This window comes from Mammaliicoccus sp. J-M41, from assembly GCF_022385935.1.
Classification (GTDB): domain Bacteria; phylum Bacillota; class Bacilli; order Staphylococcales; family Staphylococcaceae; genus Mammaliicoccus; species Mammaliicoccus sciuri_A.
The window spans coordinates 1-44,274 of record NZ_JAJNIR010000024.1; the positions used below are offsets into that span (position 1 = coordinate 1).

A 44,274-nucleotide genomic window follows, 5' to 3' on the forward strand; every position below is an offset into this window, starting at 1 on the left:
CAAAATTAAAAGGCTTATCTCCCAAAAATTACAGGAGACAAACCTTTGAAATAATATACTAATTAAGGTTTAGATTTTTGGGTTCAGTACATCTTGTGAGTTTATTACCTCTTTAACTCACATCTTCTTCAATCTTGTGAGTTTATTGCCTCTTTAACTCACATCTCCCAATACTCCACTCCGATACTCCCCCAACCGCTCCGACCAATCCAGCCTTCAACAAGCCATTTTCTCCACCAAACACCTCCCTACTTCACCTACCAAAATTTCTATAACAACTATAAAAAGCCCAAAAGATGTGACGACATCTTTTGGGCTTTATGTGAACCATTTTTATTTATATGCTCAATTATTTTGATAAGTTATAGAAAGCTTTGATTCCTTCGAATTTACCTGTTTCGAATAATTCATCTTCGATACGTAATAATTGGTTGTATTTAGCAATACGGTCAGTTCTTGATAATGAACCTGTTTTGATTTGGCCAGCATTAGTTGCTACTGCGATATCAGAGATTGTAGTATCTTCTGTTTCACCTGAACGGTGTGATACAACTGCAGTGTAACCAGCTTTTTGAGCCATTTCGATTGCTTCGAATGTTTCTGTTAATGTACCGATTTGGTTAACTTTGATTAAGATTGAGTTACCGATACCTTTTTCGATACCTTCAGATAATTTTTCAGTGTTTGTTACGAATAAATCGTCACCTACTAATTGTACGCGGTCGCCGATACGGTCAGTAAGAAGTTTCCAGCCGTCCCAGTCGTTTTCATCCATACCATCTTCGATAGTGATGATTGGGTATTTGTTTACTAATTCTTCAAGGAAGTCTACTTGTTCTTCAGAAGAACGTTTAGCACCATTTTCACCTTCGAATTTAGCATAATCATATACGCCGTTTTCGTAGAATTCGGATGCAGCACAGTCGAATCCTAAGAATACATCTTTACCTGGTTCTAAACCAACTGCTTTGATTGCTTCTAAAATTGTTTCAACACCGTCTTCAGTACCTTCAAATTTAGGAGCGAAACCACCTTCGTCACCTACTGCAGTAACTAAACCACGAGATTTTAAGATTTTAGCTAAGTTATGGAAGATTTCTGCTCCCCAACGTAAAGCTTCTTTGAATGATTCAGCACCTACTGGTAAGATCATGAACTCTTGGAATGCGATTGGTGCATCTGAGTGAGAACCACCGTTAACAATGTTCATCATTGGTACTGGTAATTGAACACCGTTGAATCCACCAAGATATTTGTATAATGGTTGACCTAAGAAGTCAGCTGCAGCACGAGCTACTGCGATAGAAACACCTAAGATAGCATTAGCACCTAATTTAGCTTTGTTTGGTGTACCGTCTAAAGCGATCATTAATTTGTCGATAGAAACTTGTTCTAATACTGAGAATTCACCTTCAATGATTTCAGGTGCAATGATTTCGTTAACGTTTTCTACAGCTTTAAGAACACCTTTACCTAAGTAACGGTCTTTGTCTCCGTCACGTAATTCTACTGCTTCATATTCACCTGTTGAAGCACCTGATGGTACTAAAGCTCTACCAAAAGCACCGCTTTCAGTTAATACTTCTACTTCTACTGTTGGATTACCACGAGAGTCTAATACTTCGCGTGCATAAATATCTGTAATAATTGGCATAATTAAAACTCCTTTATAAATTTATAATTTATTATTTAATTAATGATTCACCAGTCATATCTTCTGGTTTTTCTACTCCAAGTAAGTCTATAAGTGTAGGTGCTAAGTCTGCTAAGCGACCTCCACTTCTTACTTCTACCCCTTCTTTTGTCACAATAACAGGAACTGGGTTTGTTGTATGAGTTGTCATAGGTGATTCGTTATCTGTTAACACTTCATCAGAGTTACCATGGTCTGCTGTAATGATAGCTGTACCATTCATTGATAAAATTTTATCAACAACTTCACCTAAACATTCATCTACTGCTTCAATTGCTTTAATTGTTGGTTCAAGCATACCACTATGACCAACCATATCAGGGTTCGCAAAGTTTAAGATAATTAAATCTAAATCACCTTTATCTAACTCACTGATTAAAGCATCTTTTACTTCATATGCACTCATTTCAGGTTTCAAGTCGTATGTTGCAACTTTTGGTGAATCGATTAATACTCTTCTTTCACCTTTAAACTCTGCATGATTACCACCACTCATGAAATAAGTAACATGAGGGAATTTTTCTGTTTCAGCAATTCTTAATTGATTTAAATTATTTTTCTCAGCTACTTCACCGATTGTATTTTTGATATCAACTGGTTTGAAAGCAACTTCGGCAATAACATCATCACTATAGTTTGTAAAAGTAACAAAGAATAAATCTTCTAGTTTACGTTTAATTTCAAAACCTTCAAATTTTTCATTTGTATATACTTGGCTAAGTTGTGCCGCTCTATCTGGACGGAAGTTAAAGAATATCATAGCGTCATGGCTATTTACGCCAGTATTTTCTACACCTTTTTCTTCGTCTTTAACGATAAATGGAACAACAAACTCATCTGTTAGACCTTCTTGATAATTAGCTTCTACACCTTCAACTGCAGTTGCATATACAGGTCCAACGCCATTAGACATTGCATCATAAGCTTTTTCTTCACGATCCCAACGTTTATCTCTATCCATAGCGTAATAACGACCAGAAATAGAAGCGAATTGACCAATACCTAGCTCTTTAAATTTATTTTCAGTTTCTTCAATATATTTAAGTGCTGATTTTTGATCAACGTCACGTCCGTCTAAGAATCCGTGAACATAAACTTTTTTAACACCTTGTTTTTTGGCTAATTCTAATAGTGCAAATAGATGTTTGTAGTGACTGTGAACACCACCATCTGATAAAAGTCCCATTAAATGTAGCGTTGAATCATTTTTTACAACGTGATCCATTGCTTGTTTAAGTGCGTCAATTTTAAAGAAATCGCCATCTTCAATTGATTTATTGATTCTAGTTAAACTTTGATAAACAATTCTTCCTGCACCAATGTTTAAGTGACCTACTTCAGAGTTACCCATTTGACCTTCTGGTAGACCTACATCTAACCCACATGCTGATAATTCGTTATGTGGATATTTGTTGTAATATCTATCAAAATTTGGTTTGTTGGCTTGTTTTACCGCATTACCATGCTCTTCTTCACGATTAGCAAAACCATCAAGAATGATAAGTGCTGTTGGTTGTTTAGCCATTATTTAGCACCTTCTAATAATGCTACGAATGAATCAACTTTTAATGAAGCGCCGCCAACTAATGCGCCGTCGATATCTGATTGAGCCATATATTCTTTAATGTTTTCTGGTTTAACACTACCACCGTATTGTACACGTAAAGCATCAGCAGCTTCTTGAGAGAAAGCACCTGCAACAACGTTACGTACGTGTGCACACATTTGGTTAGCATCTTCAGAAGTTGAAGATTTACCAGTACCAATTGCCCAGATAGGTTCATAAGCGATTACTGTCGCTTTAACTTGATCTTCTGTGAAATCTTTAAGTGCTGCTTCAACTTGACCACCAACTACTGATTCAGCTTTACCTGCTTCTCTTTCTTCTAATGTTTCACCAACACAAATAATTGGTGTCATATTATGAGAAAATACAGCTAATGCTTTTTTATTAACATCTTCGTCAGTTTCGTGGAAGTATTCACGACGTTCAGAATGTCCTAAAACGACATACTTAACACCTAAATCTTCAAGTGCTGCTGGAGATGTTTCACCAGTGAAAGCACCATTATCTTCAAAGTATGCATTTTGCGCACCAATTTGTAAGCCTTGTGCCACGCCTTCTTTAGTTAAGTTAACAAGTGCATCTAATTGTAAAGTTGGTGCACAAATTACTGAATCTACCTCATTAGTATCTGGTAATGCTGGAAGTTCATTAACAAAGTCTTTTGCTTCTTGAACTGTTTTATTCATTTTCCAGTTACCTGCGATAATTGGTTTTCTCATGATATATAAACTCCTTTTATGATTATTTTTCAGAAATTGCTTCGATACCTGGTAATGCTTTACCTTCTAGATATTCTAGAGAAGCTCCGCCACCTGTAGAAATGTGTGTGAAATCATCAGCAAATCCTAAGTCCATCGCTGCTGCAGCTGAATCTCCACCACCGATAATTGTTGTAGCATCTTTTAAATTAGCGATTGCTTTACATACGCCAATTGTACCTTGTGCAAAGTTACTAAATTCGAATACGCCCATTGGACCATTCCAAACAACTGTATTTGAACCTTGTAGAGCTTCACTAAATACTTCAACTGATTTAGGACCGATATCCATTGATTCTTGATCAGTAGGAATTTCATCAGCAGAAACAACTGTAATTTCAGCGTCATTTGAAAATTCTTTAGCTACTTTACAATCAACCGGTAAAATAATTTTATCGCCAGCACGTTCAAGTAAATCTTTAGCAAAATCTACTTTGTCTTCTTCAAGAAGTGATAAGCCGATTTCTTTACCTTGTGCTTTGAAGAATGTATATGCCATTCCTCCACCGATGATAACTTTATCAGCAATTGTTAATAAGTTTTCGATAACACCAATTTTATCAGACACTTTCGCGCCACCTAAAATTGCTACTAAAGGACGTTCTGGTTCACTTACAACGCCACCGATAAATTTAATTTCTTTATCCATTAAGAAACCTGATGCTGTTTCAATACTAGATGCAATACCTACGTTAGACGCATGTTCACGGTGAGCTGTACCGAATGCATCATTGATAAATACATCACCTAATGAAGCCCAGTATTCACCTAATTCAGGATCATTTTTAGATTCTTTTTTACCATCAACATCTTCAAAACGTGTATTTTCAAATACTAATACATCGCCTTCAGATAATCCGTCGATTGCGCTTTCTAACGCTTCACCACGAGTTTCTGGTACGAATGTTACTTCTTTATTTAATAATTCACTTAAGCGTTCTGCTACTGGTTTAAGTGACAATCCTTGTTTATCTTCTTCAGTTTTCACTTTACCTAAATGTGAGAATAAAATAACTTTACCGCCTTGTTCGATAATGTAATTTATTGTAGGAAGCGCTTGAACGATTCTGTTATCGTTTGTAATTGCACCATCTTTCATTGGTACATTAAAATCTGCTCTTACAAGTACTTTTTTACCTTTTAATTCTACGTCTTTAACATTCTTCTTTGCCATGACTTGTCTTCCTCCTCTAGATAATAGAAAATACTTTACGATTAAAAATAAGCGGAGAAGCGTTGTGCTCCCCGCTTACTCATAAGCATAACCTATTTAGTTCAATTATTTAAATTATTTGTTAGCTTGAGCTGCTAAATATTCTAAAGTACGAACTAATTGTGAAGTGTAAGACATTTCATTGTCATACCAAGATACAGTTTTAACTAATTGACGATCTCCAACTGTCATAACACGAGTTTGAGTTGCATCGAATAATGAACCGTAAGTGATACCAATGATATCAGAAGATACGATTTCGTCTTCAGTGTAACCGAATGAATCATTTGTAGCATTTTTCATTGCTGCATTGATTTCTTCAACTGAAACTTCTTTGTCTAATACAGCTGTTAATTCTGTTACTGAACCAGTTGCTACTGGAACACGTTGAGCTGATCCATCTAATTTACCTTTTAATTCTGGGATTACTAAACCGATTGCTTTAGCAGCACCAGTTGAGTTAGGTACGATGTTTTGAGCAGCTGCACGAGCACGACGGAAGTCACCTTTAGCATGTGGAGCATCTAAAGTATTTTGGTCACCAGTGTAAGCGTGAATTGTCATCATTAAACCTTCAACGATACCGAATTCATCATTTAATACTTTAGCCATTGGAGCTAAACAGTTAGTTGTACAAGATGCACCTGAAACGATTTCTTCAGATCCGTCTAATTCGTCATGGTTAACGTTATAAACGATAGTTTTTAAGTCACCTGATGCTGGAGCTGAAATTAATACTTTTTTAGCACCTGCTTCGATGTGAGCTGAAGCTTTGTCTTTGTCAGCGAAGAAACCAGTACATTCTAATACTACATCGATATCTAAATCGCCCCATGGTAATTCTTTAGGGTTAGGATTTTCGAAAGTTTTGATTTCTCTACCGTTTACGCGGAATCCGCCTTCGATAACTTCTACTTCGTCTTTGAAACGACCTTGTGTTGAATCATATTTTAATAAATGAGCTAACATTGCGTCATCTGTTAAATCGTTGATTGCTACTACTTCGATATTTTCAACTTCTTGTAATCTTCTAAATGCTAAACGACCTATTCTACCAAAACCATTAATTGCTACTTTAGTTGCCATTATGATGGCCTCCTTTTTATTTTTTATTTCAAAAAGGTTAAATAACCTTTTATTCCAAATTGATTATTGCTTTTGCAGCACCTTCATCAGTGATAAGAATTGTATTCTTTGGCGCAATCTCAAGATAAGCTTTTATCGCTTCTGCTTTAGATGTCCCACCTGCTACTGCAAAAATGTTTGTCTTTGTTGTTAAGTCTTCTAGTTGCAAACCGATTGTCTTAACACGATGCACGACCTCACCTTTGTCATTGAAATAATAACCAAAAGCTTCTCCGACAGCATGATGATGTTTCAATTGGCTTAAAACTTCTTCAGAAGTCTTCCTTCTTTCCGCCATCTTCAGCGCATCACCAATACCGTGAATAATAAAATCTGAACGACGTATTGCATCTAGCACCTCAATAACTGCAGGTTCTTTCAGCAAAGTTTCGTATGAACTTTCACTCACTTGGTCTGGAACATACAAGACTTTATATGACCCACCTGTACGATTTGCCATACTTGCGCAAATTGTATTCGCCTGAAACACAACGTTTTCACCCAAACCACCACGCGCTGGCGTGAACAAAATGTCTTTATCTAATGGATGTAATGATTCACTTACTCTTGCCATTGTTGAACCACCAGTTACTGATACTGAAGCATGATCGTATAATGACTGTTCTAGTAATTCAGCAGTAACATTACCCATTTCTGCTTTAACCATCTCATCTAAATCCGAATTACCTCTCACTATATGAGCTTTCACACCATATCGATTAAAAATTTCTTCTTCAATATGATTAAAACTAGAATAAAGTGTTAAATAATGTGATAAAGAATCAAGCGTTTGCTCGCCTGTTTCAGTCAATTTCATACCAGTTGACCGAACGCTGATTAAATCTTGTTGTTTTAAAATTTCTATCTCAGTTCTCAATACCCGTTCAGTGACATTCATAACATCACTCAACGTTCTTCTACCTATAGGCTGCTTCTTCTCGATTGTCGATAAAATATTAAAGCGTCGATACATCTTGTCAATCAAATCAGGAACTAGTCTATGTTGTACTTTTAGTAAATCTTCCATAAACAAGTCGCCTCCTCAAAGATTAACAGATGGGCAATATCTAACCTGGGTTAGACGTTTTTCGTCCCATGCGGGTCAAAAAAATAATATCTGTTTACAGTTTTATAATACACCCCTTATATAGAGAATGCAAGTTAAAAGCGTTTCCTATTATTTCATTTGATTATATGCCTCTGTCAATGTGATGAAATCAATATTCCCTTCTTGTAGAACTTGTCCATCATATTCAACAACAGGAATTCTTAACATATATTTTTCAAGTAATGTATCATCTTCTTCAATATTAATAGTATCTATTTTTATTTCATGATCGTACGATTCTTTAAAAAATTCAATTTGAATCTTAGCATCTTCACATAAACCACAATTTGTTCCAACATAAAATTTAATTGCCATCCAAATCATCCTTTACAAAATAAGCCTCCCCGAGACGAATCGAACGCCCATTTCAAGAACCGGAATCTTGCGTGTTATCCGTTACACTACGGAGAGATAAGTCTTAATAAATACTTTATATCTACTTAATATATTGTCGATATAATAGAATTATCAACTATTAAGGAGTGAAGCAAAATGAATACAACTCAAAGGGAGTATTTCATCAGAAAAAGATGTGACTATTTTAATATAGAAGTCACACAAATTCACTGCACACAGCTCGTTGATTACGGAAACTATTATATCATTTATGCTAACATTGACAACTCATATCACAAATTCCCAGTGTATAAATCAGCTATTTAAGTTATAATATTCATCAGTAGGTCATATTTTTTGACCATGTTTGACTTTGTAGTGTATGATATGGTCATTAAGATATTCAAAGGAGGATTAACTGATGAATTTAATACCAACAGTTATTGAAACAACAAATCGCGGAGAACGCGCTTATGATATTTATTCACGTTTATTGAAAGACCGCATTATTATGTTAGGGTCAGCTATCGATGACAATGTAGCTAACTCAATCGTTTCACAATTACTATTCTTACAAGCTCAAGATTCTGAGAAAGATATTTACTTATATATCAACTCTCCAGGCGGTAGTGTAACAGCAGGATTTGCTATTTACGATACAATCCAACACATCAAACCTGATGTTCAAACTATTTGTATTGGTATGGCAGCATCTATGGGTTCATTCCTACTAGCAGCTGGTGCTAAAGGTAAACGTTATGCATTACCAAATAGTGAAGTTATGATTCACCAACCACTTGGCGGTGCACAAGGACAAGCTACTGAAATTGAAATTGCAGCTCGTCATATTTTACGTACACGTGAGAAATTAAATAAAATTTTATCTGAAAGAACTGGACAACCAATTGAAAAAATTGAAAAAGACACTGATCGTGATAACTTCTTAACAGCTGAAGAAGCTAAAGAATATGGTTTAATCGATGACGTTATGCATCCAGAAGATATTAAATAATTCATAAATATAGAAGCACCTGAGACAATAATTGTCCCAGGTGCTTTTTTTATTGTTGAATTGTCTCGCCGTTTCTAATTTTTTCTGCCATTTCATTTAATTTACGCAATCTATGATTAATACCTGATTTAGAAATTTTACCTGTGCTTACCATTTCGCCTAATTCTTTAATTGAAACATCTTGATTATCTATTCTAAGTCTTGCAACTTCTCTTAAACGATCGGGTAAGTTATCAATACCAATTTCTTTATCGATAAGCTGAATGCTCTCAACTTGTTTCATGGCGGCACTCACTGTTTTGTTCAAGTTAGCCGTCTCACAATTGACTAATCGATTTACTGAGTTTCTCATATCTCGAATAATTCTTACATCTTCAAACTTAAGTAATGCTTGATAGCCACCAATCAAACTTAGGAAATCAGAAATCTTTTCAGCTTCTTTCAAATAACTGATAAACCCTTTTTTGCGCTCTAATAATTTAGCATTTAAATCATATTGATTCATGAGTGCAGTTAAATCTGCTGAATGTTCTTCATATAATGAAAAGATTTCAAGATGATATGAAGAAGTTTCTGGGTTATTAACAGAACCCCCTGCTAGAAATGCTCCTCTTAAATAACTTCTTTTACAACAATCTTTTTGTAAAATATCTTTATCTATTTCATGTTTAAACATGCCATCTTGTAAAATACCAAGCTCATCTAATATTTCTTTAGCTTTTACTTTAATTCGACTAATATATATATTATTTTTCTTAAGTTTCATTTTCTTTCTCACTAATAATTCAACTTCAACACCGAAGCATTTTTTTATTAATGAAAATATTCGACGTGCTATCGCTGCATTTTCAGTTTGTACATTTATAACAAATTGCTGATTAGATATGCTTAAATTACCGTTCATTCTAATCAAAGCTGAAAGTTCTGCCTTGGCGCAACAATCATCTACTTCAATTCTAGTTAATTCATTTTTCATTTCTGAAGCAAAGCTCACAGCAGATCATCCTTTCTTAGTTTATACGCACATAAAAATAATGATATGCCAAAAGACATATCATACGTTTTGTATCTATTTCATATTACATGGAATAGCCGGGCGTATCAAGTTTTTAAACTTGAACTTTTTATGTTTTACTTGAAGGTTCTTTAATAACGCCAAATAAAATCATCGCCAAACCAATGATTAAAAATGTAATACCTATCTGCTGATTTGCTATTAAACCTATGAGTAAAAATATACAACCTATTATCACCATTACTATTTGAACACTTTTCATGACCCATCACCCCAAATTGAAAACCCTTACATTTATATTACTTGATTTCCATAAAAAAATGAAGCAAATTGGACATGAATAAGTGTCTCATTTGCTTCATTAAATATCTATTTTCGTTTATCTGTTTTCTCTAGACGAAACGATTACTTATCTTTCTTATATTGAATTGTACTGATTTCTCTCAAGGCGATTTCATAAATGAGTTGTGCCAATACTTTATTATTATGTCTAATGTATTGATGAGGTGTAATACTTACTAATTCATTATCATGAATACATTGTACACCCATATCTTTCAATTTCTCACCATCAAATTCAACTTGTTTAGCTTCTTCTTGTTCATATCTTAATAAGATATCTTTGTTGAAACGCTCATTTTGACATATAACAAAATCAATGAATGATGCACCTACATGGTCATGAATTGCTTTAACATGATCACTTACTGAATAACCTGTTGTTTCACCTTTTTGAGTCATGAGGTTACATACATATAATCTTTCCGCTTCAGTATTAACAATTGCATCTTTAACTTTATTCAAAATTAAATTCGGCATAATACTTGTATATAAAGAACCTGGTCCCATAACGATTAAATCTGCTTCTTCAATCGCATCTATTGCTTCTTTCATCGGTTCAATATCTTGAGGCGTCAAAAATACTTTTTCAATTTTCTTATCTGTCTTAGGAATCTTAGATTCTCCGACAATAATTTCACCATCTGACATAACTGCATTCAGTACAACACTTCTCGTTGTTGATGGAATGACTTGCCCTTTAATATTCAACAACTTACTTAATTCTTTTACAGCATGTCCAAAATCATCCGTAATATTTGTCATGGCTGCTAACAATAAATTTCCGATTGAATGACTGCCAAGTTCTTCTTCTTCAAAACGATATTGGAATAACTTTTCAAGCATTGGTTCTGTGTCACTAAGTGCTGCTAATACGTTTCTGATATCGCCAGGAGCAGGTATATCCATCACATCACGAATTTTACCAGTACTACCACCATCATCTGCTACAGTTACGATGGCTGTAATATCTATTGGATATTCCTTTAACCCTCTTGCTAATACAGAAAGGCCGGTTCCTCCGCCAATTAAGACGACTTTTAATCTTTTCATGATTTTGGCTTACTTTCAATATGTGCATCGCGATGTGATGTATACACAACATAGTCAAAGTTCTCTTTAATATCTTCACCTAAACGTTTTGCAAGTGCAACAGATCTATGTTGACCACCTGTACAACCGATTGCAATCGTCAATTGGGATTTCCCTTCTTTCTTATAACCTGGCAACATAAACATCAACAGATCACTAAACTTTTTATAAAATGTATTCGTCTCTTTCCATTTCATAACATATTGATAAACTTCATCGTCGAGACCAGTCATAGGTCTTAACTCTTCAACATAATATGGATTTGGCAAAAATCGTACATCAAAGACTATATCTGCATCAATGGGCATACCATGTTTGAATCCAAAGCTCATCACTCTTACTTGAAATGTTGTAGATGGATCTTCTTCAAATGCTTCTACAAGTTCTTGTTTCAATTCTTTAGGTTTCTTTTCAGTCGTATCAATCACAAAGTTACTGATACCTTTAATATCACTTAATAAAGATCTTTCTCTTTCAATTGCAGATAATAAACTACCTTCTTCACTTAAAGGGTGCGTTCTTCTTGTTTCTTTATATCTAGAAATTAATTTTTTATCGCTCGCTTCTAAAAATAAAATATCTACTAATACTTTTTTCTCACTTTGTATATAATCTAATTCATCTCTTAAATTACCAAAGAAATCCTTACCTCTTAAATCGATACCAATTGCAACTTTTGATAAAGAAGGATTCCCCTGATCCATTAAATCAACAAATTTTTGCAATAATATAGGCGGTAAATTATCAACACAAAAGTATCCTAAATCTTCTAGAGCTTGTAGCGCGACTGATTTACCCGCACCGGACATTCCTGTAACTACAAGAAGTTCATTTTTTACATTAGTTTTGTCGATAGGTTGCATAACAGTTCTCCTTTAACGATCATATATACTTTTATCTTACATGATTACACCACAAAAAACATTAAATAAATGGCTTATACAAGTGTATCTTTCCCGTAATATTAAGGTAGTAATCACTTATGAAATAGCATAGATTATAATGATGTTTCGTTTTCAGGTCGGTAATTTTATTTATCGGACTGAAAATCCTGTTTTCGGGTCGATAATTTTATTTATCGGTCTGGAAATCCTGTTTTCGGGTCGATATTTTATTTATCGGACTGGAAATCTCGTTTTCGGGTCGATAATTTTATTTATCGGTCCGTATTTCTCACTTCTGGACCTATAATTTTCCGTATCGGTCCATATTTCCTACATCCGGCCCTAGCGATAATCTCAATCCGCACCCTACATCTACATAAAAAAAGAGGCGGGACATGTGTCCTCGCCTCTTGACTACTCAAATTATATTAATTGTTCTTCGTCTTCTAATGATTCGATATATGCTTGTGCATTTTGTGCTGCGATACTGCCGTCACCTGTTGCTGTAACAATTTGACGTAATGTTTTTTCACGAACATCGCCTGCTGCATATACACCTGGTACTTTAGTTTCCATTTCATCATTTGTTTCGATATAGCCATTTTCATTTAAAATGCCTAATGATTCAAATGGTTTAGTTAATGGTTTCATACCGATATAGATGAATACACCATCAGCTTGGTGTTCTGACTCTGATCCGTCTTCAGTTGAAACTAATGTTACTGAGCCTACTTTACCATCTTTTTCATTAATTGTTTTTAATGTTGTGTTCCAAATGAAATCAATTTTTTCATTTTTAAATGCACGGTCTTGAATGATTTTTTGAGCTCTTAATTCGTCTCTTCTGTGAACAATTGTAACTTTGTCTGCAAATTTAGTTAAGAAAATACCTTCTTCGACAGCTGAATCTCCGCCGCCGATTACGTATAAGTTTTTCCCTTTAAAGAATGCACCGTCACATACTGCACAGTAACTTACACCGCGTCCACCTAATTCTTGTTCACCTGGTACACCTATTTTTTTGTATTCTGCACCAGTTGCAATGATAATTGCACGAGCTGTTAATGTTTTGTCACCCATATTTACAACTTTATAAGAACCTTTATCTTCTATTTCTTTAATGTCACCATATTCATATTTAGCACCAAATTTTTGTGCATGTGTAAACATTTTAGTTGATAAGTCTGGACCTGTTATTAAATCAAAACCAGGGAAGTTCTCTACATCTTCAGTGTTTGCCATTTGTCCACCTGGCATACCTCGTTCTATCATTACAGTTGATAAATTTGCTCTTGAAGCATACACTGCAGCAGTCATTCCTGCTGGTCCTGCCCCAACTATAATTACATCATAATCTACTTGTGTAGTCATTTATAAACTGCCTCCTCTTATTAATTCAGTAGAATTGTACATTATAATCATTACTATTCATAACTATATGCTCAAAATAGCATTGATCGCTTTATTCAAGCGATACGTCGTAATATGAAATGTATCTTTAATCTCTTTTTTAGTTATTTTTTTATTTAACATCTTTAAATAAATATAAATTGATGCTGCAACATAATGTTCAACTTGTTCAATCGATTCATTATCTGCAATGAGCATTTCTGCATGTTCAATCCATGATACAAAAATCTCTTTTCCATATTTTTGATATATAGATTGTTCGATAAGCTTCATACCTTTATCAATAAAGCCTAACTTGTTTAAATGTAAATCTTGAAAAGTATACGTTATATATAACCTTTCATAGTCTGGTAAACTTTCTAAAACTTCCCATATTTCATGAGACATAACGAGTTCTCTATGTTTCATATGCCCTAATAAAAAGATGCCATATAATCTATATCGATAGTCTTCGTCTTTTAATAAAGGTAAAACATGACGGTCTAACATATCTTTGAGTTCATCAATTTTCCAAGGTGGCAATTGACTATGATATTGTACACTATCTTCAAATCTTTGCCAATGTCTTTTCGCTTCATCTAAATATCCTAAATGATAGAAGTTGTAACTTAAGGCGTGGTGTAATTGTGGCGTAGCAGCTTGTGCTTTTTTTAGAAGAGGCACTAATAATTGATTAGAAGGTTTATGCTTTCCTAAATAGCTTAGAACAACACCCAATTTAAAAGATTCTTCATCGTTAATAGGATGTAATTTACTTAATTGATTCAGATATTGCTCATAACGTTCCACCTGTTGTGTGTTGTAAAGCAACAATGTCATATGACATAAAGCGTAAATATCAGAAGGATTATCTTCCAATATCGTTTGTAATAATATCTCCGCTTCGTCATATTGACTATTGTATAACATAGACATCGCTTTTAAATTCATAATATGCTTATCTTCTTGTAATTTAGCACGTTGTCTATCAATATATTCATTCGCTTCTTGTAACCTACCATTTGAAAATAAGTATTGAAAAATATGTTGAATCACAAATCTTTCCGCTTCTTCTTCCACAATTGTTTGATCATCATACTTCACTTCAAACATTTGAATCATTTCTTCAAAATAATCTTGGTCGTCCTCTTCTGTTACATATCTTAACCCAAATAAAAATGCTTTATTAGGTTCATTCGTCTTTATATACATTTGACTTAAATAAAAATAATAATCTGTCACAAAATTTTCTTTCACAATTTGATCGAACATCATTTCTTCAGCTTGAGTATTTTTATTTAGCTCTACAAGACATTCAGCATAAGGCGGTATAATCACAAAATCATTAGGTGATAGTTCAAGCGCTTTTTTAAATAAAGACTCGGCATATCCGAAATCTTGTTCTCTCATTTTTTCCATTGCTTTATGATAATAGAAGTCTTTATCAAACTTTACGTGTATGACATTTGAATTTTCTCCCAACGACTGACTCACCGCCTTTTTTTAAGTTCCATAGGATTGCCATATGCCATCATATCATTAGGTACATCTTTCGTCACGATTGTACCACTTGCTATAACAGCATTATCACCAATACTCACGCCTGCAAGTATAGTGGCATTTGCACCAACTAAGACATTATCTCCAATGTTTACACGGCCAATTCTATATTCTTCGACTAAATATTCATGACATAGAATGGTTGCATTATATCCTATTACACAGTTTTTACCGATAGTGATAAGTTCAGGATACATAATATCAGGCGTTGCTTTAAATGCGAAAGCTGTCTTTTGACCAACTTTCATCTTGAGCCCTTTTCTGTATAGAAAATGTTTCCATTTAACACTCGGTAAATATCTACTAATTTCAATGATAATAACATTTTTAAATACTTTTATAAAACGTACTGTTTCATACATTTTCCATAATGGATTCGCACCATCTACTCTTTTAGTCTTTAATGCTCTCACGTAAACACTTCTTTCACATTAGTTATGATAATAACCTTTAACATCTCCGAATTTTTTCGGATTATAACGTACTCTTCTATAAATAATACAAATAATAGAAACAACAATTATCACAATAGAAATAACTTGAGCAATTCTTAAATGTTCAGTAAGCATCAAGCTATCCGTTCTTAAACCTTCTATATAGAATCTACCAATTGAATAATAAATTAAATAAGCAAAGAATGTCTCACCAATTTTCAATTGAGGTCTAATGAGTAATAAAATGATAAACCCAATTATATTCCAAATTGATTCATATAAAAATGTTGGTTGATAATAAATACCGTCTATTTGCATATGGTTAATAATAAATTCAGGTATATGTAAATTCTCAAGAAAACTACGTGAAACAGGTCCACCGTGCGCTTCTTGATTCATAAAGTTACCCCATCTACCAATCGCTTGTGCCAAAATGATACTTGGCGCAACAATATCAACCATTTGGAAGAATGATAAATTCTTTTTACGACAAATGATGAACCCTGTTAAAAAGGCACCAATCAATCCACCATGAATAGCTATACCACCATTCATAATAAGTGGTATTTCTGCTAAATGTTGACTGTAATAATCCCATTCAAACGCTACGTAATAAATACGTGCACAGATAATTGCCATTACGACACACCATATAATCAAATCTATAAGTGATTCTTCTTTTATTCCAACTTTTTTAGCAGTTCTTTGTGCGATAAGATATCCAATTAATATACCGGAAGCAATGATAATACCATACCATCGTATTGCTAACGGCCCTAATTGTATCGCTACGGGATCAATGCCTAACACTTCCATTATTCATTCTCCTTACGTGCATTTTTCAAAATTTCTGCATTAAGACGATTATTAAACTCTTCAGCAGTATTAATTCCCATGTTGTTTAATCGATAGTTCATCGCAGCAACTTCAATGATAACTGCTAAGTTTCTACCCGGTCTAACAGGAATCGTCTTTTTAGTTATTTTTGAATCTAAGATTTTTAAAGTTTCTTCATTCAATCCGACTCTGTCATATATTTTTTCTTTGTTCCATGTTTCTAAATTGATGTTTAATTTGATTCTTTTCTCCATCAAGATAGATCCCGCACCAAATAAAGTCATAACGTTGATAATACCAAGACCTCGTATTTCAAGTAAATGTTCAATGATTTTCGGTGCTTTACCGATTAATTCGTTTTTATTAATTTCTTTAATTTCAACATTATCATCGGCAACAAGTCTGTGACCGCGCTTAACAAGTTCTAATGCCGTTTCACTTTTACCGACACCACTATCACCTGTAATTAATACACCTACGCCATAAACATCGACGAGAACACCATGCAATGATGTTTCAGGTGCTAGTTCACGCTCTAAATATCCGGTTACTTGCCCCATCAATTTAGTCGTTGAAGACTCACTTTTTAAAAGTGGTGTATTATTTTCATTGCAACTTTGAATGAGTTCTTCTGGTGCATCTAGACCTCGTGTGATAATAATAGCTGGTGTTTCAGGTCTACATAATTTAGCCATTCTACCTTTTTTCTCTTCATCAGGCAACAAATTATAAAATGACAACTCAGTTGTGCCTAATACTTGAATTCTATCTGAAGAATAATGTGAAAAATACCCAGCCATTTCTAGACCAGGACGTGATATATCCGTTTCTGTTATTTTACGATGTAAGCCATTTTTCCCGGCAATAACTTCCAAATTAAATTGCTCTATTAATTTACTACTTGATATCATAGGGTTCACCTCTAGGTTAATATATGTTAATTCTAATGAACTTTAACCTTAACTGCAATCATTATCAATATTACAACAGTTTCTGCAAATATAAAAACCCTAGAAACGTTTTATTGTTTCCAGGGCTTAAAATTAAATATCGTTATTTTTGTTGAAATTTCTAATGATATTTCTTAAAGATTCATCTAATTGTTGAATAGGATCTTGACCTGTTCCTTCATTATCTTTAAACTGCTTTTCAAATTCAGTTTTACCTGATTTGGCAGTTGTCTTAAATTTATCTAATAAGTCTTCAAATAAATTTTCAACATTTTCTTTAGATTTCTTATCAAATGGTGATGATGATTTTTGATTATGAGATGTTGCATCAAGTAATTTCACCGCTTCATCAACAGTAATTTTCCCACCTTCAATAAGGTCTAAAATTTTTAATTGTACTTCGTTCATAAATAACCCCTCCTGGTTTATGATCGATCTCGTTCTAAAATTGGTTTTAAGTATTTACCAGTGTAAGATGCTTCTACTTCTACAATGTCTTCTGGTGTTCCAGTAGCAATAATTTCACCGCCACCATCTCCACCTTCTGGACCTAAATCTATAATATAGTCTGCAGTTTTAATGACATCTAAATTATGTTCAATAATGATGACAGAGTCGCCATTTTCTACGAGTCTATTTAACACACTTAATAAACGTTTAATATCATCTACGTGTAAACCTGTTGTTGGTTCATCAAGTATATATAATGACTTACCATTAGATCGTCTATGAAGTTCAGAAGCAAGTTTCACACGTTGTGCTTCACCGCCTGATAAAGTTGTTGCGGGTTGACCTAGCTTAACATATCCTAAACCAACATCTACTATTGTTTTTAATTTTCTATTTATCTTAGGTAAACTTTCGAAAAAGTGATAAGCATCTTCTACTGTCATTTCTAATACATCAGAAATACTTTTTCCTTTATAAGTTACTTCTAATGTTTCTCTATTATAACGTTTTCCATCACAAACTTCACATGGTACGTATACATCTGGTAAGAAATGCATTTCAATTTTAATGATACCGTCACCTTTACAAGCTTCACAACGGCCACCTTTAACATTAAAACTAAATCTTCCTTTTTGATAACCTCTCACTTTTGCCTCATTAGTTTGGCTAAATACATCTCTAATGTCATCAAATACACCTGTATAAGTTGCAGGGTTTGAACGTGGTGTTCTACCAATTGGTGATTGGTCAATATCTATGATTTTTTCAATTTCATTTACACCTTTTATACATTTATGTTCACCTGGTTTTGTTTTCGTATTATACAATTGTTTTTGTAAACCTTTGTACAACACTTCATTAACTAATGAACTTTTACCAGAACCTGAAACACCTGTTACACACGTCATAACTGATAACGGGAAGTCTACATCGACATTTTTCAAGTTATTACTTGTCGCACCTTTAACAGATATTTTACGTTTTGTAACTTTTCTTCGTTTAGATGGTACAAACACTTTTTCTTTACCGCTTAAGTATTTACCTGTTAAAGATTGTTCATTTGCCATCACTTCTTCAGGTGTTCCACTTGCAACTACTTCACCACCATGTACACCTGCTTTTGGACCTATATCAATTAAATAATCGGCAGCTTTCATCGTATCTTCATCATGTTCAACGACAATTAATGTATTACCCATATCTCTCATTGATTTCAATGTATCAATTAAGCGATCATTGTCTCTTTGATGTAAACCGATTGAAGGCTCATCAAGCACATATAACACACCAGATAATCTAGAACCAATTTGAGTTGCCAGTCTAATACGTTGTGCTTCCCCACCAGATAAAGTACCTGATGCTCTATTAAGTGTTAAATATTCTAAACCTACATTATTTAAGAAAGATAATCTTTCATGTATTTCTTTTAAGATGAGCTTCGCAATTTTACGTTCCGTTTCATCTAAATCTAGGTTATCAAAATGTTTAATTGCATTATAAATTGAATATCTAACTACTTCACCGATATGTTGTCCATCTACTTTGACTGAAAGTACTTTTTCATTTAAACGATAGCCATCACATGTTTCACAAGTTTTTTCGACCATGTATTTTTGCATCACTTCTCTGACGTATTCAGATGGTGAATCATGGTAACGACGTTCAATATTATTTAGCACACCTTCAAAAGCCATCGTTCTTTTTCTTTCTGTTTTAACGCCATAATCTTGATTAAATTTAAATTCTATTTCATCATCATGACCTCTTAAGACGATGTTCTTTTCTTTTTTCGTTAATTTGTTAAATGGTTTATCCATATCAATTTTAAAATGTTCACAAGCTTGTTTTAATAAAGTTGGATAATAATTAGAACTGATTGGCTGCCATGGCAAAATGGCACCTTCATTTAAACTTAAAGTCTTATCTGGCACGACTAAATCAACATCTACAGTTAATTTACTTCCTAAGCCATCACAAGATGGACAAGCACCAAACGGATTGTTAAATGAGAACATTCTAGGTTCTAATTGGTCTACTGAGAAACCACAAATAGGACAAGCATGGTGTTCAGAAAATTTAATTTCATCACCATCAATAATATCAGCAACTGCATTACCGTCAGCTAATTCTAGCGCTGTTTGTAAGGAATCAGCTAATCTTGCTTCAATACCTGGTTTAATAACAAGTCTATCAATCACGACATCAATAGAATGGTTTTGATTTTTGTTTAAATCTGGAACATCATCAACATCTAATATATCGCCATCTACTTTTAATCTTGCATAGCCTTTTTTAGCAATGTCTTCGATTAATTTCTTATGTGTACCTTTACGCCCTGAAACGATTGGTGAAAGAATTTGTATTTTTGTTCTTTCTTCTAATTCCATAACTTGATCAACCATTTGTTGAACCGTTTGTGATTTAATTTCAATACCATGGTTTGGACATATTGGTCTTCCAACTCTTGCATATAATAGTCTTAAATAATCATATATTTCAGTTACGGTAGCAACGGTTGATCTTGGGTTTTTACTTGTTGTCTTTTGATCGATTGATATCGCTGGAGAAAGACCATCAATTAAATCTACATCTGGTTTGTCCATCTGCCCTAAAAATTGTCTCGCATAGGCACTTAATGATTCTACATATCTTCTTTGACCTTCTGCATAAATCGTATCAAATGCTAAAGACGACTTTCCTGAACCAGATAATCCAGTCATAACTACAAGTTGGTCTTTAGGTATTTCTATATCTATATCTTTTAAATTATGTGCTCTTGCACCTTTTACGATGATGGATTTGTTTTTCATCTCAGTCACCTTTCTGCTTTTAGTTCAAATAATATATCTCTTAGTTCAGATGCACGCTCGAAGTCTAAATCTTTCGCAGCATCTTTCATTTCTTTTTCTATGCGCTCGATTGTCTTTTCTCTTTCTTTTTTCGTAAGTTTCTTAGGCGCTTTTTTAGTATCTTTTTCGGTTACTTCATCCGTTTCTACAGTTGCTGATATTACATCACGTATTTTCTTGTTAATTGTTTGCGGTGTTATATTGTGTTCTTCGTTGTACGCTTCTTGAGTAGCACGTCTTCTACTTGTTTCATCTAATGCTGTTCTCATAGAATCTGTAATTTTATCAGCATACATAATAACTTTACCTTTATCATTACGTGCAGCTCGACCAATCGTTTGAATCAACGAACGCTCTGATCTCAAGAAACCTTCTTTATCTGCATCTAAAATCGTCACAAGTGAAACTTCTGGGATATCTAAACCTTCTCTTAGTAAGTTAATCCCAACTAATACATCATAAACACCCATTCTTAAGTCTCGAATGATTTCTATTCTTTCTAATGTCTTTATTTCTGAGTGTAAATAATTCACTTTAATGCCGGCTTCTTTTAAATAAGTCGTTAAATCTTCACTCATTTTTTTAGTTAATGTTGTAATTAATACACGTTCATTTCTTTCTATTCTCTCATTAATTTCAGCCATTAAATCATCTATTTGATTTTCACTTGGTCTGACTTCGACAATTGGATCTAATAAACCTGTAGGACGAATAATTTGTTCGACCATTTCATCAGTATGTTCAATTTCATATGGTCCCGGTGTTGCTGAAACATAAACCAATTGTTTCGTTTTTTCTTCAAACTCTTCAAATCTAAGTGGTCTATTGTCTAAAGCACTTGGTAATCTAAAGCCGTGTTCTACTAAGACATTTTTTCTCGCTTGGTCACCATTATACATACCTCTAATTTGAGGAAGCGTTACGTGAGATTCATCAATCATCACTAACCAATCATCACCAAAGTAATCTAATAATGTATATGGTGTAGATCCTTTTGGTCGTAACGTTAAATGTACAGAGTAGTTCTCAATGCCTGAACAAAAGCCCATTTCTCTCATCATTTCTAAATCATAATTCGTTCTTTGTTCAAGTCGTTGAGCTTCTAAAAGTTTATTTTCTTTTCGAAGTTCAGCCAATCGTTCTTCAAGTTCTTTCTCAATACGCTCAATCGCAACTTTCATTTTTTCTTCACGTGTTACGAAGTGAGATGCGGGATAAAATAGAAAATGTTCTCTTTCAGCAATAACTTCACCTGTTAAGTAATTCACTTCTCTAATTCTATCGATTTCATCTCCAAAGAACTCTACTCTGACACATAATTCATCTCGTGATGCTGGAAATATTTCTACAACATCTCCTCTAACTCTAAATGTACCACGTCTAAAATCTATATCATTTCGTGAATATTGGTTATCGACAAGCTTTCTTAACAATTCATTACGTTCCATTTCCATACCGACACGCGTACTTACAACTAAGTCTTTATATTCTTCTGGATTACCTAAACCATAAATACAGCTGACACTCGCAATAACGATAACATCATCTCGTTCAAACAATGCGCTAGTAGCTGAATGTCGAAGTTTATCAATTTCATCATTTATAGAGGCATCTTTTTCAATAAAAGTATCCGTTTGAGGTACATATGCTTCAGGTTGATAATAATCGTAATAACTAACGAAGTATTCTACTCTATTCTCAGGAAAGAATTCTTTAAACTCACTATATAGCTGTCCAGCCAACGTTTTATTATGTGCAATAATCAATGTAGGTTTACCGACTTCTTTGATGACATTACTCATCGTAAATGTCTTACCTGTACCTGTTGCACCTAGTAAAGTTTGATGTCTCTTGCCTTCATTTATACCATTTACAAGAGATTTAATAGCTTCTGGCTGATCCCCTTGAGGTGAATAGTCAGAATGTATTTTAAAAGGAAAATGTTGCATAGGAACCTCCTCATTTTCTGTAATATATATATTTATTTTATCAAAAATTTGTAAAAATGACCAAACATTTGTTCGTTAATTTTAAATTTACATACAAATAAGAGGAAAAATCTAAATGATTATTCCTCTTATCTATCTTGATTCAATTTTATCTATTTTAAGTGTATCAACTATATAAAAGCCTGCCACTAAACTCAGTACATCTAACAACATGATAAGCTCATTGTTAAAAAAGCCTTTATAAACCGAAACACCAATTATAATGCTGGATACAAGTAATCCAATCCATTTATTTTGAGCAATTTGCGTGAAAATAATAACCATTAAACAAGGAAGAAACAAAGCTAGAATCGGCCAAATCATTCAATTCACTAACTCCTTTTTGTTTCACGTTTCTCAAGTATCGTCATTGTTATCTCTCTTAACTCTGAACGTGGTATAAATTTTTCTTGTAACATATCAGGTATAATATGTTGAATAAAATCTTGTACAGAAGCTAAATGATCAAATTGCATGATCGTTTCCAATGAACTTTCATAAATTTCGAAGAATAAAGGTTCTGGATTTCTCTTTTGAATTTCACCAAAAGATTCATACAATAAATCAATTTTGTCAGCAACACTTAATATTTGCCCTTCTATACTATCATCTTTACCCTCTTGTAGTCTATGTCTATATATATCTTGATATTGCTCAGGGAATTCTTCTGTTATAAATTTATCGATCATCTCTTCTTCAACTTGAGAGAATAATTTTTTAATTTCATAAGACGCATATTTCACGGGTGTCTTAATGTCACCTGTAAATATTTCAGGATAATCATGGTTCAAAGCTTTTTCATATACAAGTTTCCAGTCTATTTCTTGACCATTTTGTTCTTCTACTGTTGCTAAATATTGCGCTATTTTCGTTACTTTAAAGGAATGTGCTGCGACATTATGGTCTTGATACTTAAATTTACCTGGACATCTTACTAATTTCTCTAAATCAGACAAACTTTTAAAATATTGATGTACCCCCATTAAATTTCCTCCTTAACTTGTGTAACTAAGTTGTTTAGTGTCTTTTCAGATAATTCACCTAAATACACTTTTTTGATTTCGCCATTTTTATCTACAAACAAAGTTGTAGGTATATTATACGATTTATATTTTTCTAGAAAATCATCTTGCGCAACGTAAACATCGTAATTCACATTTACATCGTCCATTAATTGTTTAGCTGGCTTTCGTTTATCTTTAACATTTAAACCAACTAATTCGACACCTTTATCTTCGTGCTTTGCATATTTTACAAGTTCAGGCATTTCTCGTTTACAAGGGTCACACCAAGAGGCAAATAAATTAATAACTGTAATATCATTTTTAGATGTTACCTCTTTTAATTGTTTTGATTTTTCAGTTGAAAAAACATTTACAGTTTCATTATTTACATTCATGCCTGTAGCTGGATGACTGTTTTGAAACGATTGCTTCCCTTGTTGCTCTTTAAACTGTTCGTTCGTTTGAAACTTATTGATATCTAATACTTTATAAACACTGATACTAATAATCAATAACAAAAGTATAACTAATATGATTTTTAACCTTTTTTTCATGTTTTCAAACCTCTACACTAACATTTACGTTTATTATATCAACTATAATGATAAAAAAAAGCAAATAGTTAAAATTCTTAAACTGAATTAACTACTTGCTTATTTATTAAATTACTATAAAAACTAATGAATATAATTATATGAACCAGCTGCTGATGCTGAAATTGTACGTGAAGATACAACGCCAACACCTTGATAGTTCATTTCAGAAACTTGAATTGAACCATCAGCATTCACTTTATCTACATAAGCTACATGTCCATATCCACCAGCAGTTGATTGTAAAATTGAACCAGCTGATGGGCTGTTGTTTACTGTGTAACCAGCTTGAGCTGCTGCATTAGCCCAGTTGTTAGCATTACCCCAAGTATTACCTAGATCTGGACGTTTACTAAATGCATAGTAAGTACATTGTCCAGAAGTGTATAAGTTACTTCCACCACCAGAATTTGGTCGGCTGTATGAAACTGGTTCTGTATATTGTGTTGATTGGCTGTAGTTAAATGTCGGTGCAACATAAGCTACTGAATCTTCACTATTGTATACATTACCATATGATGTTTGTTCAAATACGTATCTTAATAATGAATCTTCTTGAGCAGGAGATTCAGGTGCACTAACTGTCAAACTAGTAGGTTCAGCAGTTGGTTCTGAAGTTTCTGCTGCAACTTTTAATTCATCACCTACTAAAATTAAATCTGAAGATAAATTGTTCCATTCTTTTAAGTCTGATACATTAACATCAAATTTTTCAGCTATTTTGTTAAGTGTATCTCCCTCTTGAATTGTATAGATGTTATCTTCTAATACTTTTAATGTTTGTCCTTCTTTAACGTCTACGTCGATATTATTTAATGATTTAATTTCAGATACTGATGTGCCATATTCTTCTGCAATATTCTCTAATGATTGTCCTTCTTTAACTTTAATATCAGCTGCATAAGCAGATGAACTTGCTAAACTTGTTAAAGCTGTAACAGATGCTAATGTAATGAAAGTCTTCTTCATGATGAAATATCCTCCCGAAGTGTATGTATTTACGTTTATATTTTAAATTTATATGATGTTTCTCAATTAATACTGGAAATAATATAGCACAATATCTATCGCAATATTGTATTGTTACAAATCTGTAATATAAACGTTAACATTCTATAATTTTATAGATAAAAATGTTACTAAATACTGTCATGTAGACATTTTAAAAGAGATGTTAATTATTTACACACAATTAACATCGTCTTTTTTATTTATCAATATTCAATTAAATTACATATGTTTTCCAACGTTAAAATTTCCAATTTATATACAAATTGAATATAAATGATTATTTTTGTTTAGCTAGCCATTTAGCAACTTCTTTTGCTTCTTTCTCATCTACAACTTGACTCGGCATATTCCCCTTACCTTCGTTGATAATTTTTTCAATATCTGACTCAGACATTTTGGCACCGACTTTTTTAAGTGATGGTCCAGATGCACCATCTAAATCTTTACCATGACATCCTACGCAAGAATTGTTTTTAAAGATTTTTTCCCCTTGTGAACTGTATTCTTCTTTGCTGCTATCATCGCTTGATTGTCCACATCCTGCAAATACTAACGATGATAATGCTATTACAGAAATCATGCCCATTTTGATTTTCATGTATAACACTCCATTCATTTTATTATCAACTATATTTTACCATGTAAACCAGCGTCTGACATCATTTTGTTCAATAATTCACAATTTTAATTATCATAAAAGAAGCTAGGATATTTAAAATCATCCTAGCTTCTTGCTTTAAATTATTTTTCATTAATTTGACCTCTTAAATATGCATCGATAAATGGATCTAAGTCCCCATCCATAACTGCGTTTGTATTACCTGTTTCTTCATTAGTTCTATGATCTTTAACCATAGCATATGGATGAAATACGTATGAACGTATTTGACTACCCCATCCAATTTCTTTTTGTTCGCCTCTAATTTCATCTAGAGCTGCTGCTTGTTCTTCAAGTTCTTTTTGGTAGAGTTTCGCTTTTAACATTTTCATAGCTTGTTCTCTGTTTTTAATTTGTGATCTTTCATTTTGACATGTTACGACGATACCAGTTGGTTGGTGTGTAATACGAACAGCTGAATCAGTCGTGTTGACGTGCTGTCCACCTGCACCAGATGCTCTATAAGTATCGACTGTAATGTCTTCAGAATTAACTTCTATTTCTATTTTTTCATTATTAAATTCAGGTGTTACATCACAAGATACAAATGATGTATGACGTCTTCCTGATGAATCGAATGGAGAAATACGCACTAATCTGTGGACACCTTTTTCAGCTTTTAAATATCCATATGCATTATGACCTTTGATAAGAATTGTGACACTTTTAATGCCCGCTTCATCTCCAGCTTGATAATCTAACGTTTCCACTTTGAATCCTTTTTGTTCTGCAAAACGTTGATACATTCTAAGTAGCATTGAACCCCAATCTTGAGATTCTGTACCACCTGCACCTGGATGCAATTCTAATATTGCGTTATTTTCATCATGTTCACCATTAAGTAGAAGTTTCAATTCAAATTGATCGATGTCTGTTTGTAACGCTTTTAAATCTTGCTCAAGCATTTCATGCATATCTTCATCATATTCTTCTTGTAAAAGTTCAACAGTTGTAAGTAAATCTTCAATCTGTTGATTTAATGTATGAAAATCACCGACTACAGACTTTAATACATTGTTTTTGTTAATGATGTCTTGTGCTTTATTCTGATCGTCCCAGAATGATGGATCAACCATCATTTCTTCGTATTCTTGAATGTTCGTCTCTTTATTTTCTAAGTCAAAGAGACCCCCTGATATTCATTAATTTTTCATTATTTTTATTTAATGTTTGTCTAATTTCCGTTAATTCCATAAAATTACTCCTTTATGCTTGACCATGACAGTTTTTATATTTCTTACCACTACCACATGGACATGGATCGTTTCGGCCAACTTGTTCATCTTTGACGATAGGTTTTGGTTTAACTTTTTCTTTACCATCGTTCGCACTCACATGTTTAGCTTCACCTATTTCAACTTGTTCACGTTCAACTTGTTCACCACGGTCAATTGTTGATTTAAGAATGTATTTACTTACTTCATCTTCTATTTCATTCAACATTGTTTCAAATAAATCCAAACCTTCATTTTGGTACTCTCTTAGTGGATTGATTTGACCATAAGATCTTAAGTGGATACCTGTACGTAATTGATCCATTGTATCAATGTGATCAGTCCATTTACGGTCTATTGTTCTTAACACAATCATACGTTCAAATTCAGACATTTGATCACCAAAGTCTTCTTGTTGAGCTTTGTATTGTGTTTTAATTTTTTCTAATACAATTTCTACGATATCTTCATAATCTCTACCGCGAATATCGTCAACTTTAATTGCACCTTGTGGTACATATGAGTCTTCAATATATTGAACGAGTGCTTCAAAATCAATTTCTTCTTCATTTGTTGCGAAGTGATAGTTCACGCCACGCTCTAATGATGATTTAATCATATCTTTAACAATGTCTTGTACATCGTCTTTTTCAATAATATCATTACGCTCACCGTAAATGATTTCACGTTGTTTTCTTAGTACATCATCGTATTCTAATAAACGTTTACGTGCATCGAAGTTATTACCTTCAACTCGTTTTTGAGCAGATTCTACTGCTCTAGAAACCATTTTAGACTCAATTGGCGTATCATCATTCATACCTAATTTACCCATTAAAGATTGCATACGTTCTGATCCGAAACGAACCATCAATTCATCTTGTAATGATAAGTAGAATCTACTTCGACCAACGTCACCTTGACGACCTGAACGTCCTCTTAATTGGTCATCGATACGTCTTGATTCATGACGTTCTGTACCAATTACAGCTAAACCTCCAAGTTCAACAACGCCTTCTCCAAGTTTAATATCCGTACCACGACCTGCCATGTTAGTTGCAATGGTTACTGCACCTTTTTGACCTGCATTTAAAATAATTTCCGCTTCACGTTCGTGGTTTTTCGCGTTTAATACGTTATGTCTAACGCCTTTTTTCTTTAATAGTTGTGAAATATATTCACTTGTTTCAACCGCAACTGTACCTAATAAAACTGGTTGACCTTTCTTATGAAGCTCGATTACATCTTTAACAACTGCATCAAACTTACCTTTTTGAGATGCAAAAATTAAATCCGCTTCGTCTATACGTTGTATCGGTCTATTTGTTGGAATTTGCGTAACAGTCATATTATAAATATTTCTGAACTCTTCTTCTTCCGTCTTAGCTGTACCTGTCATACCTGATAATTTGTTGTACATTCTAAAGAAGTTTTGGAACGTAATAGATGCCATTGTTTTAGATTCATTTTGAATCTCTAGACCTTCTTTTGCTTCAATTGCTTGATGCAATCCGTCAGAGAATCTTCGACCTGGCATTGTACGACCTGTAAATTGGTCGACAATCATAATTTCGCCATCTTCAACAACATAATCTTTATCTTTAAACATTGTTCTATTTGCTTTTAATGCAATATTAATATGATGCATTAAGTTAACATGTTTCACGTCAAACAAGTTATCAATTTTGAACATGCGTTCAGCTTTATCAATACCTTGTTCTGTTAATGTGATGGCTTTAGTTTTTTCATCATAACTAAAATCATCTTCACCTTTAAGCATTTTTACAAATACGTTAGCTTGTGTATATAACGTTGTTGATTTTTCTGCTTCACCTGAAATGATTAGTGGTGTTCTCGCTTCATCAATTAAAATTGAGTCAACCTCATCAATGATGGCATAGTTAAGAGGTCTCATAACACGGTCTTTTTTATACGTAACCATGTTGTCTCTTAAATAATCGAATCCAAGTTCATTATTTGTACTATACGTGATATCTGCTGCATATGCTTCACGCTTTTGATCCGTATCCATTGAATTCAAATTAAGTCCAACTGATAAACCTAAGAAATTATATAATTGCGCCATTTCTTCACTTTGTGAACTTGATAAATATTCATTGACTGTAACAACATGAACGCCTCTACCTGTTAGCGCATTTAAATAAACTGGCATTGTTGCTGTTAATGTTTTACCTTCACCAGTTTTCATTTCTGAAATATCACCACGATGAATGGCAATACCACCCATTATTTGTACTTTAAATGGTGTCATATTAAATACCCTAGTAGATGCTTCTCTTACGATTGCATATGCTTCAGGTAGTATTTTATCTAAATATTTTTCTTGCTTTTTATAATCTTCTATTTCTGACAATTCTTTTTTGAATTGTTCTGTCTTCTCTCTTAATTGAGCGTCTGTTAATTTAGCAATTTCATCTTCTAAATTGATGACTTGATCTGCTAATTTTCCGAGTGATTTAACAACTCGTTTGTTACCATCAGCTATTTTTGATAAAAAACCCATTTTGTTCTCTCCTTCAACTAGAAAACTAGTAATCTTACAACAATATATCATATCACGTTTATATCTCTTTTTACACTATTTAAGATTACCACCTCTGTAGATTAAAAGCTATCAATACCCAAAGAAACTGGTGCAGAAATTCTGCACCAGTTCGTGTGAATGATTTTTATTGTATTGAAGTTTCAATTAATCCATATTTACCATCTTTACGTTTATAAACGATGCTTGTTTCATCTGTTTCTGCATCAGTAAAGATGTAAAAATCATGTCCTAGTAAGTTCATTTGTAATACTGCTTCTTCAGAATCCATTGGTTTCAAAGCAAATTGCTTAGAACGAATGATTTCAATTTCATTATCGCTATCATTCTCTTCAACTTCTTCAGGTGCAGCTGAATCTGGACTTACTGCAAAGACATCTTTATCTCGCCCTTTATCGCGATACTTTCTATTAACCTTAGTTTTGTACTTACGTACTTGTCTTTCGAGTTTGTTAGTTATTAAGTCGATTCCAGCATATAAATCTTCATGTCTTTCTTCAGCTCTTAAAGTAACATCTTTCAACGGAATAGTTACTTCAATTTTACTTCTAGAATCCTGATAAGTTTTGATTTTAACGTGGGCTATCGCCTCTGGGACATTAGTAAAATATCTTTCTAGTTTACTTACTTTGTCCTCAATATAATTTCTTATCGGATCAGTCACTGTGATGTTTTCACCATGAATTTCAAATCTGATCATAAAACACCGACTCCTTTAACGCTCAATTTCTCTTGTGTTTCTTCCTACCTATATTTTATCATTATTTACCGCTCTTGCAAATGTTAAGGCATCTATTTTTCTGATTTTTCTAATAAATAAAAGTTCCGCTAAGCGATGCATGGTTAACCCTGTTGTATAAATATCATCTACGAGTAATATTCTCTTATTTTCAAAGTCTATGTCCTTATTTATTTTAAATGGATTATGTTGAGATGACCTTTCTAATTTAGTTAATTCTGATTGCTTTTGCCTTTCTTCAGTTTCATAAATCTGTATATATTTAATTTTTTGATTATCCAATACCGTTGTTACATGATCGAATGTTCGCTGCTCTAACTTATTAGGATGAATAGGTGCCGGAATAACATAATCATAATGTTTAAATAATTTCGGTGGTAATTGAAATACTTGATTGAGTGCAACATCCCCATTTAACTTATATTGTTGTATGAGCGCTTTGACAAGACCATCATAGTCATACAAGGTATATAGTTGATTAATTAATGGATATTTATTTGAAAGCCACTGACAATCTAAGCAATCCTCCTCTTCTTCAGACATTATTTTTAAGCATTTTTCGCATCGTCTTGCTTCATGATTAAATGTTAATTGATTGGCACATTGCTCACATGTTGTAGATTGCCTTGAAAAAAGATTTAACAAATCGATCACTTCATTGATATGATTTTGACAAATTATGCACTTATTCAAATTAACCATCCTTTCTCTCGTGCTAAATCATTCATTTCAATAATTTCACGCTTCGCCTGTATCATATTTCGTGTGATACCTTCGTGATAACACAACACCTTGCCACTCGGACAAGATAATTTTCGACCAACACGACCTGCAATTTGAATGATGGCACTACTTGTAAACTTTTCTGTGTGCACGATGACGACATCTAGTTTTTCTAACGTAACGCCTCTTTCTAATATTGTCGTCGTAAACATAATGTCTATTTCATCATTTCTTAAACGCGTAACCTTTTCATGCCTCATCTCATCATGACTGGATACATATTCAATTTTTGAAAAGTAGCATTGAAATACTTTAAATATTTGTTCCATATAATGAATATTATGAAAGAAGACAAATGTCTTTCTATTTTGTTCTATTTGGGATTTAAGAAACGCAAGTAACTTCTGATTGAGTTTATTTTCTTTAATGTTATTAAATTGAAATTCCGGAATCGGTAATGGATGTTTGTGATATCTTGCGGGGAGTTTAATTATTTGATTGTGATTAAATATAGAAAGAAGTTGCTTGTTAGGTGTAGCAGTTAAATAAATATGACTAGATTGTTCTAAAGAAGCTTTTCGAATGGTATGCATCAGTTGATTATCCATTTCTAACGGAAATGCATCTACCTCATCAACGATGACCACATTAAAATGTCCGTCATAGCGTATAAGTTGATGGACAGTCGATACGACAAACGAACTGTTAAACTGAGCGAATTGTCCTTCATACATTAAATCAATGTGCTCATCTTTAAATGCGTTTATCAGCCTTAAATAAACTTCTTTCACGACATCTACTCATGGTGATACAACTGCAACATTCATACCGTTTTTTCGAGCTTGCGATATACCTTCAAATATCATTTCTGTCTTACCTGCACCTGTCACAGCATGGAGTAATAACTGATCTTGCTTTAAAATAGCGTCTTTAATTTTAGAGGATGCGAGTTGTTGCTGTTCACTTAATTCAAAATCCAATTGATAACGACATTCTGATTTTTCTTGCAAACTCTCAATGAAATAAATGTCTTTACAACTTTGAACTTTACCAAGTGCAATACAATATCTGCAATAGGTTGTAATTTGCTTGCAATGGTGGCAAAAATATTGATAAAACAATGTTTGATCTTTGTTTCCACACTGATTACAAATATATTTACCTTGAACTAAAGACACGCCAGGTTTAGTATATTTAACTTTTTCAGTCGTTATATCATTTAAATCTCGGCATATACGTCCGTATAATTTCATACTAACCTCCATAAAAAAAGCACAAAAAGCCTGGGCTTTTTGTGATGTAGTTATATTATATACTTAAATCTAATTCGGTCGTTGTGAATCCTAAACCTAATGAACCTTCTCCTAAATGCGTCCCAATTACTGGTCCAAAATAACTCATTATAATTTGTGCATCAGGGAATTGTTCTTCAACTTGCGCTTTCCAAGAAAGTGCTGTCTCTTTATCATTTCCTTCAATAATAACAATAGATAAGTTTTTATAACCTTCAACTTCTTTAGCTAATTGTTCTTCAATACGTTTCATTGCTCTTTTCTTTGTTCTCACTCTATCGTAAGGGACAATTTTTGTATCAACGAAGTGTAACAATGGTTTCACTTGTAACATCGTGCCAACTAATGCTTGTGCACTATTTAAGCGGCCACCTTTTTTCAAGTTATTTAAATCATCTACTATAAAATATGCATTAGTTGTTTGTTTCATAGTCTCTAATTGTTCTAGAATATTATCAATAACTGTCATACCTTGTTCGATAAGTTGAGCTGCTTTTAAAGCATAGAAACCTTGTACTGAACAAGAGATTTCAGAATCAAATGCATGTACGTTTATACCTTCTACCATATCGTTTAACGTCACAGCTGTTTGATATGTACCACTTATGCCACTTGATAAGTGAACTGCAATCACATCTGTATATCCTTCGTCTCTCAAACTCTCAAGTAATTCCACATATTGACCCATAGCTGGTTGAGATGTTGTCGGTAATTGTTTTTCATTTCTCATTCTTTTATAGAAATCTTCTGTACTTATCTCTGACAATTCTTTATAAACTTCATCATTAAATATAACATTAAGCGCCATTGTTCTAATATTATATTTATCTATATATGCTTGATCTAAATATGCTGTTGAATCTGTTATAACAGCAATCTTCATAAAATTATCCTCCTTGATTCTCTTCCATACTCATCATATCTAATTCTTGGTTATTTGAAAAGAAGTTTATGAACTAAATTGCTGCCTGTGCCATTTTAGAAAATTTATATGTGCCGTCCTTTTTAACAAGCGTCACAACTTCGTTAAATGTTTTTTTCTCATCTTTACTTCCATTCTTAGGATGAGCTGTTGTTTCCACATTATAGAATACAACCACTTGATCTTTTTTCTGTTCTAAAAACTTAATATTGGATATTTTTTTATCGAATTTATAACTTTTAAGTGTATCTTTCAACACTTTTTCTTCCTCTTTAACGTCTAGTTGTTTTGAATCTGTGTCGATTGTTTTAATGTAAGCTTCTACATCACCATCATTTAAAGATTTTCTATTTTTTTCAATAGCTTCTTTGACTGCTTTTTCAGTATCTTTATTTACTTGAATCGCATCTTTCGGATTTCCTTTGTCATCTAATAGGACACCTTGACTATCATCCGCTTCGTCAGTCGTTTGTTTCTCCTCTTCTTTGGATCCACAAGCTGCTAACACGATAGACAACACTAAGCACAACATCAATAATTTATTCTTCAATTCATACAATCCTTTCCCGACTAATTTCAATAGTATATAATAATCGTAACAGATTACGATGTAAAGGGAGAAGTATTAACATGGCAGAAGGACTAATTACAATCAAATCAGCACATGAAACTGAAATTGTCATTAATAAATCGAGATTTATCGCGAGCATTCATCCTGCAGAAACTGAAGAAGAAGCGAAAGCATTCATACAACAAAAGAAAAAAGAACATCATGATGCAACACATAATTGTTCTAGCTATGTTATCGGTCCTACAATGCTTATCCAAAAAGCAAATGATGATGGTGAACCATCAGGAACAGCAGGCGTGCCTATGTTAGAAGTATTAAAAAAACAACAACTCCATAATGTTGTTGTTGTCGTTACAAGATATTTTGGTGGTATTAAATTAGGCGCAGGTGGATTAATACGTGCATATGGAAGTGCAGTCAGCCAAGTTATTAAAGAAGTCGGCAGAATTATTTTATTAGATGCAATACCATTCGAAGTAACATTAGACTATGATCAAACAGGACGCTTCGAGCATGAGTTACAACAAACTGATTATCAACTTGTAGATACTGCATATACAGACAAAGTAACATACACCATACATGTAATAGCATCAGAAGAAGAACCATTTATTGATTTCCTAAACGAAGTCAACCAAGGTAAGTACGAATTAAACAGACAAGATATCATCGCACTACCATTTCCATATAATAAAGAAGAAGAACGCTAATCGACATTAGCGTTCTTTTTTATACTTTGTTCTTGTTAATAAGTTTAATATTGGTCTGTAATTTGCATTTACGAGTCCTGTAAATTCTACTATTAATTCTATTGTTATTAATATCATTATAAACATCATTAATACGCCGTATGGTGGTGATAAATAAAGGATGACACTTGATATGCTGAATAAGATGGCAATCATATAAATTAATATGACGGTTTGCCTATGTGTATAGCCTAAATCTAATAATCTATGGTGTAAATGCGATTTATCTGCCTGAACGATAGATTGACGATTATGTAGTCTACGTATTACTGCAAATAACATATCGATAAATGGTACTGCTAGTATAACCATTGGGAAGAATAGCGATATTAATGTAATGTTCTTAAAACCTAATAGTGATAACACACCGATTATATAACCTAATAGTAATGCCCCACTGTCACCTAAGAAAATTTTAGCAGGATGTGAGTTAAATACTAAGAATCCTAATAATGATCCTATTAACACACTACATATCATCATAATAAAGATGTTCTGCTGTAATATTGCGATAAATCCTATTGTTACTAAAGCGATACATGATATGCCTGAAGCTAAGCCATCTAAACCGTCTATTAAGTTGATTGCATTCATTACTGCAACAACCCAGAAGATTGTCATTGGAATACTAAAGATTCCAAATTCAATTACTACACCAAATGGTAATGTAATAAAATCTAATGTGACGTGGTTAAAAACGACGATTAAAGATACAGCAATTTGACCTGCTAATTTAACAAGTGGTTTCATATCATACAAATCATCTACTAATCCTATAATATAGATAACAATCGCACCTAATATAATAGGAATTGTTTCATGTTCTACTGGTTTCCCCCACCATAAACCGATGAGAAAAGATATTAAAATGACTGAGCCACCTAATACTGATACGGGTTTAGTATGAACTTTTCTAACATTTGGCATATCAACAGCACCAATTTTAATAGAAAGAACGATAACTAAAGGTGTTAGTATTAAACTTACAATCATAGTTAGTAATATTAGTTGTAAAGTAAACATTGAGTCACCTTCATTTTGTAGTTGCACCGAATTTGATTAAAACATTACTTCTAGAATATCAAAATTTCATTCTACATGCTATAAAAACAATAGTATACCACATTTTTGAAATCAAATATTTTTACGTATAAACTAACTTTATAAGCAAACATGTGAAAAAAGAAACTTTTTTAACAAAATAACCTGTTATATCGTGACAAAAGCAATCTAATAGATTACAATATCATATGGCTTACTAAATGAAGGATGGTGTTAAATGATACAAGCAATTATATTCAATATATCTGTAACTATTGCAGCATTTTATCTATACCATCGAATACAATATAGCGAAACGAGAACTGTGACTTTTTCACAAAATTATATCACCATCTTAATGACTGGTGTTTCAATATTATTAATATCTAATCCTATACAGTATCATGACTATGCATTCTCTTTAAGTTTTATACCTATTCTCTTCTTAGGAAGATTTACTAATTTATTTTTTTCTGTTTTAAGTGCCGTAGTTATTGTACTATTTGACATATTTGTAATGGGTACACCTTTTTTAGAAGATATCCATTTACTGATTATTGCAATTGTTGTTGGGATGATAGGTCCTTTTCTTAAACAAAGTGATTTCGTGAGTATTCAATTATTGTATTTAATCAGCATTATGATTATTGCGATAACACTTATCTTTTTAAATCCTGATGCATGGCTCAATGAATGGTTGTTCCTTGTGCCAGTTTCCTTTATCCTAAGTATTATTAGTGCAAGTGTTTATAGAGACATTTGGATCTTGAAAAATTTAATTTCAAGATATGAAAATGAAGAATCCGTTGATTACTTAACAGGTTTAGGAAATGTTAAAGAGTTCGATCGCTATTTAAATAAGACGACTGAACAAATAACTGAACAAGACCAATCTATGGCATTATTATTGATTGATATTGATGGATTTAAAGACGTGAACGATGCATATTCTCATAAGGCTGGAGACGCGGTCTTAAAACAAATGTCGCAATTGTTAATCAACTATTTACCTAAAGATGTTAAAGCTTTTCGTAACGGCGGAGAAGAATTTTCAATTATTCTTGTTGGCGAAACATTAGATAGTGCTATTAAATTAGCGGAAAGCATTAGAGATAGCGTTCAACAATCTACTTTCCACTTACCTAACAAAGAAACAATTAAACTATCTGTTTCAATTGGTGTAGGCTATTTAAGTGAGCAAGATAACAAATCGAAACGTCGCGTATTTAAAGATGCGGATGATATGTTACATGAAGCCAAATTACAAGGTCAAAACAAAGTAATGTTCAATCCAATTATTAAGTTATAAACTGAACATAGAATTGCCTCTAGCAATTCTATGTTTTTTGTTGAATTGTTTTTAATTTGATTATTTACATAAAATTCAATACGAAACTGGAGGTTACTATGGAAGAGATACAAGACTTCACGATTATAGATGAAAATAAAATCATTGATGTTGTCATGACTGCCGGTCGCATACTTTTAGAAAGTGGCGCAGAAACATATCGAGTTGAAGATACAATGGCAAGAATCGCTACAAGTTATGGTTTAGAAAATACACATAGCTTTGTAACATCTACCGCGATTATATTCTCGCTTAATGACAGAACAAACACACGTCTGATTAGAATAGATGAACGTACGACCGATTTAGAGAAAATTTCTTTAACGAATCAAATATCACGTAAGATAGCTAACAATGAACTCACGATTGATGAAGCTAAATCAGAGCTGATCCATTTACATCATGCTTCATTACAATTTCCATTTTGGTTAAAAGTATTAGCTGCAGCGATAGCATCAGCCTGTTTCTTACCTATGTTTGGTGGTAAACAAGCTGAAGTCATCCCTTCATTGATTGCAGGTGGTGTTGGATATTTAACGATGTCCCTCGTCCATAATACGATAAGAATTAAATTCTTCACAGAATTTATTAGTTCATTAATTATTGCTACAATCGCAACCATTAGTGTGAATTTCTTTATTGGCGTGAATTTAAGCTTAATTACAATCGCGTCTGTTATGCCACTTGTACCAGGTGTCTTGATTACAAATGCAATCAGAGACTTAATGGCAGGACAGTTGCTTGCAGGTATATCTAAAGGTGTAGAAGCGGCACTTACGGCATTTGCTATTGGTGCTGGTGTTGCAATCGTATTACTACTTAGTTAAGGAGGTGCTTTAAATGCTAGATTATATATATCAAATTTTGTTAAGTTTTACCGCAACGTTATTTTTCTCTGTCATTTTTAATGCACCTAAGAGACTATTAATAGCATGTGGTATTGTTGGTGCGATGGGCTGGATGATTTATACCATTTCGTTAGACTTTGGCATCGATAAAGTACAAGCATCATTCTATGGTAGCTTTGCCTTAGCGTTAATGAGTCATATTATGAGTCGCTATTACAAGCGTCCAATGATTATCTTTATAGTTGCCGGTATTATCCCTCTCGTTCCAGGAGGCTTAGCGTATGATGCAACTAAAAACTTAGTAATCAACAATTATGATGTTGCCATTAATACAACACTACAAGCGACGCTTATTTCTGGTGCGATCGCGTTTGGTATTTTATGCTCTGAAATCATTTTTCAAATCTATGTCAGAGCAAAACATTCTTTTGCTTCTAAGAAACAAAAAAGCGTATAATAAATAACGTAAATAGATGTAAAGGGAGCGAGCAATTTGAAACAACGTCTAATTGATCGATTAACAAGATATGTAAAAGTAGATACACAAGCTGATGCAGCAAGTGAAAGTACACCATCTACTGAAAAGCAATGGGATTTAATCCGTATGCTCGAAGAAGAAATTAAAGCATTAAATCTTGAAGTTGACGTAGACGATAAAGGGTATTTAATGGCCACTTTACCGTCAAATACAGAAAAGGATGTACCTACTATAGGGTTATTGGCACATATTGATACGTCTCCAGATTACCATGCATCAAATGTTAATCCTGTTATTGTAGAGCAATATAACGGAGAAGATATTACACTCGGTAATACTGATAAAGTATTAAGCGCGAAGACTTTCCCACAACTTGAAAAAGTGATTGGTCATACATTAATGACAACAGACGGTACAACTTTACTAGGCGCTGATGATAAAGCTGGTGTCGTTGAGATTATGGAAGCGATCATTTACTTATTAGAACATCCTGAAATCAAACACGGCAAGATTAGATTCAGCTTTACACCAGATGAAGAAATTGGTAGAGGTCCACATCATTTTGATGTTGAACGATTTAACGCTGATTTTGCTTATACTTTAGATGGTAGTTTAGAAGGCGAATTACAATACGAAAGCTTTAATGCCGCTTCTGCAGTCGTTGAAGTTAACGGTGTAAACGTACATCCAGGTTCTGCTAAAGATGTAATGGTTAATGCTAATACTTTAGCAATGGCATTTAATGACCAATTGCCTAGTGATGAAGTACCTGAACATACTGAAGGCTATGAGGGCTTCTATCACTTATCTGACATGTCAGGTACTGTTGAGAAAGCAACGCTACAATATATTATTCGCGATCATGATAAAGCACAGTTCGAACGTAGAAAAAATCATTTATTAGATATCGCAAAAGTATTAAATCATAAATATGATCAAGAATTGATTACTGTAACAATCAAAGATCAGTATTACAATATGGGTGAAAAAATCAAACCACAACCTGAACTTGTAAACATACCTGAGAAAGTTATTAAATCATTAGGTATGACACCTATTATTGAACCTATTAGAGGTGGTACAGACGGTTCACAACTCTCATTCATGGGATTACCAACACCTAATTTATTTACAGGTGGCGCAAACTTCCACGGACCATTTGAGTATGCTTCTATTGATGTTATGGAAAAAGCAGTCCATACGATAGTCGGTATCGTATCAGAATTTGAGCAACAGTCTTAAAACAATATATAAGAGCCTGAGACAATTACAGTGTCTCAGGCTCTTATTTTTATATATTAGCTTTTAATAATCTTAGCGATTGTGTTGTTAAATGTCTTAAAGCTATACCTAATTCTAAATCACTCATTGAATATTGATCTTTATTAAATACTTTATACATTGCTGTTACATCTTGTTCTAAGTATTGATCAAACTTTTCATCTGTTGCGCATATCGCAATATTGACTTTTTGATATTTGTTACAAAGTTCAGCAATTCTAACAGATGTCGTTTCTAACAATTGTTGATTAGGTTTCAATCCTTCACCGAATACGATTAAGTCAGCTTGTTCAATCAACTTATCTAAATAAGTAAGCTCATTTACGACATCTCCACCTGTAACAAGTTGCGCGTCCCATAGACTATTAAACAAGGCAGCTAAGCCACTTCCTGCACCACCGCGTTCTTCTTTACCTAATAAGATTTTATGTTGGTTCTTAAATAATTCACTTATATACCATAAAGCATTATCAATTGAGACAGCATCTTCAATAGCAATTTGATTGATTGCTTGCTCTTTCATGATGCGACTATTCTTACCATAATACTTCGATTCAAAGTCTGTTATGACTTTGATATTTTTATCTTTTAACCTTTTATCTAAATCATATAAATCAATTGTTCTTATATATTTAATCCATTTAGCACCTTTGCTAACATCTATAAAACTACCTTCAGCATCAAAGAATTTAGCACCTAATGCTTGTAACATACCAAGTCCACCATCGTAACTTGCGACATCACCGACTGAAATTAGCATCTCTTTGCTGTCTTCATTCAGCGCTTCTAAAATCACTTCTCCTAGTCCAAATGATGAAGTTTCAAGTGGTTTAATAATATCCTCACTTGAAGTTAAGACTTTACCCGCTTCTATAACGATAATATCTTTCTCTGTTACAACATATGAAGACGACTTTGGTCTCATATAAGCGTCATGATGATCCACTGAATATTTAGTGCCAGATTGCCATAATAATACTGAATCTATAACTTCTCTTTGACCATTAAATAATGGGACTTGTACTATATCTGCTTCATTAAATTGAGACTTTATTGCTTCTTCGACAAATCGATTTGCATGGTAACTAGATAAAATACTATCAAACTCATCCATCGCAACTAATACTCTCATAATTTTCACCTCATGCTTTTTATCTTAATTCATTATACTGTTTTTTACTTCAATTAACAAAAAAACAAACAGTCCAATCAGACTGTTTGCATATGTTTCACTTACTCTTCTGCTTTCGATAAACTTGCGACTGTGATATTTTCATGATCTGCATCCCATTCAGCATTACCATTAACAAAGTAAAATGCTTGTGGGGATTCATGTTTGATTCCAGTTTTATCAGCTATATAATCAGACAATTCTCTTTCTTCTTGAACAATTAAGTAATAACCATCCATATCTCTTTCATATAAGAATTTGTTAAATTGATCATATGCACTTGCTGAAATAGGACAAGTACTGCTATGTTTCATAACAAATACGTTTGGATTATCATTGAGTACTTTTTCAAATTGATCGATGGAAGTTAATTTCACGACCATTTTAATTCACCTCTATCATAATTTAACCAATACAATTGAACACTATATCATTTATCCATTTATATGGCAAATTCTATTTTTAATAATTATCTTTATTATCTTTACCCGTAATCTATAATATTAACCACAAGACAATTTTGGTATACTTGTTAATATATATTAAGGAGGTGCGAAATTTGTCCAAAAATACTTCACCCGTACTTATTAAAAGATGGGGTATGATTGATACGATCAATGCATGTTTACTTATTATTTCTGTCTTATTTTTATTTGATTTTAAAAACCAACCTGCATTATCGTATATTCTTGTAATAGCATTTTCTATATGGTTCATTTCACTTATAGGTAAAAATATATATTTATCAAAGCGCAACAAAGACAAACCTAAAGATCCAATTGATAAGCAATAAAATAAAACACACCGATTACATAAAACAATGTTTTTGGTGTGTTTTACTTATCTAATCTTTCTATCGCTTTGTTGTACTTTTCATCTTTACCTAAGTAACTAAATTGAGAACTTACGCCATTTTGTACTTGAACTTTTTGAAGTTTATCTTCAATAAGAATGCCTTTTTTACGTTCTTTATAGTAATTAATTAAAGTATAGTACACTTCAATTTGAGCTTGTCTCATTTGATTAACACGTTTAGATGAAATATTCGTTTGATTTAGCGATTTAATGTTTTTAGAAAATAGCGGGATAATATCTTTCTCAATATAGTCCGCTCTATCTTGCACATTTTGAGTATCATTTAAATATTTAGCTTTCGTACTTAATTCTTCACTATTCTTATCAATAACAGAAACAAGTGCATCATAATCTTCTTTATCTTCAGGATTATTTTTAGCTAATTTAGCATTTTTCTCTGCATCTGATTTATTCTGTTCAAATACATCTGTATAATCTAATATTTTCTCATTAGATTGGATGGATTGTTTAAATAATGAAATATACTCATTTAATTCTTCTAACGTTTTTTCTTTCTTTGCTATATTACTCATGTAAATATTATGAGCATCTTGAACCTCATTTGTGCTTACATTTATATTATGAGCTTGTTTACTAAGATCTTTAACTTCAGGTATAATTTGCTTTTCGAGTTTATCTTGAAGTTCATTCAATTCTTTACGTTTTTCAACTGTTACTTCCGTACCAATAAGTTGATCTAACTGATTTAATCTTAATTTATCTATATCTTTCAGAATTGAATTCTCTTTTTTATAAATAGGTTTCATTTCCCTTTTATACTTTTGAAGATCTGAATGTAATTCGTTACCACAAGCTGCAATAATTAAAACAAGAACAAATATCATTAAATAAAATAATTTAATTTTCATCATTGCACCCCTGTTTCACTTGTATTATACATAATTTCATGGATAATGAAAATGTTATATAGTATATTCATGCATGGATTTTAGAAAGGAGCTATTATGCTTAAACTTCCACAACCCTTTATTCAACTACAATCATCAGATGATTTTAAACTAAATTTTGAAAGTATTCAACAATTATTAATACATTTACTTGATACGCCAGTGATAGATGTATTCCATATCGGTGGTACGAAACAAACACAATATGTTACAGAACCTATCGTAGATGTACTTGTTACAGTTAAGTCTCTTCACGATATTACAAGCCTTGACGAAAAAAGACTCAATTATCACCGCATATATCGATTACATAATGGTTACAATAAAAAAGTCATGATGGCTCAATTCCAAGACATGATAAGCTTGAAGCAAACAGCACGTTTACATATTGTTGAACAAAACAATCAAATGTTATATGATTATTTAACTGTAGAGTCACTTTTAACAAATAATACAGATGTCATACAAACATTTGAATCATTTAAGAAAGCTGCTTTACTTGAAGCAAATAGTATAAAAGATTACGAAGCTCAAAAACAAAAATGGTTTCAACAACTTGTTCAAAAACATAAAAAATAACCCATTCGCTTAAGATGATAAATCTTGATATAATAATGTGAGAGCATAATACAGAAAGGACGTCGTGCGTTGGAGAATCATACAATTTTGGAGGAGCTTTCTAAATTTCTCCCAAAATCCCTTATAAAAGTAAATGAGCCACTTAAAAAATATACTTTCACAAAAACTGGTGGCAATGCAGATTTCTACTTATCACCTACTTCTTATACAGAAGTACAAAAGATAATAGAATTTGCTTATAACAATCAAATTCCACTTACATTTTTGGGGAATGGTTCTAATATTATCATCCGTGATGGTGGTATAAGAGGAATTGTTATAAGCTTATTACAATTCGATCAAATAACGGTGAAAAATCAATCTATTACATGTGGAAGCGGTGCAGCAATTATTGATGTTTCAAGACGTGCTAGAGATCACCATTTAACTGGTTTAGAATTTGCCTGTGGTATACCTGGATCTGTCGGTGGCGCAGTATATATGAACGCTGGTGCATATGGCGGTGAAGTCAAAGATTGTATCGACCATATTAAAGCAGTCGATGATACTGGTCAGTTGCATATCATTAAAGGTGAAGACTTAGAATTGGACTATCGTACAAGTATTGTTCAACGTAAACACCTAGTCGTACTAGAAGCAACTTTTAAATTGCAAGATGGTGACATTCATTCCATTCAAGCGACTATGGATGATCTAACACAACGTCGTGAAGATAAACAGCCTTTAGAATACCCTTCATGCGGAAGCGTGTTCCAAAGACCACCAAACCACTTTGCTGGTAAACTTATTCAAGACGCTGAATTACAAGGCCATAGAATAGGTGGTGTAGAAGTTTCTACCAAACATGCTGGATTTATCGTTAATGTTGATAACGGAACTGCTACAGACTATGAGAACATCATTAAACACGTTCAAAAAGTCGTTAAAGAAAAATTTGGTGTAGAACTTAAAAGAGAAGTTCGAATCATCGGAGAACCTTTAGAATAAATAAAAAAGCATGGGACATCGGGCACTGCACCCTTACTAAGGGAGCTCGATAAAAACACTATTTTCTAGGCTGCTAATTCCCTATATTCTATAGGGGATAAGTAGCCTAGTTTTTGTTGAATTCTAACTTTATTATAGTT

At 33.0% G+C, this 44,274-nt stretch carries 45 protein-coding genes; 9 read left to right on the top strand and 36 right to left on the bottom strand.

What is annotated here, in order from left to right; translation table 11 throughout:
- Positions 1-349 precede the first annotated feature (349 nt).
- From eno to LQ686_RS09480, 7 genes are all read right to left on the bottom strand, one after another.
- Entirely contained in the window at positions 350-1,654 is a 1,305-nt protein-coding gene (gene eno, locus LQ686_RS09450) for a surface-displayed alpha-enolase (RefSeq protein WP_025904549.1), read from the bottom strand.
- 31 nt (positions 1,655-1,685) lie between these two features.
- Complete coding sequence (gene gpmI / locus LQ686_RS09455) at positions 1,686-3,218, bottom strand: 2,3-bisphosphoglycerate-independent phosphoglycerate mutase (RefSeq protein WP_107591064.1); 1,533 nt, start codon at positions 3,216-3,218, stop codon at positions 1,686-1,688.
- Positions 3,218-3,979 (bottom strand): triose-phosphate isomerase, encoded by a 762-nt coding sequence (tpiA, locus tag LQ686_RS09460; protein WP_107591065.1) that lies wholly within the window; start codon positions 3,977-3,979, stop codon positions 3,218-3,220. Before tpiA ends, gpmI begins: the two co-directional genes overlap by 1 nt.
- Positions 3,980-4,001: 22 nt before the next feature.
- The gene (locus LQ686_RS09465) at positions 4,002-5,192 is read right to left on the bottom strand and encodes a phosphoglycerate kinase (RefSeq protein ID WP_107591066.1); all 1,191 of its coding nucleotides are present in this window, start codon (positions 5,190-5,192) and stop codon (positions 4,002-4,004) included.
- 114 nt (positions 5,193-5,306) lie between these two features.
- Positions 5,307-6,317, bottom strand: coding sequence for a type I glyceraldehyde-3-phosphate dehydrogenase (gene gap, locus LQ686_RS09470; RefSeq protein ID WP_025904545.1), 1,011 nt, complete (start codon positions 6,315-6,317; stop codon positions 5,307-5,309).
- Between the two features lie 49 nt (positions 6,318-6,366).
- The gene (locus tag LQ686_RS09475; RefSeq protein WP_025904544.1) at positions 6,367-7,383 is read right to left on the bottom strand and encodes a sugar-binding transcriptional regulator; all 1,017 of its coding nucleotides are present in this window, start codon (positions 7,381-7,383) and stop codon (positions 6,367-6,369) included.
- 150 nt (positions 7,384-7,533) lie between these two features.
- Positions 7,534-7,779, bottom strand: a complete 246-nt coding sequence (locus LQ686_RS09480; RefSeq protein ID WP_078355524.1) for a glutaredoxin family protein — start codon at positions 7,777-7,779, stop codon at positions 7,534-7,536.
- 442 nt (positions 7,780-8,221) lie between these two features.
- Between LQ686_RS09480 and clpP the strand changes: the two genes are divergently transcribed.
- Entirely contained in the window at positions 8,222-8,812 is a 591-nt protein-coding gene (clpP, locus tag LQ686_RS09485) for an ATP-dependent Clp endopeptidase proteolytic subunit ClpP (protein ID WP_025904542.1), read from the top strand.
- Positions 8,813-8,861: 49 nt separating this feature from the next.
- On the opposite strand, the gene whiA is transcribed toward clpP, so the two are convergent.
- The 25 genes from whiA to LQ686_RS09610 form a co-directional block, all read right to left on the bottom strand.
- Positions 8,862-9,806: a DNA-binding protein WhiA gene (gene whiA / locus LQ686_RS09490; RefSeq protein ID WP_025904541.1), complete on the bottom strand. Its 945-nt coding sequence runs from the start codon at positions 9,804-9,806 to the stop codon at positions 8,862-8,864.
- Between the two features lie 130 nt (positions 9,807-9,936).
- Positions 9,937-10,089 carry a hypothetical protein gene (locus tag LQ686_RS09495; RefSeq protein WP_182476221.1) on the bottom strand — a complete coding sequence of 51 codons (153 nt, stop codon included), beginning with the start codon at positions 10,087-10,089 and terminating at the stop codon, positions 9,937-9,939.
- 143 nt (positions 10,090-10,232) lie between these two features.
- Positions 10,233-11,219 carry a gluconeogenesis factor YvcK family protein gene (locus tag LQ686_RS09500; protein ID WP_103361507.1) on the bottom strand — a complete coding sequence of 329 codons (987 nt, stop codon included), beginning with the start codon at positions 11,217-11,219 and terminating at the stop codon, positions 10,233-10,235.
- Entirely contained in the window at positions 11,216-12,121 is a 906-nt protein-coding gene (rapZ, locus tag LQ686_RS09505; protein ID WP_107591067.1) for an RNase adapter RapZ, read from the bottom strand. Before rapZ ends, LQ686_RS09500 begins: the two co-directional genes overlap by 4 nt.
- Before the next feature lie 444 nt (positions 12,122-12,565).
- Complete coding sequence (gene trxB, locus LQ686_RS09510; protein ID WP_025904538.1) at positions 12,566-13,513, bottom strand: thioredoxin-disulfide reductase; 948 nt, start codon at positions 13,511-13,513, stop codon at positions 12,566-12,568.
- Positions 13,514-13,576: 63 nt separating this feature from the next.
- The gene (locus LQ686_RS09515) at positions 13,577-15,013 is read right to left on the bottom strand and encodes a tetratricopeptide repeat protein (protein ID WP_107596536.1); all 1,437 of its coding nucleotides are present in this window, start codon (positions 15,011-15,013) and stop codon (positions 13,577-13,579) included.
- Positions 15,014-15,021: 8 nt separating this feature from the next.
- Positions 15,022-15,504, bottom strand: coding sequence for an acyltransferase (locus LQ686_RS09520; protein ID WP_107596537.1), 483 nt, complete (start codon positions 15,502-15,504; stop codon positions 15,022-15,024).
- 18 nt (positions 15,505-15,522) lie between these two features.
- The gene (gene lgt / locus LQ686_RS09525; RefSeq protein WP_107596538.1) at positions 15,523-16,341 is read right to left on the bottom strand and encodes a prolipoprotein diacylglyceryl transferase; all 819 of its coding nucleotides are present in this window, start codon (positions 16,339-16,341) and stop codon (positions 15,523-15,525) included.
- Complete coding sequence (gene hprK / locus LQ686_RS09530; protein WP_058612018.1) at positions 16,341-17,273, bottom strand: HPr(Ser) kinase/phosphatase; 933 nt, start codon at positions 17,271-17,273, stop codon at positions 16,341-16,343. Before hprK ends, lgt begins: the two co-directional genes overlap by 1 nt.
- Positions 17,274-17,405: 132 nt before the next feature.
- Positions 17,406-17,720, bottom strand: coding sequence for an SHOCT-like domain-containing protein (locus tag LQ686_RS09535; RefSeq protein WP_239733291.1), 315 nt, complete (start codon positions 17,718-17,720; stop codon positions 17,406-17,408).
- Positions 17,721-17,737: 17 nt separating this feature from the next.
- Complete coding sequence (uvrA, locus tag LQ686_RS09540; RefSeq protein ID WP_239733292.1) at positions 17,738-20,572, bottom strand: excinuclease ABC subunit UvrA; 2,835 nt, start codon at positions 20,570-20,572, stop codon at positions 17,738-17,740.
- Between the two features lie 5 nt (positions 20,573-20,577).
- Positions 20,578-22,560 (bottom strand): excinuclease ABC subunit UvrB, encoded by a 1,983-nt coding sequence (gene uvrB / locus LQ686_RS09545; protein ID WP_107565257.1) that lies wholly within the window; start codon positions 22,558-22,560, stop codon positions 20,578-20,580.
- A 132-nt stretch (positions 22,561-22,692) separates the two neighbouring features.
- Positions 22,693-22,923, bottom strand: coding sequence for a DUF2198 family protein (locus LQ686_RS09550; protein WP_025904530.1), 231 nt, complete (start codon positions 22,921-22,923; stop codon positions 22,693-22,695).
- Positions 22,924-22,931: 8 nt separating this feature from the next.
- Positions 22,932-23,582, bottom strand: coding sequence for an HD domain-containing protein (locus LQ686_RS09555; protein WP_025904529.1), 651 nt, complete (start codon positions 23,580-23,582; stop codon positions 22,932-22,934).
- Positions 23,582-24,157, bottom strand: coding sequence for a TlpA family protein disulfide reductase (locus LQ686_RS09560; protein WP_037588750.1), 576 nt, complete (start codon positions 24,155-24,157; stop codon positions 23,582-23,584). The genes LQ686_RS09555 and LQ686_RS09560 overlap by 1 nt, the downstream gene beginning before the upstream one ends.
- A gap of 123 nt (positions 24,158-24,280) precedes the next feature.
- The gene (locus LQ686_RS09565) at positions 24,281-25,165 is read right to left on the bottom strand and encodes a LysM peptidoglycan-binding domain-containing protein (protein WP_025904527.1); all 885 of its coding nucleotides are present in this window, start codon (positions 25,163-25,165) and stop codon (positions 24,281-24,283) included.
- 319 nt (positions 25,166-25,484) lie between these two features.
- The gene (cccB, locus tag LQ686_RS09570; RefSeq protein ID WP_025904526.1) at positions 25,485-25,805 is read right to left on the bottom strand and encodes a cytochrome c551; all 321 of its coding nucleotides are present in this window, start codon (positions 25,803-25,805) and stop codon (positions 25,485-25,487) included.
- A gap of 143 nt (positions 25,806-25,948) precedes the next feature.
- Positions 25,949-27,059, bottom strand: a protein-coding gene (gene prfB, locus LQ686_RS09575) for a peptide chain release factor 2 (protein WP_239733293.1) whose coding sequence is annotated in 2 segments (ribosomal slippage) — positions 25,949-26,986 and positions 26,988-27,059 — 1,110 coding nt in all. Because the reading frame shifts where the segments join, the coding sequence is not laid out codon by codon here.
- A 12-nt stretch (positions 27,060-27,071) separates the two neighbouring features.
- On the bottom strand, positions 27,072-29,603 hold the full coding sequence (secA, locus tag LQ686_RS09580; protein WP_239733294.1) for a preprotein translocase subunit SecA: 2,532 nt from the start codon (positions 29,601-29,603) through the stop codon (positions 27,072-27,074).
- A 166-nt stretch (positions 29,604-29,769) separates the two neighbouring features.
- On the bottom strand, positions 29,770-30,342 hold the full coding sequence (gene hpf / locus LQ686_RS09585; protein WP_037588746.1) for a ribosome hibernation-promoting factor, HPF/YfiA family: 573 nt from the start codon (positions 30,340-30,342) through the stop codon (positions 29,770-29,772).
- 48 nt (positions 30,343-30,390) lie between these two features.
- Positions 30,391-31,074, bottom strand: coding sequence for a ComF family protein (locus LQ686_RS09590; protein WP_107565261.1), 684 nt, complete (start codon positions 31,072-31,074; stop codon positions 30,391-30,393).
- Positions 31,071-31,895 (bottom strand): helicase-related protein, encoded by an 825-nt coding sequence (locus LQ686_RS09595; protein WP_107572605.1) that lies wholly within the window; start codon positions 31,893-31,895, stop codon positions 31,071-31,073. Before LQ686_RS09595 ends, LQ686_RS09590 begins: the two co-directional genes overlap by 4 nt.
- A 9-nt stretch (positions 31,896-31,904) precedes the next feature.
- On the bottom strand, positions 31,905-32,357 hold the full coding sequence (locus tag LQ686_RS09600) for a DEAD/DEAH box helicase family protein (protein WP_239733296.1): 453 nt from the start codon (positions 32,355-32,357) through the stop codon (positions 31,905-31,907).
- 55 nt (positions 32,358-32,412) lie between these two features.
- Positions 32,413-33,279, bottom strand: coding sequence for a fatty acid kinase binding subunit FakB1 (gene fakB1, locus LQ686_RS09605; RefSeq protein WP_107565262.1), 867 nt, complete (start codon positions 33,277-33,279; stop codon positions 32,413-32,415).
- A gap of 73 nt (positions 33,280-33,352) precedes the next feature.
- The gene (locus LQ686_RS09610) at positions 33,353-33,868 is read right to left on the bottom strand and encodes a hypothetical protein (RefSeq protein WP_107565263.1); all 516 of its coding nucleotides are present in this window, start codon (positions 33,866-33,868) and stop codon (positions 33,353-33,355) included.
- Positions 33,869-33,948: 80 nt separating this feature from the next.
- Here LQ686_RS09610 and LQ686_RS09615 point away from each other — a divergent pair, with 80 nt between their 5' ends.
- A complete protein-coding gene (locus tag LQ686_RS09615) occupies positions 33,949-34,599 on the top strand; it encodes a YigZ family protein (RefSeq protein WP_025904518.1) in 651 nt (216 codons plus the stop codon).
- Positions 34,600-34,605: 6 nt separating this feature from the next.
- Here LQ686_RS09615 and LQ686_RS09620 read toward each other — a convergent pair whose 3' ends face one another.
- Positions 34,606-35,661 (bottom strand): glycosyltransferase family 4 protein, encoded by a 1,056-nt coding sequence (locus LQ686_RS09620; RefSeq protein ID WP_025905431.1) that lies wholly within the window; start codon positions 35,659-35,661, stop codon positions 34,606-34,608.
- A gap of 256 nt (positions 35,662-35,917) precedes the next feature.
- Here LQ686_RS09620 and gdpS point away from each other — a divergent pair, with 256 nt between their 5' ends.
- From gdpS to pepT, 4 genes are all read left to right on the top strand, one after another.
- On the top strand, positions 35,918-36,988 hold the full coding sequence (gene gdpS, locus LQ686_RS09625) for a GGDEF domain-containing protein GdpS (protein ID WP_239733298.1): 1,071 nt from the start codon (positions 35,918-35,920) through the stop codon (positions 36,986-36,988).
- Between the two features lie 98 nt (positions 36,989-37,086).
- Entirely contained in the window at positions 37,087-37,854 is a 768-nt protein-coding gene (locus LQ686_RS09630; RefSeq protein WP_107565265.1) for a threonine/serine exporter family protein, read from the top strand.
- Positions 37,855-37,867: 13 nt separating this feature from the next.
- Positions 37,868-38,332: a threonine/serine exporter family protein gene (locus LQ686_RS09635; protein WP_025905428.1), complete on the top strand. Its 465-nt coding sequence runs from the start codon at positions 37,868-37,870 to the stop codon at positions 38,330-38,332.
- Between the two features lie 36 nt (positions 38,333-38,368).
- Positions 38,369-39,595: a peptidase T gene (gene pepT / locus LQ686_RS09640; protein ID WP_025905427.1), complete on the top strand. Its 1,227-nt coding sequence runs from the start codon at positions 38,369-38,371 to the stop codon at positions 39,593-39,595.
- A gap of 49 nt (positions 39,596-39,644) precedes the next feature.
- On the opposite strand, the gene LQ686_RS09645 is transcribed toward pepT, so the two are convergent.
- Complete coding sequence (locus LQ686_RS09645) at positions 39,645-40,766, bottom strand: glycerate kinase (protein WP_107572603.1); 1,122 nt, start codon at positions 40,764-40,766, stop codon at positions 39,645-39,647.
- A 101-nt stretch (positions 40,767-40,867) separates the two neighbouring features.
- A complete protein-coding gene (gene ytxJ / locus LQ686_RS09650; protein ID WP_025905425.1) occupies positions 40,868-41,188 on the bottom strand; it encodes a bacillithiol system redox-active protein YtxJ in 321 nt (106 codons plus the stop codon).
- A 176-nt stretch (positions 41,189-41,364) separates the two neighbouring features.
- Between ytxJ and LQ686_RS09655 the strand changes: the two genes are divergently transcribed.
- The gene (locus LQ686_RS09655; RefSeq protein ID WP_025905424.1) at positions 41,365-41,598 is read left to right on the top strand and encodes a hypothetical protein; all 234 of its coding nucleotides are present in this window, start codon (positions 41,365-41,367) and stop codon (positions 41,596-41,598) included.
- Positions 41,599-41,641: 43 nt separating this feature from the next.
- On the opposite strand, the gene LQ686_RS09660 is transcribed toward LQ686_RS09655, so the two are convergent.
- On the bottom strand, positions 41,642-42,529 hold the full coding sequence (locus LQ686_RS09660) for an EMYY motif lipoprotein (protein WP_103361492.1): 888 nt from the start codon (positions 42,527-42,529) through the stop codon (positions 41,642-41,644).
- 96 nt (positions 42,530-42,625) lie between these two features.
- Here LQ686_RS09660 and LQ686_RS09665 point away from each other — a divergent pair, with 96 nt between their 5' ends.
- Positions 42,626-43,147, top strand: coding sequence for a GrpB family protein (locus tag LQ686_RS09665; RefSeq protein WP_107596544.1), 522 nt, complete (start codon positions 42,626-42,628; stop codon positions 43,145-43,147).
- A 69-nt stretch (positions 43,148-43,216) separates the two neighbouring features.
- A complete protein-coding gene (gene murB, locus LQ686_RS09670) occupies positions 43,217-44,134 on the top strand; it encodes a UDP-N-acetylmuramate dehydrogenase (RefSeq protein WP_025905421.1) in 918 nt (305 codons plus the stop codon).
- Positions 44,135-44,274: the final 140 nt, after the last annotated feature.

Coding starts and splice junctions, on each gene's coding strand:
- eno (WP_025904549.1), bottom strand. CDS start 1,654: ATGCCAATTATTACAGATATTTATGCACGCGAAGTATTAGACTCTCGT.
- gpmI (WP_107591064.1), bottom strand. CDS start 3,218: ATGGCTAAACAACCAACAGCACTTATCATTCTTGATGGTTTTGCTAAT.
- tpiA (WP_107591065.1), bottom strand. CDS start 3,979: ATGAGAAAACCAATTATCGCAGGTAACTGGAAAATGAATAAAACAGTT.
- LQ686_RS09465 (WP_107591066.1), bottom strand. CDS start 5,192: ATGGCAAAGAAGAATGTTAAAGACGTAGAATTAAAAGGTAAAAAAGTA.
- gap (WP_025904545.1), bottom strand. CDS start 6,317: ATGGCAACTAAAGTAGCAATTAATGGTTTTGGTAGAATAGGTCGTTTA.
- LQ686_RS09475 (WP_025904544.1), bottom strand. CDS start 7,383: ATGGAAGATTTACTAAAAGTACAACATAGACTAGTTCCTGATTTGATT.
- LQ686_RS09480 (WP_078355524.1), bottom strand. CDS start 7,779: ATGGCAATTAAATTTTATGTTGGAACAAATTGTGGTTTATGTGAAGAT.
- clpP (WP_025904542.1), top strand. CDS start 8,222: ATGAATTTAATACCAACAGTTATTGAAACAACAAATCGCGGAGAACGC.
- LQ686_RS09495 (WP_182476221.1), bottom strand. CDS start 10,089: ATGAAAAGTGTTCAAATAGTAATGGTGATAATAGGTTGTATATTTTTA.
- LQ686_RS09500 (WP_103361507.1), bottom strand. CDS start 11,219: ATGAAAAGATTAAAAGTCGTCTTAATTGGCGGAGGAACCGGCCTTTCT.
- rapZ (WP_107591067.1), bottom strand. CDS start 12,121: ATGCAACCTATCGACAAAACTAATGTAAAAAATGAACTTCTTGTAGTT.
- trxB (WP_025904538.1), bottom strand. CDS start 13,513: ATGACTACACAAGTAGATTATGATGTAATTATAGTTGGGGCAGGACCA.
- lgt (WP_107596538.1), bottom strand. CDS start 16,341: ATGGAAGTGTTAGGCATTGATCCCGTAGCGATACAATTAGGGCCGTTA.
- hprK (WP_058612018.1), bottom strand. CDS start 17,273: ATGATATCAAGTAGTAAATTAATAGAGCAATTTAATTTGGAAGTTATT.
- LQ686_RS09535 (WP_239733291.1), bottom strand. CDS start 17,720: ATGAACGAAGTACAATTAAAAATTTTAGACCTTATTGAAGGTGGGAAA.
- uvrA (WP_239733292.1), bottom strand. CDS start 20,572: ATGAAAAACAAATCCATCATCGTAAAAGGTGCAAGAGCACATAATTTA.
- uvrB (WP_107565257.1), bottom strand. CDS start 22,560: ATGCAACATTTTCCTTTTAAAATACATTCTGACTATTCACCTCAAGGG.
- LQ686_RS09550 (WP_025904530.1), bottom strand. CDS start 22,923: ATGATTTGGCCGATTCTAGCTTTGTTTCTTCCTTGTTTAATGGTTATT.
- LQ686_RS09555 (WP_025904529.1), bottom strand. CDS start 23,582: ATGGGGGTACATCAATATTTTAAAAGTTTGTCTGATTTAGAGAAATTA.
- LQ686_RS09560 (WP_037588750.1), bottom strand. CDS start 24,157: ATGAAAAAAAGGTTAAAAATCATATTAGTTATACTTTTGTTATTGATT.
- LQ686_RS09565 (WP_025904527.1), bottom strand. CDS start 25,165: ATGAAGAAGACTTTCATTACATTAGCATCTGTTACAGCTTTAACAAGT.
- cccB (WP_025904526.1), bottom strand. CDS start 25,805: ATGAAAATCAAAATGGGCATGATTTCTGTAATAGCATTATCATCGTTA.
- secA (WP_239733294.1), bottom strand. CDS start 29,603: ATGGGTTTTTTATCAAAAATAGCTGATGGTAACAAACGAGTTGTTAAA.
- hpf (WP_037588746.1), bottom strand. CDS start 30,342: ATGATCAGATTTGAAATTCATGGTGAAAACATCACAGTGACTGATCCG.
- LQ686_RS09600 (WP_239733296.1), bottom strand. CDS start 32,357: ATGAAATTATACGGACGTATATGCCGAGATTTAAATGATATAACGACT.
- fakB1 (WP_107565262.1), bottom strand. CDS start 33,279: ATGAAGATTGCTGTTATAACAGATTCAACAGCATATTTAGATCAAGCA.
- LQ686_RS09615 (WP_025904518.1), top strand. CDS start 33,949: ATGGCAGAAGGACTAATTACAATCAAATCAGCACATGAAACTGAAATT.
- LQ686_RS09620 (WP_025905431.1), bottom strand. CDS start 35,661: ATGTTTACTTTACAACTAATATTACTAACTATGATTGTAAGTTTAATA.
- gdpS (WP_239733298.1), top strand. CDS start 35,918: ATGATACAAGCAATTATATTCAATATATCTGTAACTATTGCAGCATTT.
- LQ686_RS09630 (WP_107565265.1), top strand. CDS start 37,087: ATGGAAGAGATACAAGACTTCACGATTATAGATGAAAATAAAATCATT.
- LQ686_RS09635 (WP_025905428.1), top strand. CDS start 37,868: ATGCTAGATTATATATATCAAATTTTGTTAAGTTTTACCGCAACGTTA.
- LQ686_RS09645 (WP_107572603.1), bottom strand. CDS start 40,766: ATGAGAGTATTAGTTGCGATGGATGAGTTTGATAGTATTTTATCTAGT.
- ytxJ (WP_025905425.1), bottom strand. CDS start 41,188: ATGGTCGTGAAATTAACTTCCATCGATCAATTTGAAAAAGTACTCAAT.
- LQ686_RS09660 (WP_103361492.1), bottom strand. CDS start 42,529: ATGAAAATTAAATTATTTTATTTAATGATATTTGTTCTTGTTTTAATT.
- LQ686_RS09665 (WP_107596544.1), top strand. CDS start 42,626: ATGCTTAAACTTCCACAACCCTTTATTCAACTACAATCATCAGATGAT.